Source organism: Flavobacterium sp. KH_035 (assembly GCF_057839565.1).
In genome coordinates, this window is the sequence record NZ_CM174492.1 from 2363318 (window position 1) to 2420988 (window position 57671).

Annotated in this window: 42 protein-coding genes and 4 tRNA genes (2 of these 46 running past the window's edge); 26 read left to right on the top strand and 20 right to left on the bottom strand. The window is 35.5% G+C overall.

Going from position 1 to position 57671, the window contains the following annotated elements; all coding sequences use genetic code 11:
- The 19 genes from AC3IS6_RS10135 to AC3IS6_RS10225 all read left to right on the top strand — a co-directional run.
- Nucleotides 1-829: the 3' portion of a ComEA family DNA-binding protein gene (locus AC3IS6_RS10135; RefSeq protein ID WP_489164769.1), read on the top strand. Its footprint begins 59 nt before the window's first position; the window shows 829 of its 888 coding nt (coding positions 60-888); its start codon lies off the left edge, out of view; its stop codon occupies nucleotides 827-829.
- Nucleotides 830-846: 17 nt separating this feature from the next.
- On the top strand, nucleotides 847-1989 hold the full coding sequence (locus AC3IS6_RS10140; RefSeq protein ID WP_489164770.1) for an acyl-CoA dehydrogenase family protein: 1143 nt from the start codon (nucleotides 847-849) through the stop codon (nucleotides 1987-1989).
- Between the two features lie 155 nt (nucleotides 1990-2144).
- On the top strand, nucleotides 2145-2339 hold the full coding sequence (gene rpsU, locus AC3IS6_RS10145; protein ID WP_035684969.1) for a 30S ribosomal protein S21: 195 nt from the start codon (nucleotides 2145-2147) through the stop codon (nucleotides 2337-2339).
- 133 nt (nucleotides 2340-2472) lie between these two features.
- Nucleotides 2473-3369 (top strand): tyrosine-type recombinase/integrase, encoded by an 897-nt coding sequence (locus AC3IS6_RS10150; protein ID WP_489164771.1) that lies wholly within the window; start codon nucleotides 2473-2475, stop codon nucleotides 3367-3369.
- Between the two features lie 31 nt (nucleotides 3370-3400).
- A complete protein-coding gene (hpf, locus tag AC3IS6_RS10155; RefSeq protein WP_017496722.1) occupies nucleotides 3401-3703 on the top strand; it encodes a ribosome hibernation-promoting factor, HPF/YfiA family in 303 nt (100 codons plus the stop codon).
- A 91-nt stretch (nucleotides 3704-3794) separates the two neighbouring features.
- Nucleotides 3795-3868, top strand: a tRNA-Thr gene (locus AC3IS6_RS10160).
- Nucleotides 3869-3993: 125 nt separating this feature from the next.
- A tRNA-Tyr gene (locus AC3IS6_RS10165) sits at nucleotides 3994-4074 on the top strand.
- A gap of 82 nt (nucleotides 4075-4156) precedes the next feature.
- Nucleotides 4157-4228, top strand: a tRNA-Thr gene (locus AC3IS6_RS10170).
- 55 nt (nucleotides 4229-4283) lie between these two features.
- Nucleotides 4284-5471 carry an elongation factor Tu gene (tuf, locus tag AC3IS6_RS10175; protein ID WP_007807448.1) on the top strand — a complete coding sequence of 396 codons (1188 nt, stop codon included), beginning with the start codon at nucleotides 4284-4286 and terminating at the stop codon, nucleotides 5469-5471.
- A gap of 60 nt (nucleotides 5472-5531) precedes the next feature.
- Nucleotides 5532-5602: transfer RNA gene (locus AC3IS6_RS10180), tRNA-Trp, on the top strand.
- Between the two features lie 18 nt (nucleotides 5603-5620).
- Nucleotides 5621-5818: a preprotein translocase subunit SecE gene (gene secE / locus AC3IS6_RS10185; RefSeq protein ID WP_008466927.1), complete on the top strand. Its 198-nt coding sequence runs from the start codon at nucleotides 5621-5623 to the stop codon at nucleotides 5816-5818.
- 10 nt (nucleotides 5819-5828) lie between these two features.
- Complete coding sequence (gene nusG, locus AC3IS6_RS10190; protein ID WP_173964703.1) at nucleotides 5829-6380, top strand: transcription termination/antitermination protein NusG; 552 nt, start codon at nucleotides 5829-5831, stop codon at nucleotides 6378-6380.
- 68 nt (nucleotides 6381-6448) lie between these two features.
- The gene (rplK, locus tag AC3IS6_RS10195) at nucleotides 6449-6886 is read left to right on the top strand and encodes a 50S ribosomal protein L11 (protein ID WP_026713295.1); all 438 of its coding nucleotides are present in this window, start codon (nucleotides 6449-6451) and stop codon (nucleotides 6884-6886) included.
- Nucleotides 6887-6899: 13 nt separating this feature from the next.
- Nucleotides 6900-7589 (top strand): 50S ribosomal protein L1, encoded by a 690-nt coding sequence (gene rplA, locus AC3IS6_RS10200; RefSeq protein ID WP_017496725.1) that lies wholly within the window; start codon nucleotides 6900-6902, stop codon nucleotides 7587-7589.
- Between the two features lie 22 nt (nucleotides 7590-7611).
- On the top strand, nucleotides 7612-8115 hold the full coding sequence (gene rplJ, locus AC3IS6_RS10205) for a 50S ribosomal protein L10 (RefSeq protein WP_029273446.1): 504 nt from the start codon (nucleotides 7612-7614) through the stop codon (nucleotides 8113-8115).
- 92 nt (nucleotides 8116-8207) lie between these two features.
- Nucleotides 8208-8579: a 50S ribosomal protein L7/L12 gene (gene rplL, locus AC3IS6_RS10210; protein WP_007807437.1), complete on the top strand. Its 372-nt coding sequence runs from the start codon at nucleotides 8208-8210 to the stop codon at nucleotides 8577-8579.
- A gap of 266 nt (nucleotides 8580-8845) precedes the next feature.
- Nucleotides 8846-12658: a DNA-directed RNA polymerase subunit beta gene (gene rpoB, locus AC3IS6_RS10215; protein WP_489164772.1), complete on the top strand. Its 3813-nt coding sequence runs from the start codon at nucleotides 8846-8848 to the stop codon at nucleotides 12656-12658.
- Nucleotides 12659-12972: 314 nt separating this feature from the next.
- Nucleotides 12973-17280: a DNA-directed RNA polymerase subunit beta' gene (gene rpoC, locus AC3IS6_RS10220; protein WP_489164773.1), complete on the top strand. Its 4308-nt coding sequence runs from the start codon at nucleotides 12973-12975 to the stop codon at nucleotides 17278-17280.
- Between the two features lie 11 nt (nucleotides 17281-17291).
- Nucleotides 17292-17603, top strand: a complete 312-nt coding sequence (locus AC3IS6_RS10225) for a DUF3467 domain-containing protein (RefSeq protein WP_017496730.1) — start codon at nucleotides 17292-17294, stop codon at nucleotides 17601-17603.
- Nucleotides 17604-18211: 608 nt separating this feature from the next.
- Here the strand turns inward: AC3IS6_RS10225 and AC3IS6_RS10230 are convergent.
- Together AC3IS6_RS10230 and AC3IS6_RS10235 are read right to left on the bottom strand one after the other, a co-directional pair.
- Nucleotides 18212-19804, bottom strand: coding sequence for a peptide chain release factor 3 (locus tag AC3IS6_RS10230; protein WP_173968361.1), 1593 nt, complete (start codon nucleotides 19802-19804; stop codon nucleotides 18212-18214).
- 154 nt (nucleotides 19805-19958) lie between these two features.
- Entirely contained in the window at nucleotides 19959-21401 is a 1443-nt protein-coding gene (locus AC3IS6_RS10235; protein ID WP_489164774.1) for an alpha-amylase, read from the bottom strand.
- 541 nt (nucleotides 21402-21942) lie between these two features.
- On the opposite strand from AC3IS6_RS10235, the gene AC3IS6_RS10240 reads away from it, so the two are divergent.
- Together AC3IS6_RS10240 and AC3IS6_RS10245 are read left to right on the top strand one after the other, a co-directional pair.
- Nucleotides 21943-23376 (top strand): peptidylprolyl isomerase, encoded by a 1434-nt coding sequence (locus AC3IS6_RS10240; protein WP_489164775.1) that lies wholly within the window; start codon nucleotides 21943-21945, stop codon nucleotides 23374-23376.
- Between the two features lie 78 nt (nucleotides 23377-23454).
- Nucleotides 23455-24408 (top strand): AAA family ATPase, encoded by a 954-nt coding sequence (locus AC3IS6_RS10245; RefSeq protein WP_489164776.1) that lies wholly within the window; start codon nucleotides 23455-23457, stop codon nucleotides 24406-24408.
- Between the two features lie 35 nt (nucleotides 24409-24443).
- Here AC3IS6_RS10245 and xrtN read toward each other — a convergent pair whose 3' ends face one another.
- Entirely contained in the window at nucleotides 24444-25700 is a 1257-nt protein-coding gene (gene xrtN, locus AC3IS6_RS10250) for an exosortase N (RefSeq protein ID WP_489164777.1), read from the bottom strand.
- Nucleotides 25700-28192: an XrtN system VIT domain-containing protein gene (locus AC3IS6_RS10255; protein WP_489164778.1), complete on the bottom strand. Its 2493-nt coding sequence runs from the start codon at nucleotides 28190-28192 to the stop codon at nucleotides 25700-25702. The genes xrtN and AC3IS6_RS10255 overlap by 1 nt, the downstream gene beginning before the upstream one ends.
- 444 nt (nucleotides 28193-28636) lie before the next feature.
- Between AC3IS6_RS10255 and AC3IS6_RS10260 the strand changes: the two genes are divergently transcribed.
- Together AC3IS6_RS10260 and AC3IS6_RS10265 are read left to right on the top strand one after the other, a co-directional pair.
- Nucleotides 28637-31408 carry a bifunctional aconitate hydratase 2/2-methylisocitrate dehydratase gene (locus tag AC3IS6_RS10260; RefSeq protein ID WP_489164779.1) on the top strand — a complete coding sequence of 924 codons (2772 nt, stop codon included), beginning with the start codon at nucleotides 28637-28639 and terminating at the stop codon, nucleotides 31406-31408.
- A 126-nt stretch (nucleotides 31409-31534) separates the two neighbouring features.
- Nucleotides 31535-33799 carry an aconitate hydratase gene (locus AC3IS6_RS10265; protein ID WP_489164780.1) on the top strand — a complete coding sequence of 755 codons (2265 nt, stop codon included), beginning with the start codon at nucleotides 31535-31537 and terminating at the stop codon, nucleotides 33797-33799.
- Between the two features lie 133 nt (nucleotides 33800-33932).
- On the opposite strand, the gene AC3IS6_RS10270 is transcribed toward AC3IS6_RS10265, so the two are convergent.
- Together AC3IS6_RS10270 and AC3IS6_RS10275 are read right to left on the bottom strand one after the other, a co-directional pair.
- A complete protein-coding gene (locus AC3IS6_RS10270; RefSeq protein WP_489164781.1) occupies nucleotides 33933-35312 on the bottom strand; it encodes a carboxypeptidase-like regulatory domain-containing protein in 1380 nt (459 codons plus the stop codon).
- Between the two features lie 68 nt (nucleotides 35313-35380).
- On the bottom strand, nucleotides 35381-36766 hold the full coding sequence (locus AC3IS6_RS10275) for a Kelch repeat-containing protein (RefSeq protein WP_489164782.1): 1386 nt from the start codon (nucleotides 36764-36766) through the stop codon (nucleotides 35381-35383).
- A 255-nt stretch (nucleotides 36767-37021) separates the two neighbouring features.
- Here AC3IS6_RS10275 and AC3IS6_RS10280 point away from each other — a divergent pair, with 255 nt between their 5' ends.
- Nucleotides 37022-38167, top strand: a complete 1146-nt coding sequence (locus AC3IS6_RS10280) for a C40 family peptidase (protein WP_489164783.1) — start codon at nucleotides 37022-37024, stop codon at nucleotides 38165-38167.
- Here the strand turns inward: AC3IS6_RS10280 and AC3IS6_RS10285 are convergent.
- From AC3IS6_RS10285 to AC3IS6_RS10295, 3 genes are all read right to left on the bottom strand, one after another.
- The gene (locus AC3IS6_RS10285; protein ID WP_489164784.1) at nucleotides 38161-38547 is read right to left on the bottom strand and encodes a response regulator; all 387 of its coding nucleotides are present in this window, start codon (nucleotides 38545-38547) and stop codon (nucleotides 38161-38163) included. The two genes, AC3IS6_RS10280 and AC3IS6_RS10285, sit on opposite strands and share 7 nt — an antisense overlap.
- Nucleotides 38537-39961 (bottom strand): sensor histidine kinase, encoded by a 1425-nt coding sequence (locus tag AC3IS6_RS10290; RefSeq protein ID WP_489164785.1) that lies wholly within the window; start codon nucleotides 39959-39961, stop codon nucleotides 38537-38539. Before AC3IS6_RS10290 ends, AC3IS6_RS10285 begins: the two co-directional genes overlap by 11 nt.
- A 502-nt stretch (nucleotides 39962-40463) precedes the next feature.
- Complete coding sequence (locus AC3IS6_RS10295; RefSeq protein WP_489164786.1) at nucleotides 40464-40865, bottom strand: DUF5958 family protein; 402 nt, start codon at nucleotides 40863-40865, stop codon at nucleotides 40464-40466.
- A gap of 305 nt (nucleotides 40866-41170) precedes the next feature.
- Here AC3IS6_RS10295 and AC3IS6_RS10300 point away from each other — a divergent pair, with 305 nt between their 5' ends.
- Nucleotides 41171-42586 (top strand): APC family permease, encoded by a 1416-nt coding sequence (locus AC3IS6_RS10300; protein ID WP_489164787.1) that lies wholly within the window; start codon nucleotides 41171-41173, stop codon nucleotides 42584-42586.
- A gap of 304 nt (nucleotides 42587-42890) precedes the next feature.
- Here AC3IS6_RS10300 and AC3IS6_RS10305 read toward each other — a convergent pair whose 3' ends face one another.
- From AC3IS6_RS10305 to dinB, 5 genes are all read right to left on the bottom strand, one after another.
- On the bottom strand, nucleotides 42891-43352 hold the full coding sequence (locus tag AC3IS6_RS10305) for a DUF1810 domain-containing protein (protein ID WP_489164788.1): 462 nt from the start codon (nucleotides 43350-43352) through the stop codon (nucleotides 42891-42893).
- Nucleotides 43353-43526: 174 nt separating this feature from the next.
- Complete coding sequence (locus AC3IS6_RS10310; protein WP_489164789.1) at nucleotides 43527-44153, bottom strand: alpha-ketoglutarate-dependent dioxygenase AlkB family protein; 627 nt, start codon at nucleotides 44151-44153, stop codon at nucleotides 43527-43529.
- A 48-nt stretch (nucleotides 44154-44201) separates the two neighbouring features.
- On the bottom strand, nucleotides 44202-45590 hold the full coding sequence (locus tag AC3IS6_RS10315; RefSeq protein WP_489164790.1) for an exonuclease domain-containing protein: 1389 nt from the start codon (nucleotides 45588-45590) through the stop codon (nucleotides 44202-44204).
- Between the two features lie 107 nt (nucleotides 45591-45697).
- Complete coding sequence (locus AC3IS6_RS10320) at nucleotides 45698-48751, bottom strand: DNA polymerase III subunit alpha (protein ID WP_489164791.1); 3054 nt, start codon at nucleotides 48749-48751, stop codon at nucleotides 45698-45700.
- Nucleotides 48751-49932, bottom strand: a complete 1182-nt coding sequence (gene dinB, locus AC3IS6_RS10325) for a DNA polymerase IV (protein ID WP_489164792.1) — start codon at nucleotides 49930-49932, stop codon at nucleotides 48751-48753. The genes AC3IS6_RS10320 and dinB overlap by 1 nt, the downstream gene beginning before the upstream one ends.
- Before the next feature lie 85 nt (nucleotides 49933-50017).
- Between dinB and AC3IS6_RS10330 the strand changes: the two genes are divergently transcribed.
- Nucleotides 50018-50791, top strand: coding sequence for an XRE family transcriptional regulator (locus AC3IS6_RS10330; protein ID WP_489164793.1), 774 nt, complete (start codon nucleotides 50018-50020; stop codon nucleotides 50789-50791).
- A gap of 152 nt (nucleotides 50792-50943) precedes the next feature.
- Here AC3IS6_RS10330 and AC3IS6_RS10335 read toward each other — a convergent pair whose 3' ends face one another.
- The 6 genes from AC3IS6_RS10335 to kdpB form a co-directional block, all read right to left on the bottom strand.
- Nucleotides 50944-51705 carry a phosphatase PAP2 family protein gene (locus AC3IS6_RS10335; RefSeq protein WP_489164794.1) on the bottom strand — a complete coding sequence of 254 codons (762 nt, stop codon included), beginning with the start codon at nucleotides 51703-51705 and terminating at the stop codon, nucleotides 50944-50946.
- A 422-nt stretch (nucleotides 51706-52127) separates the two neighbouring features.
- Complete coding sequence (locus AC3IS6_RS10340) at nucleotides 52128-53849, bottom strand: sensor histidine kinase (RefSeq protein WP_489164795.1); 1722 nt, start codon at nucleotides 53847-53849, stop codon at nucleotides 52128-52130.
- A 98-nt stretch (nucleotides 53850-53947) separates the two neighbouring features.
- Nucleotides 53948-55069 (bottom strand): sensor protein KdpD, encoded by a 1122-nt coding sequence (locus tag AC3IS6_RS10345; protein ID WP_489164796.1) that lies wholly within the window; start codon nucleotides 55067-55069, stop codon nucleotides 53948-53950.
- 78 nt (nucleotides 55070-55147) lie between these two features.
- Complete coding sequence (locus tag AC3IS6_RS10350; RefSeq protein WP_489164797.1) at nucleotides 55148-56224, bottom strand: porin; 1077 nt, start codon at nucleotides 56222-56224, stop codon at nucleotides 55148-55150.
- Between the two features lie 390 nt (nucleotides 56225-56614).
- Nucleotides 56615-57166: a K(+)-transporting ATPase subunit C gene (locus AC3IS6_RS10355; protein ID WP_489164798.1), complete on the bottom strand. Its 552-nt coding sequence runs from the start codon at nucleotides 57164-57166 to the stop codon at nucleotides 56615-56617.
- A gap of 120 nt (nucleotides 57167-57286) precedes the next feature.
- On the bottom strand, nucleotides 57287-57671 hold the final stretch of the coding sequence (kdpB, locus tag AC3IS6_RS10360; protein ID WP_489164799.1) for a potassium-transporting ATPase subunit KdpB. 1649 nt of this gene lie beyond the right edge of the window; only the last 385 of its 2034 coding nucleotides appear in the window; its start codon lies beyond the right edge, outside the window; the stop codon is at nucleotides 57287-57289.

Below are 57671 nucleotides of genomic sequence, written 5' to 3' on the forward strand. Positions count from 1 at the left end.
TTTTGTGCTTTTTGCAATAATAATTGTGTTGCAGGCCGTTTATTTTTTTGTTGATTTTAGTACATCTGATAAAACCTTTGCCGAAGAAGAACAGTGGATGTCTTTGCAATCCGGAATCGATTCTTTAAAACTTTCAAAGTCTGGTGAAAAAAGAAAAATATATGCTTTTAATCCAAATTTCATTACCGACTATAAAGGATATAAATTAGGGATGTCTGTTCAGGAGATTGATCGTCTGTTGACTTTTAGGAAAGAGAACAAATATGTGAATTCTGCGATAGAGTTTCAGGAGGTCACAAAAATTTCAGATTCCTTGCTGCATGTGATTTCTCCTCTTTTTAAATTTCCGGATTGGGTTGGAAATAAATCAAACCATAAAATGGAAAGAAAAGAGTTTGTGCGGGAACCTGTTTCTAAAAAAGAAAAAATAATAGTTCAGGATATCAATACAGCGACTCAGGAAGATTTGGTTAAGATATATGGTATTGGTGAAGCTTTATCTTTGCGTATATTAAAACAAAGAGAGATTTTGGGGTGTTTTGTTTCGATGGAACAAATGAATGAGGTTTGGGGATTATCGCCTGAGGTAGTTAATGAACTTGGTATTCATTTTAAAGCATTAATCCCGTCTTCTTTAAAAAAAGTACCAATAAATGATGCGTCCTTGAAAGAATTGGCAAAGTTTCCTTATTTCCGATATGCGTTAGCTAAAGAGATTGTAACGTATCGAAGTATGAATGGAAATATTAATAATATTGAGGATTTATCAAAAATTAAAGATTTTCCTATTGAAAAAGCAAAAATAATTAGTTTATATTTGGAGTTCTAAAAAAAAACAGAATTACAATGAATTTTGAATATAACGAAACGCAGTTGATGATTGCGCAGTCAATAAAAGATTTTGCCGAGAAAAATATCAGACCCAATATTATGGAATGGGATGAATCTCAGATTTTTCCGGTTTCCCTGTTTAAACAACTGGGAGAAATGGGGTATATGGGAGTCTTAGTTCCTGAAGAATACGGAGGTTCCGGATTAGGATACCATGAGTATATTACCGTTGTTGAGGAAATTTCAAAAGTTGATCCTTCAATTGGTTTGTCTGTTGCTGCCCATAATTCATTATGTACCAATCATATTTTGACTTTTGGAAATGAAGAACAAAAGAAAAAATGGTTGCCGAAACTAGCTACGGCTGAATTTATTGGAGCTTGGGGATTGACAGAGCATAATACAGGATCGGATGCAGGAGGAATGAACACTACAGCTGTTAAAGACGGTGATGAATGGATTGTAAATGGAGCTAAGAACTTCATTACGCATGCTATTTCAGGTGATATTGCCGTAGTAATTGTTCGTACCGGTGAAAAAGGCGACTCAAAAGGAATGACGGCTTTTGTTTTTGAGAAAGGAATGAAAGGATTTAGCTCCGGAAAAAAAGAAAATAAACTTGGAATGCGTGCCAGTGAAACGGCCGAGTTAGTTTTTGATAATTGTCGTGTTCCGGATGCGAATAGATTAGGAGAAGTAGGGCAGGGATTTGTTCAGGCCATGAAAATATTAGATGGAGGACGAATTTCAATTGGAGCCTTATCTTTAGGAATTGCAAAAGGAGCTTATGAAGCAGCTTTGAAATATTCAAAAGAAAGATACCAGTTTGGTCAGCCTATTAGTAATTTTCAGGGAATATCCTTTAAACTGGCAGATATGGCTACTGAAATTGAAGCGTCGGAATTACTGCTGCATAAAGCTGCTTTCTTAAAACAACAACATAAACCGGTTACAACACTTGGAGCTATGGCCAAGATGTACGCTTCAGAAGCTTGTGTGAAGATCGCCAATGAGGCTGTTCAGATTCATGGAGGTTATGGGTATACAAAAGATTTTCCGGTAGAGAAGTTTTATAGAGACTCTAAATTGTGTACTATTGGGGAAGGAACGACTGAAATTCAAAAAGTGGTTATTTCAAGAAGTTTGTTGAAAGAGTAAAGAATATAAGAGATGAGGAATGTAGGATACATAGTACTATGGTTTGTATTCTTTACTCTATATTCTGTTTTCTAAAAAATAATTCACAATTTATAACTCATAACTCATAATTAATACATACTTTTGCAGCCTTAACGAGAGGAGGTGTCAATATTATGTTAATTATACCAATTAAAGACGGAGAAAATATCGATAGAGCATTAAAGCGCTATAAAAGAAAATTTGATAAAACAGGAACTGTTCGTCAATTAAGAGCACGTACTGCTTTTATTAAGCCTTCTGTAATCAAAAGAGCTCAAATTCAAAAAGCGGCTTATATCCAAAACTTGAGAGATAGTTTAGAGAGTTAGTAATAGCTTTTCAAAAATAATTACCGTTAGTCATCAGAAAATTATAACTTTGATGCTAACGGTTTTTTTTGTGTTTAATTTTTACCGTTTTGTATCTGGTTTTGCGGTTGTGGTGGTGTAATCTTGTGTTTTTATGAAATCAAATAAAGAGGCGTTTCGTGAGTATTTGGAGCTGGAGAAAAAGTATTCGGCACATACTGTTGTGGCTTATTTGAATGATATCTCGTCTTTTAAGGAGTTTAATAAGGTTGCTTTTGACCAGGATGCAATCGAGCAGGTGGGTTATAGTCAGATTAGGAGTTGGATTGTTTCTTTGGTGGATGAAGGGGTTTCTAATGTTTCGGTCAATCGAAAAATGGCGTCTCTGAAATCTTTTTATCGGTTTCTTTTGAAAACAAAGCAAATTGAGGTGAGTCCGATGTTGAAGCATAAGGCACTGAAAACGCCTAAGATTATTCAGATTCCTTTTTCTGAAAAAGAATTAACGGATTTGCTGCAGGAGGTTGGTGATCCTTCCGGATTTGAAGAAATTCGGGATAGGCTTATTGTGGATCTTTTTTATGCTACAGGAATGCGGAGAGCAGAATTGATTCATTTAATGAAGTATAATGTTGATCTGTCTTCGGGGGTGCTGAAGGTTTTGGGGAAACGAAATAAGGAGCGTGTTATTCCGATATTGCCAATAATTGCGAAACAGTTGAATTTGTATTTGAGGGAAAGAGCTTCGGTTGAAAAGATAGTCGATGCTGATTATTTTTTTATTTCAAGCAAAGGGTTAAAATTGAGTGAATCTTTTGTGTATCGATTAATAAATTCTTACTTTAGTAAAGTCTCTGAAAAGGTAAAAAAGAGTCCGCATGTGCTTCGGCATACTTTTGCGACTCACTTATTAAATAACGGAGCAGATTTAAATTCAGTTAAGGAATTATTGGGGCATTCGAGTTTGGCGTCTACACAGGTCTATACTCATAATAGTTTAGCAGAGCTTAAAAAAGTATATACAAATGCGCATCCTAGAAATAAACAGTAATTCTGAAATGTTTAACCCTAAAATTTGTATTATGAAGGTAGATGTTCATGCAGTTAACTTTACTGTTGACAGAAAATTGGTAGATTTTATTCAGGAGAGAATGGATAAATTGGAAAAATATTATGATCGTGTTGTTTCGGCGGATGTTTTCTTGAAAGTGGAGAGAACAAGTGACAAGGAGAATAAAGCAGTAGAGATTAAGATTAATGTACCGGGAGATGATTTTTTGGTTAAAAAGCAGTGTAAGACATTTGAGGAGGCGGTTGAGCTTTCGGCAGAATCGTTAGAGAGATTGCTTGTAAAAAGGAAAGAAAAAATAAGAGCACATATATAATTGAAATTTTTTTTCAAAAAATGTTTTGATTAAAAGATAAAATAGCTACATTTGCAGTCCGTTAGAAATAGCGGACTTTTTTAATGTTACCGCCAGCGTAGCTCAGTTGGCTAGAGCAGCTGATTTGTAATCAGCAGGTCGTGGGTTCGAGTCCCTCCGCCGGCTCAAAAAAAAGTTTCAAATGCGATTTGAAACAGGTTCTTTAAAATGATGGAATGAAACAAATTTGAGAATGGTGATTTTGTTTTTAGGACAGTCTAAAAATTTACATCTAAAATCTTAAATTATTTGGGGAGATACTCAAGCGGCCAACGAGGGCAGACTGTAAATCTGCTGTGTGAACTTCGCAGGTTCGAATCCTGCTCTCCCCACAAAAAAAGTTTGGATTTCAGATTGTAGATTTCAGGGTAGGAAATCTAACTTCTTAAATCTACAATCTAAAATCAAAACTCTGCCGACTTAGCTCAGGGGTAGAGTGCTTCCTTGGTAAGGAAGAGGTCACGGGTTCAATTCCCGTAGTTGGCTCAAGTAAGTAGGAAATTGAAAATTAATATATAACTAAGATTAAAAATTAAGTAAAATGGCAAAGGAGAATTTTAATCGTTCCAAACCGCACTTAAACATAGGTACAATTGGACACGTGGATCACGGAAAAACTACATTAACTGCAGCAATTACAAAAGTATTGTCTGACGCTGGTTACTGTCAAGCAAAATCGTTTGATCAAATCGATAACGCTCCAGAGGAGAAAGAAAGAGGTATTACTATTAATACATCACACGTAGAGTATGAAACAGCTAACCGTCACTACGCTCACGTTGACTGTCCAGGTCACGCGGATTACGTAAAGAACATGGTTACTGGTGCTGCTCAAATGGACGGAGCTATCTTAGTAGTTGCTGCTACAGATGGTCCAATGCCACAAACTCGTGAGCACATCCTTTTAGGTCGTCAGGTTGGTATTCCAAGAATCGTTGTTTTCATGAACAAAGTGGATATGGTTGATGATGCTGAGTTGTTAGAGCTTGTTGAAATGGAAATTAGAGATTTATTATCTTTCTACGAATATGATGGAGATAATGGTCCTGTAGTTCAAGGTTCTGCTTTAGGAGGATTGAATAATGATCCTGCTTGGGTACCAAAAATCATTGAATTAATGGAAGCTGTTGATGCTTGGATCGAAGAGCCAGTGCGTGACGTAGCAAAACCATTCTTGATGCCGGTTGAAGATGTATTTACAATTACTGGTCGTGGAACTGTTGCTACAGGTCGTATCGAAACAGGTATTGCTAATACAGGAGATCCAGTTGAAATCATTGGTATGGGAGCTGATAAATTAACTTCTACTATTACAGGAGTTGAGATGTTCCGTAAAATCCTTGATAGAGGAGAAGCTGGAGATAACGTAGGTTTATTGTTAAGAGGTATTGACAAAGAATCTATCAAAAGAGGAATGGTTATCATTAAGCCAGGATCAGTAAAACCACACGCTACTTTCAAAGCTGAGGTTTATATCTTGAAAAAAGAAGAAGGTGGACGTCACACTCCATTCCACAATAACTACCGTCCACAGTTCTACGTACGTACAACTGACGTAACAGGAGTTATTACTTTACCAGAAGGAGTAGAGATGGTAATGCCAGGAGATAACTTGACTATCAATGTTTCTTTATTAAGCCCAATCGCAATGAGCGTAGGTTTACGTTTTGCTATCCGTGAAGGTGGTAGAACTGTAGGAGCAGGTCAGGTGACTGAAATCGTAGGATAATCCTATAAAAATTATAAAAAGCCAGTTGATTTTCTTAACTGAAGTCACTGGCTTTTAATTACGGGCGTAGTTCAAGGGTAGAATAGCGGTCTCCAAAACCGTTGATGGGGGTTCGAATCCCTCCGCCCGTGCAATAAAAAATATATCAAATGACAAAAGTTACTAATTATTTATCAGAGGCTTTCGAAGAGTTAAAGTCAAATGTTACTTGGCCTGCTTGGGCTGAGGTTCAAAAATTGACAATTGTTGTGGCTGTATTTTCGATCTTGTTCGCTTTGGCAACATGGGGAGTAGACGAATTTTTTGCAAAAGCTTTGGCTGGATTTTTTAACTGGTTAAAAGGATAATTTTTTTGTGATGGCAGATAATAATGTGAAAAAATGGTATGTAGTTAGAGCTGTAAGCGGACAGGAGAACAAAGTCAAAGCTTACATCGAAACTGAGATTGCCAGATTAGGTATGGGCGATTATGTTTCCCAAGTTTTAGTGCCTACAGAAAAAGTAGTTACTGTAAAAGAAGGAAAGAAAATGTCTAAGGATAAAGTTTATTTCCCTGGATATGTTATGATCGAAGCCAATTTGGTTGGTGAGATACCTCATATTATTAAATCTATTACTAGTGTAATTGGATTTTTAGGTGAGATCAAAGGAGGAGAACCTGTTCCTTTGAGACTTTCTGAAGTAAATAGAATGTTAGGTAAAGTAGATGAGTTGGCTGTGAATACAGATACTCGTTCTATTCCTTTCAGCCTTGGTGAAACTGTAAAAGTGATCGATGGTCCTTTTAATGGGTTTAACGGTTCGGTTGAAAAAATCAATGAAGAAAAGCGTAAACTTGAAGTAATGGTTAAGATTTTCGGAAGAAAAACTCCATTAGAATTAAGCTTTATGCAAGTTGAAAAAGTATAATTTTTTGTTACATATATAATATCCATTGCAATCGCTTCCAATTGATTGTGATGTTAAATTTTTTAAAAATGGCTAAAGAAATTAGTAAGGTAGTTAAACTACAAGTTAAGGGAGGTGCTGCGAACCCGTCGCCACCGGTTGGACCTGCTTTAGGAGCTGCTGGGGTAAACATCATGGAGTTCTGTAAGCAATTTAATGCTAGAACTCAGGATAAACCTGGCAAAATATGCCCAGTGCAAATCACTGTGTATAAAGACAAATCATTTGATTTTGTCGTTAAGACTCCTCCAGCAGCAGTTCAGTTAATGGAAGCTGCAAAGCTAAAATCTGGTTCTGGTGAGCCTAATCGTAAAAAAGTAGCTAGTGTTACTTGGGAACAAATTAGAGCAATTGCTGAAGACAAAATGCCTGACTTAAACGCTTTTACAGTAGAAAAAGCGATGAGTATGGTTGCTGGAACAGCTAGATCTATGGGTATAACTGTATCAGGAGATGCTCCTTTTTAATTAAGAGAAAGACATGGCAAAATTAACAAAAAAGCAAAAAGAGGCTGCTTCAAAAATTGAAAAGAACAAACTATATTCTCTTAAAGATGCTGCGGCATTATTAAAAGTAGTTGCTTCTGCAAAATTTGATGAGTCTGTTGACATCGCAGTTCGTTTGGGTGTAGATCCAAGAAAAGCGAATCAAATGGTTAGAGGTGTAGTTACATTACCTCACGGAACAGGTAAAGATGTTAAAGTATTAGCATTAGTTACTCCAGATAAAGAAGCGGAAGCTAAAGAAGCTGGTGCAGACTATGTAGGTCTTGATGACTATTTACAAAAAATTAAAGATGGTTGGACTGATGTTGATGTAATCATCACTATGCCGGCTGTTATGGGTAAATTAGGTCCATTAGGTCGTATTTTAGGACCTAGAGGTTTAATGCCAAACCCTAAAACAGGTACTGTAACTATGGATGTTGCAAAAGCTGTTGCAGAGGTTAAAGCTGGTAAAATTGACTTTAAAGTTGATAAAACTGGTATCGTTCACGCAGGAATTGGTAAAGTTTCTTTTGGAGCTGAGCAAATTGTTGACAACGCACACGAAATTATTCAAACATTAATAAAACTTAAACCAACTGCTGCTAAAGGTACCTATATTAAAGGTATTCACCTTACAAGCACTATGAGTCCTGCTATTGCACTAGACCCAAAAGCAGTATAATTGGTAGTTAAAAATTTTTAGTATGACTAGAGAAGAAAAATCAATCGCGATTGAAAATTTAACTGCGCAGTTAGCTGGTACAAATATCATTTATGTATCTGATATTTCTGGTTTAAACGCAGAAACAACTTCAAACTTAAGAAGAGCTTGTTTTAAAGCAGGTATCAAATTAGAAGTTGTAAAGAACACTTTGCTTGCAAAAGCAATGGAAGCTTCTGCTAATGATTATGGTGATTTACCTACAGTTTTAACTGGTAATAGTGCTATCTTCATTTCTGATGTAGCTAATGCACCTGGAAAAATTATCAAAGATTTCCGTAAGAAATCTGATAAACCAGTTTTAAAAGGAGCATACATCAATTCTGAAGTATACATTGGAGATAACCAATTAGAGGCATTAGCTACTATTAAGTCTAAAGAAGAACTTCTTGGAGAACTTATTGGATTATTACAATCACCAGCTCAAAGAATTATTTCTGCTTTACAAAACAAATTCGCAGGTAGCGAAGAAGAAGCTGAAGCATAATAATTATTGTAAGGAACTTATTTTCCTTGCAGCTTAAATAGCGCACAATAAACAAAATATAATTTTACAAATCATTTTAAACGATAGAAAAAATGGCAGATTTGAAACAATTCGCAGAACAATTAGTTAACTTAACAGTTAAAGAAGTTAACGAATTAGCAACAATATTAAAAGACGAGTATGGTATCGAGCCTGCTGCTGCAGCTGTAGTAGTTGCTGCTGGTGGTGGAGAAGGTGCTGCTGAAGAAGCACAAACTGAATTTACAGTTGTATTAAAAGAAGCTGGAGCTTCTAAATTAGCAGTTGTGAAATTAGTAAAAGAACTTACAGGTTTAGGTCTTAAAGAAGCTAAAGATGTAGTTGACGGTGCTCCAAGTAACGTTAAAGAAGGTGTATCTAAAGAAGAGGCTGAAGGTCTTAAAAAATCATTAGAAGAAGCTGGAGCTGTTGTTGAGTTAAAATAACAAAACACAGTTTAGAACTAGGTTTAGACCTTGGGTGGAATCATCCAAGGGTCTAAACCATTTTTCGTATAATAAAATATATCAAGTTTTATTATCAAATAGTTTAAAATACGAAAAAGTTTTTGATCAATACGAAGAAAAAAAATTGAACTTACTTTTACCGGTTTATTTTTAAAGATGTATTGATTATAATAAGAAAGTATAGATTAAACAGTGTGTTTTTACACAAAAAAATTACTTTTTTTTAATCAAAATTTTGTCCATTGATGATAACAAATCAGACTGAAAGATTGAATTTTGCCTCTACAAAAAATATTCCTGACTATCCGGATTTTCTAGATGTTCAGGTTAAATCTTTTAAAGATTTTTTTCAACTAGAAACTAAATCTGACGAAAGAGGCAACGAAGGGTTGTACAACACCTTCATGGAAAACTTTCCAATCACAGATACAAGAAACAACTTTGTATTGGAGTTCCTAGATTATTTTGTTGATCCACCACGTTATACAATTCAAGAATGTATAGAGAGAGGTCTTACGTATAGTGTGCCTTTAAAAGCTAGGTTAAAACTATATTGTACAGATCCAGAACACGAAGATTTTGAAACTATTGTACAGGATGTTTATCTTGGAACAATACCTTATATGACTCCAAGCGGTACTTTTGTAATCAATGGTGCTGAGCGTGTAGTAGTATCTCAGCTACACCGTTCTCCTGGGGTTTTCTTTGGACAATCATTCCACGCAAATGGAACAAAACTTTATTCTGCCAGAGTAATTCCTTTTAAAGGGTCTTGGATAGAATTTTCTACAGATATTAACAGCGTAATGTACGCGTATATCGATAGAAAGAAAAAATTACCAGTAACAACTTTATTCCGTGCAATTGGATTCGAAAGAGATAAGGATATCCTTGAAATTTTCGACTTAGCTGAAGAAATTAAAGTTTCTAAAACAGGTATTAAAAAGTATATTGGAAGAAGACTTGCTGCGCGTGTATTGAACACATGGCACGAGGATTTCGTTGATGAAGATACCGGTGAGGTAGTTTCTATCGAACGTAATGAAATCATCCTTGATCGTGATACAATTATCGACAAAGATAATGTTGAAGAGATCATCGATTCTAACGTTAAATCTATTTTGTTACACAAAGAGGATAATAATCAGGCAGATTATGCTATTATCCACAACACGTTACAAAAAGATCCAACAAACTCTGAAAAAGAAGCTGTTGAGCATATCTACAGGCAATTGCGTAATGCAGAACCGCCTGATGAAGAAACTGCTCGTGGTATTATAGATAAATTGTTCTTCTCTGATCAACGTTATAACTTAGGTGAAGTTGGTCGTTACAGAATGAACAAAAAACTTGGTTTAGATATTCCGATGGAAAAGCAAGTGCTTACCAAAGAAGATATTATTACCATTGTAAAATATTTGATCGAATTGATCAACTCTAAAGCAGAGATTGATGATATTGATCACTTATCAAACCGTCGTGTTAGAACAGTTGGAGAACAATTGTCTCAACAATTCGGTGTTGGTTTAGCTCGTATGGCAAGAACTATTCGTGAGAGAATGAACGTTAGAGATAACGAGGTGTTTACACCAATTGATTTGATTAATGCTAAAACATTATCATCAGTTATCAACTCTTTCTTTGGTACGAACCAGTTATCTCAATTTATGGATCAAACGAATCCACTAGCTGAGATTACACACAAAAGAAGACTTTCTGCACTTGGGCCAGGTGGACTTTCGAGAGAGAGAGCCGGTTTCGAGGTTCGTGACGTTCACTATACACACTATGGTCGTTTATGTCCGATTGAAACTCCAGAGGGACCGAACATTGGTTTGATTTCATCTCTTGGTGTTTATGCAAAAGTTAACGGAATGGGTTTCATTGAAACTCCTTACCGTAAAGTAACTAATGGTGTAGTTGATTTAGAAAGTACTCCAATTTACTTAAGTGCTGAAGAAGAAGAAGGAAAAATGATTGCTCAGGCAAACATCGAAATGGATGAGACAGGTAGAATTACGGCAACTAATGTTATTGCTCGTGAGGAAGGTGACTTCCCGGTTGTTGAACCTTCAGTTGTACACTACACAGACGTTGCACCTAACCAGATCGCTTCGATTTCGGCTTCATTGATTCCTTTCTTGGAGCATGATGATGCGAACCGTGCGTTGATGGGATCAAACATGATGCGTCAGGCGGTTCCTTTGATCCGCCCGGAAGCACCAATTGTTGGTACAGGTTTAGAGCGTCAGGTAGCTTCAGACTCCAGAGTGTTGATTAATGCAGAAGGAGATGGAACTGTAGAATATGTTGATGCTAATATCATTACTATCAAATACGACCGTACTGAAGACGAAAGAATGGTAAGTTTTGATGCTGATGAAAAAACATACAACTTAATTAAATTTAGAAAAACCAATCAAGGTACAAGCATCAACTTGAAACCAATCGTAAGAAAAGGTGATAGAGTAGTTCTTGGACAAGTATTATCAGAAGGATATGCAACTCAAAATGGTGAATTAGCTTTAGGTAGAAACTTAAAAGTTGCGTTCATGCCATGGAAAGGGTATAACTTTGAGGATGCGATTGTAATTTCTGAAAAAGTAGTTCGTGATGATATTTTTACTTCTATCCACGTTGATGATTATTCATTAGAGGTTAGAGATACTAAGTTAGGAAATGAAGAGTTAACAAACGATATCCCTAACGTTTCTGAAGAAGCTACTAAAGATTTAGATGAAAACGGTATGATTAGAATTGGAGCAGAGGTGAAACCTGGCGACATTTTGATCGGAAAAATTACACCAAAAGGAGAATCAGACCCTACTCCGGAAGAGAAATTGCTTCGTGCAATCTTCGGGGATAAAGCAGGTGATGTAAAAGATGCTTCATTAAAAGCTTCTCCGTCTTTACATGGTGTTGTTCTTGACAAAAAATTATTTGCAAGAGCCGTAAAAGATAAACGTAAACGTACTCAGGATAAAGATGCTTTAGGTGCTTTAGAAATGGAGTTTGAAACTAAATTTGTTGAATTAAAAGACAGATTGGTTGAAAAATTATTCTTGATCGTTAACGGAAAAACATCTCAGGGTGTAATGAATGATTTGGGTGAAGAAGTTTTACCAAAAGGTAAAAAATATACTCAAAAAATGCTTTACGCAGTAGAAGATTTTGCTCACTTAAGCAAAGGTCAATGGGTTGCTGATGACGCTACTAATAAAATGGTTAATGATTTAATTCATAACTATAAAATTAAGCTAAACGACTTACAAGGATCTTTAAGAAGAGAAAAATTCACTATTACAGTTGGAGATGAATTACCATCTGGAATCTTGAAATTAGCGAAAATTTATATCGCTAAAAAACGTAAACTGAAAGTAGGGGATAAAATGGCAGGACGTCACGGTAACAAAGGTATTGTTGCAAGAATCGTTCGTCATGAAGATATGCCTTTCCTTGAAGACGGAACACCGGTAGATATCGTATTGAATCCACTAGGGGTACCTTCACGTATGAACATTGGTCAGATTTATGAGACTGTTCTTGGATGGGCTGGTCAAAATTTAGGTAGAAAATTTGCTACTCCAATTTTTGACGGTGCTTCTTTAGACCAAATCAATGCTTTGACTGATGAAGCTGGAGTACCACGTTTCGGACATACACACCTTTATGATGGTGGTACCGGAGAGCGTTTCCATCAAGCTGCAACTGTGGGTGTAATTTATATGCTTAAATTAGGACACATGGTTGATGATAAGATGCACGCACGTTCTATCGGACCATACTCGTTGATCACTCAACAACCACTTGGAGGTAAAGCTCAATTTGGAGGTCAGCGTTTTGGAGAGATGGAGGTTTGGGCACTTGAGGCTTATGGAGCATCAAGTACTCTTCGTGAAATCTTAACAGTTAAGTCGGATGACGTTATTGGTAGAGCTAAAACTTACGAAGCTATCGTTAAGGGAGAGTCTATGCCAGAACCAGGATTACCGGAATCATTCAATGTATTAATGCATGAATTAAAAGGTCTTGGACTTGACATTCGTTTAGAAGAATAAATAAAGTTTTCAGTTACAGTCTCAGTATTCAGTTCAAAACTGGAAGCTGAGACTGAAGCTGTTTATTAAAATAAAAGTTTTTAGGATTTATACCCGTAACCCGTTCCGATTTTTTATTTAAACCTGAAAAGTTTTATAATTAGCGCTTCAAAATTAAGTTTGAAGTTTAGAGAAGTAATCCGAGGTAGTGTTTAAGTCCAAAGTTTGAAAGTCCAAAGTTCAAAGTCATTCGTGACTTTAAAAACTTTATGACATTTGACTTTAGACTGAAATAAAATCAATTTTTAATTGCAGATAAATCAATAGTAAAAACTATGATGAATAATAGAAATAATAAAGATAAAAATCCAGTAAAAAGATTTAATAAAATCTCAATTGGATTGGCTTCACCAGAATCTATCTTGAAAGAATCAAGAGGAGAGGTTTTGAAACCGGAAACAATCAACTACAGAACTCACAAACCAGAACGTGACGGACTTTTTTGCGAAAGAATCTTCGGACCTGTTAAGGATTTTGAGTGTGCTTGTGGTAAATATAAAAGAATTCGTTACAAAGGTATCATCTGTGACCGTTGTGGTGTTGAAGTTACTGAGAAAAAAGTACGTCGTGACAGAGTAGGACATATCAACCTTGTTGTACCTATTGCTCACATCTGGTATTTCCGTTCTCTTCCAAACAAAATTGGTTATATCCTTGGTCTTCCATCTAAGAAATTAGATATGATCATTTACTACGAGAGATACGTAGTAATTCAGGCTGGTATTGCTAAAAATGCAGATGGAGAATCATTACAAAGATTAGATTTCTTAACTGAAGAAGAATACTTAAATATTTTAGATACTCTTCCGCAAGAAAACCAATATTTAGATGATATGGATCCTAACAAATTTGTTGCCAAAATGGGAGCAGAATGTATTATGGATTTATTAGCACGTATTGACTTAGATGAGTTGTCTTACCAATTAAGACACAGCGCTAATAACGAAACATCTAAACAACGTAAAACTGAAGCTTTAAAAAGACTACAAGTTGTTGAGTCTTTCCGTGAATCTAACTTAAACCGCGAAAATCGTCCTGAGTGGATGATCATGAAAGTGGTTCCTGTTATTCCACCAGAATTACGTCCGCTTGTGCCGCTTGATGGAGGTCGTTTTGCAACTTCAGATTTAAATGATTTATACCGTCGTGTAATCATCCGTAACAACCGTTTGAAAAGATTAATGGAGATTAAAGCTCCAGAAGTTATCTTAAGAAACGAGAAACGTATGTTACAGGAATCTGTAGATTCATTATTTGATAACACGCGTAAAGCTTCTGCTGTTAAAACAGAATCTAACAGACCATTAAAATCATTATCAGATTCATTAAAAGGTAAGCAAGGACGTTTCCGTCAAAACTTACTTGGAAAACGTGTGGATTATTCTGCTCGTTCGGTAATTGTTGTTGGTCCTGAATTAAAATTATTCGAATGTGGATTGCCAAAAGATATGGCATCTGAATTATACAAACCTTTCGTTATCCGTAAATTGATCGAAAGAGGTATTGTTAAAACAGTAAAATCTGCTAAGAAAATTATAGACAAAAAAGAGCCAGTAGTTTGGGATATCCTTGAGAACGTAATTAAAGGACACCCAGTATTACTAAACCGTGCTCCTACTTTGCACAGACTTGGTATCCAGGCTTTCCAACCAAAATTAATTGAAGGAAAAGCGATCCAGTTGCACCCGTTAGTATGTACGGCTTTCAACGCGGATTTTGACGGGGATCAGATGGCAGTTCACTTACCATTGGGACCAGAGGCTATTTTAGAGGCACAATTATTAATGTTGGCTTCTCACAATATCCTTAACCCTGCAAATGGTGCTCCAATTACTGTACCTTCTCAGGATATGGTCTTGGGTCTATATTATATGACCAAAGAGCGTATTTCTACAGAAGATCACATTATTTTAGGTCAGGATTTGACTTTCTATTCTGCTGAAGAAGTAAACATTGCATTAAACGAAGGAAGATTAGAATTGAATGCTCGTGTGAAAATTAGAGCAAAAGATTTTAATGAGGCTGGAGAATTAGTTTACAAAATCATTCAAACAACTGCAGGACGTGTATTATTTAACGAAGTAGTACCTGAAGCAGCTGGATATATCAATGATGTATTGACTAAGAAAAACCTTAGAGATATTATCGGACACATTTTAAGTGTGACTGATGTACCTACAACGGCAGCTTTCTTGGATAATATGAAAGATATGGGGTATAAATTCGCATTTAGAGGAGGTTTATCATTCTCTCTTGGTGATATTAGAATCCCAGAACAAAAAACAAAATTAATTGCAGATGCCAGAGAGCAAGTTGAAGGTATTTCTGTGAATTATAATATGGGTCTTATTACCAATAACGAGCGTTACAACCAGGTTATTGACGTATGGACTTCTGCAAATGCTCAGTTAACAGAATTAGCAATGAAAAATATTAGAGAAGACCAACAAGGTTTCAACTCTGTATATATGATGCTTGATTCTGGGGCGAGGGGTTCTAAGGAACAGATTCGTCAGTTAACAGGTATGCGTGGTTTGATGGCTAAGCCTAAAAAATCTACTGCCGGTGGTGGTGAGATTATTGAAAACCCGATTCTTTCTAACTTTAAGGAAGGTCTTTCGATTCTTGAGTACTTTATTTCTACTCACGGTGCTCGTAAAGGACTTGCGGATACGGCTCTTAAAACTGCCGATGCTGGATACTTAACAAGAAGGCTTCATGACGTATCTCAAGATGTTATTGTAAACATCGAAGATTGTGGTACTCTTAGAGGTGTTGAAGTTTCTGCTTTGAAGAAAAATGAGGAAATTGTTGAATCTTTAGGAGAAAGAATTTTAGGACGTGTTGCATTGCAAGATGTTATTAATCCTCTTACGAATGAAGTTCTGGTTCAATCTGGACAACAAATTACTGAAGCAATCATGAGAGTTATCGAAGCTTCTCCGATTGAAAGAGTAGAAGTTAGATCTCCATTAACTTGTGAGGCTTTAAAAGGTATTTGTGCTAAATGTTACGGTAGAAACTTAGCTACTGGTAAAATGACACAAAGAGGTGAAGCTGTCGGAGTTATTGCAGCTCAGTCTATTGGAGAGCCAGGTACACAGTTAACACTTCGTACGTTCCACGTTGGGGGGGTTGCTGGAGGTATTTCTGAAGAGTCTAGTATTGTTACAAGATTCAACGGTAGACTTGAGATTGAAGATTTAAAAACTGTAAAAGGTGAAGACAGTGAAGGTAATGCGGTTGATATCGTAGTATCACGTTCAACTGAATTAAAATTAGTTGACGAGAAAACTGGAATCGTTTTAAATACACACAATATTCCTTACGGATCTAGTATTTTTGTTAAGGATGGTGAAGTAGTTACTAAAGGATCTGTGATCTGTAAGTGGGATCCATATAATGGTGTAATTGTTTCTGAATTTACAGGTAAAATTGCTTACGAAGATTTAGAACAAGGACAATCATACATGGTTGAAATTGATGAGCAGACAGGATTCCAGGAAAAAGTAATTTCTGAGGCTAGAAATAAAAAATTAATTCCAACTTTATTGGTTTACGGTAAAGAAGGTGAATTGATTCGTTCTTACAATTTACCAGTAGGTGCACACTTAATGGTTGAAAACGGTGAGAAAATTAAAGCAGGTAAAGTATTGGTTAAAATTCCACGTCGTTCTTCTAAAGCGGGAGATATTACAGGAGGTTTACCAAGAATTACTGAGTTGCTTGAAGCTCGTAACCCTTCTAACCCTGCAGTTGTATCTGAAATTGATGGTGTTGTTTCTTTTGGAAAAATCAAAAGAGGTAACCGTGAGATCGTTATTGAATCTAAATTTGGTGAAATTAAAAAGTATTTAGTTAAACTTTCCAGCCAAATCTTAGTACAAGAGAATGACTTCGTAAGAGCGGGAGTACCATTGTCTGACGGTGCAATTACACCGGATGATATTTTAAGAATTCAAGGTCCAGCTGCTGTTCAACAGTACTTGGTAAATGAAATTCAAGAGGTATACCGTTTACAAGGGGTAAAAATTAATGACAAGCACTTTGAGGTAGTTATTCGTCAAATGATGCGTAAAGTAAGAGTTCAGGATCCGGGAGATACATTATTCTTAGAAGATCAATTGATTCATACTAAAGATTTCATCGTTCAAAACGATAAATTATACGGTATGAAAGTAGTTGAAGATGCTGGAGACTCTGCTGTATTAAAACCAGGTCAGATTATTACACCTCGTGAATTACGTGATGAGAACTCATTGTTGAAACGAAATGATAAAAATCTGGTTGTAGCCAGAGATGTAATTACTGCAACTGCAACGCCAGTTTTACAAGGTATTACAAGAGCTTCGCTACAAACTAAATCATTCATCTCTGCTGCTTCCTTCCAGGAAACAACGAAAGTACTTAACGAAGCTGCTGTAGCTGGTAAAGTAGATGATTTAGAAGGATTGAAAGAAAATGTAATTGTTGGACACAGAATTCCTGCAGGAACTGGTATGAGAGAATACGATAATACTATCGTAGGATCTAAAGACGATTACAACGAAATGATGGCTAATAAAGAAGAATATATTTATTAATTTAGGAAACTATGAGTAATCCGAACCAACAACAAGAACAGATTAACATTGAGTTAGACGAAACTATTGCAGAAGGAATTTATTCTAATCTTGCAATTATCAATCACTCATCATCAGAATTTGTTTTAGATTTTGTGAGTATTATGCCTGGTATTCCTAAAGCCAAAGTAAAGTCAAGAATTGTCTTGACACCACAACATGCTAAAAGATTATTAAAAGCAATTGGTGAAAATATTCATCGTTTTGAAGTCGCTCATGGCGAAATCAAAGAGACTGAACAAGCTCCGATACCGCTTAATTTTGGTCCTGCGGGACAAGCATAAATTTTAAAAGCCCCAGTAATGGGGCTTTTTTTATGGTATAAAGCTAAAATTTTAAGGCAAATTTTGGTTCAATATAAAATGTTAGGAGCTGATAGAAGTTATTCCTTTATTAACGATTTCAGCTTTTTATTTATGAGATCATTTTATTACAGCTGATTTTATAATTGGTGTTCTCTCCTGGTATAAATATTTGAAATGTGTAAAAATGGGCTGAAAGTCCAAAAGCATAAAAATAGTGCAACGCACTATAAATTAAGATAATGAATCATATTGCCCTGAAAGGCATAAGCAGTTACAGGAAAGTCTGGTAAAGAAAGTTTTGATGACTTTTACAACTGTGATAAAATGGATGTGTGTGAATTTTGTCAATGGCTACAAATCTTTGTGCATTTGCGATTAAAATAAGCAAGAAACGCAGTTCAACGGTTTTATTTTTACTTTCGTCGACAAAATTTCTTACTTTGAATTGATTGTGCTAAATTGTCCTTTCCTGAATAAAAGAAATTAATTTTGGAATATATTAACTAATTAAGGTTGGATTAATTCAAATTAAAAAAAAAGCGCTAATTGTAAATTAGCGCTTTTTTTATAGAATATTTCAAAATTTCTTAATCAAATTCTGAGGTGAAAAACAATTTCACACTTGGATATTTACTTTGCGTCATTTGAATTGTAAAATCTGAATCAGCAAGAAATACCAACTGACCGTATTTATCGTGAGCGAGGAATTTTTGTTTGATACGTTTAAATTCTTTAAATTCTTCATTTTTAGCATCATCCGGTTTAACCCAGCACGCTTTGTGAACAGGGAAGTTTTCATAAGTACATTTTGCACCATATTCATGCTCTAAGCGATACTGAATTACCTCATACTGAAGCGCACCAACAGTTCCGATAACTTTACGATTATTCATTTCCAAAGTAAACAACTGTGCAACTCCTTCATCCATTAACTGATCGACTCCTTTTTCTAATTGCTTAGCTTTCATAGGATCGGCGTTGTTGATGTATCTGAAATGTTCCGGAGAGAAACTTGGAATTCCTTTAAAGCTCATTATTTCTCCTTCGGTTAATGTATCACCAATTTTAAAGTTTCCTGTATCGTGTAAACCTACAATGTCTCCTGGATAAGAAATGTCTACAATTTCTTTTTTTTCAGCGAAGAACGCATTTGGACTCGAGAATTTTAAATTTTTCTTTTGACGAACGTGGTAATAAGGTTTGTTTCTTTCAAAAGTTCCAGAAACGATTTTAATAAAAGCTAAACGGTCTCTGTGCTTTGGATCCATATTCGCATGGATTTTAAACACAAAACCGGTCATTTTTTCTTCTGCCGGATCAACCAAACGAGTTTCAGAATCTTTTGGTCTTGGCGATGGAGCGATTTGAACGAAACAATCTAGCAATTCACGAACCCCAAAATTATTCAAAGCCGATCCAAAAAAAACAGGCTGTAATTTACCATCTAAATAATTCTGACGATCAAATTTTGGATAAACTTCATCGATCAATTCTAATTCTTCACGAAGTTTTTCAGCTGCTTTTTGACCCACAATTTTATCTAATTCCGGATTGTTCTGAACATCAGAGAAAGCAATCGTTTCTTCGATATTTTTACGACTGTCTCCGCTGAAAAGGTTAATGTTCTCTTCCCAAAGATTATAAATTCCCTGAAAATCATAACCCATTCCGATAGGAAAACTTAGAGGCGTAACAGTAAGACCTAGTTTTTGCTCTACTTCATCCATCAAGTCAAAAGCATCTTTTCCTTCACGGTCTAATTTGTTGATGAAAACAATCATCGGAATGTTACGCATTCTACAAACAGCGACTAATTTCTCTGTTTGTTCTTCGACTCCTTTTGCAACGTCAATTACAACAATAACACTATCAACAGCCGTTAAAGTTCTAAAAGTATCTTCGGCAAAATCCTTGTGTCCAGGAGTATCAAGGATGTTGATTTTTTTGTCCTTATAATTAAAAGCAAGTACAGATGTTGAAACCGAAATACCTCTTTGGCGTTCGATTTCCATGAAATCACTCGTTGCTCCTTTTTTAATTTTATTATTTTTTACAGCTCCTGCTTCCTGAATAGCTCCTCCGAATAACAATAACTTCTCTGTTAAAGTTGTTTTACCGGCATCAGGATGCGATATAATTCCAAATGTTCTTCTGCGTTGTATTTCTTTTAAAAAGCTCATATTTCGTATAAATAGGTTGCAAAAGTACTATTAATTACGGCTTAATAAAAATATTCAGTTCTTAAATTGGGAAGTCTCTTGTTTTATTAAAGTTAGGTTGTTCAAAAAATTAGGCTGTTTTTTTAGAACAGCCTTTGAATTGCAAATTTTGAAGCTATTGGTTAACAGACCAAATTGAATATCCTTTTGGAGGACACTGTATTTTTACCCATTTATCGGCCTGAGTTGTTGGATACCAGCTAGAATTTCCGGTAAAATCTTTGATTTGAGTATTAGCCCAATTGGTTTGAATCCATCTTTCCTGCCAGGTATCAGAGTTATTAATGTAAACAACCAATCCGGGATTTCCGTTATAACCATTTCTTCGCGCTACATATTCATCATTGTCAGAATATAAGATAGAAGTTGTTCCAGTCGCTTTATTGTTATGAATCCAGATTAGATTGTTTAGTTTGTTCTTGTCTAACCATTCTTCATAATCTCTGTAAAAAATAGTTGGATAACCTTCATGTGTTAATATGTAGGAATACGCTAATAATTTACTCCAGATTTCATCAGTATCATGATTGGTTACGAAGGTTACAGCTTTGTAAGGGTTTCTTTTCCACATCATATCATCATTCAGTAATGCCAGATTGTTTCCGTCAAAAGCATCATTCATTTTATAATAACAGGCAAAATCAAAAACCGAACTGTTGGCGTTGTTTGCCCAGTCATTTAACACGTTTACATTAGAATCCCATAATTCTCCAACCGAAAATCCGCCAACATTAGCATTCCAGGAGTTTACTACCCAGGCACCAAAGCCTTTTACGTAATCGAATCTCCAGCCGTCAAACTTCATCGTATTTTTATAATATTTACCCACTCCGTCAGCTCTCACCCACAGCCAGTCCTGTACATGCGGGTTGGCGTGGCATAAATCAGGAAAACCTCCAAAAGCACCTTCGTCGTTATTTCCGTAACTGTTCTTGTAGAAGTCATTATAATTACGCGTAAACTTTCCAGAAGCCACTCCGCTAAAATTAGTCCAGGTATTAGTTCCCGTAAAAGGATTGGCTTCTGATTGTCCACCGCTATTATGATTGATAACAATATCTGCATATACCTTTAGATTCTCAGTATGTGCACTGGTAATTAAGCTGACCAATTCGGCTTTTGAACCAAATCGGGTTTCTACAGAACCATTTTGGTTGTAATCTCCAAAATCAAAATAATCTGTAGGGTCATATCCCATAGAGAAAGCTCCGTTTTGCGCTTTAGAGGCAGGAGGAAGCCATATAGAGCCGATTCCTGCATTAGACCAGGCAGTTACTTTGCTGCTTACCGTATTCCACCAGGTTCCGCCGGAGGGAACATCCCAGTAAAAGGCCTGCATCATAACTCCGCCACCCGGATTGTCTACATATTTTCCGGTTACAGATGAATTGGAAGTTCCGGTACTGAAAGGTCTTCCGTCATGATGTGTAACGTTAATAATTTCAAATTGCTGACTCTGAGCTTTTGAATCTGTTTCAACTGTTTCATTTTGAGAACACGAACCTAAAAATGCAGTAATCGCTGCAATCAGGTAAAGTTGTAGAATTGGTTTTTTCATAAATTTTAGATTTGGTTAATATGAGTTAATAAAGTTTGTAATTGTAATCTATCGGGCTAAAAAAGAAGTATTATTCGTAATTTATCTGCTCTTAAATTATTAATTACGTATCTAAAGTATGTGTTTTTTGATTTCATTCGATTTTGCAAGAAAATAGTTATACCACGAAAACGTTGTAGTATTGATAACTTTTTTTGTTACAAACGTATTTAAAGGATTGAAATTTAGTAAAGCCCGTTTCTAAAACGTATTGTTTCAAGACTTAATAGCAACTTAGTGCAATTTTTAGCCACTATTTAACGGGGCTGAGAAGTCAGTTTCTAATGAAATTGAAGATCAGCTCTATAATTTTTTGTTAATAGTATTGCTGATAGTTGTATTATGTAATTGAATTGTTATTTTTGTTCGTTATAAGTCAAAATGAACTAGATCTTAATTGTTTAATATTTCCGGAGTTGTATATCTGAAGTATTTTAAAGTGAGTTCAGTTTAAGACGAAATTCTATAGCAAGACCTTTACATTCAAATTAAATTTTAAATAATGTTATTAAAAAAATTATCGCTAAAAACAATTGATTTCAAATTCGTGTTGACAATGTGTTTTTTATTTTTTTTCAACTCAATTATTTCGGCTCAGGAAGTTATTAAGGATACAGTAGTTAGCAAACCTGCTATTGTCGTTCCATCTGGGCAAAAGCTGAAAATTGACGGTATTATTGCTACAGTTGGAGATTATATTGTTTTAGATTCGGATATTGATAAGGGATTTTTAGAAATTTCAGCACAAGGAGGATCTACAAAAGATATTACTAGATGCCAAATGTTAGGTAAGCTTTTAGAGGATAAATTGTATGCACATCAGGCGATTCAGGATAGTATCGTAGTGAGTGATGCCGAAGTAAGAAGCATGATGGACGAGCGTCTGAATTATATGGTACAACAAGTGGGTGACATTAATAAAGTTGTAGCCTATTACAAAAAGAACTCCGTAGAAGAATTTAAAACTTATTTTGCAGATATTTTAAAGGAGCAAAAATTAGCTTCAGAAATGACTAAGAAAATTGTGGATGCGGTTGAAATTACACCGGAGGAAGTTCGTAATTTCTTTAAAAAGATACCAAAAGAGGAATTACCAACTTTTGGAGCAGAGATGGAAGTAGCACAAATTGTTGTAGAGCCAAAGGTTTCGAAAGAAGATGAACAGAAGGTAATTGACAGATTGAATGCTATTCGAAAAGATGTTCTTGAGGGATCCAGTTTTGCAACAAAAGCAGTATTGTATTCACAAGATCCGGGATCATCACCAACGGGAGGTTTTTATAAAATGACTCGAAAAACAGCTTTCGTAAAAGAGTTTAAAGATGTTGCTTTTAGTTTAGCAGCTGGCGAAATTTCTGAGCCTTTTAAAACTATTTTTGGATATCATATTATAATGGTTGAAAAAATTAAAGGACAGGAAGTTGAATTGAGACATATTTTAATTTCTCCTACAGTTTCTGAAAGTGCTTTGAAAGATGCGAAAGAAAGAATTACGAACATCAGAAATAAGATTGTTAATAAGGAAATCACTTTTGCAGATGCTGCAAGAACAGAATCGGATGAGAAAGAAACAAGAGCAAACGGAGGAACACTAGTGAACCCAAATACTCAGGATACTCGTTTTGAATTGACCAAAATGGATCCTACTTTATACAGTCAGGTTTCTAATTTAAAAGATGATGAAATTTCACAACCGGTTTTAAATACAGACGATAAAGGTAAAAAGACGTACAAAATAATTACCGTTACCAATAGAATTGAGCAGCACGTGGCAGATTATGCTAAGGATTATACCAAAATTAAAGAATTGGCATTAAAAGAAAAGCAAATCACGACAATTTCAAAATGGTTTGATAATAAAATAAAAGATACCTATATCAAAATTATTGGAGAGTACAGAGATTGTAAGTTTGTTTACAATTGGCTAAAAAAATAATTTTTATTAAATAAAGAAAAAGAGTTAGTTTTATGAATTCATAAAACTAACTCTTTTTAATTTTAAAAACATATCTAAATGTCTGACGTAACAGCAATTCATAATTTAGTTCAAAAACGAAACGAATTAAAAAACGAAATAGCAAAAATTATTGTAGGCCAGGATGCCGTTGTAGACCAAATTTTACTGTGTATATTTTCAGGTGGTCATGCTCTTTTGATTGGTGTTCCGGGTTTGGCAAAAACTTTAATGATTAATACTTTGTCTCAGGCTTTAGGTTTAGATTTTAAAAGAATTCAGTTTACGCCGGATTTAATGCCTTCGGATATTCTGGGAAGTGAGATTCTGGATGAAAACAGACATTTTAAATTTATCAAAGGGCCTATTTTTTCAAATATCATTTTGGCCGATGAGATCAACAGAACTCCACCTAAAACGCAGGCTGCTCTACTTGAAGCCATGCAGGAACGTTCTGTTACCATTGCAGGTCAAAACTATAAGTTAGATTTGCCTTACTTTGTATTGGCTACCCAAAATCCAATTGAGCAAGAAGGAACGTATCCTTTGCCGGAAGCGCAATTAGACCGTTTTATGTTTGCTATTAAGTTAGAATACCCAACTTTTGAAGAAGAAGTTCAAGTAGTGAAACGTACCACCTCTGATGCTAAAACAACCATTAATCCATTATTCACTGCGCAGGAAATTATCGATTTTCAGCATTTGATTCGTAGGATTCCCGTAGCCGATAATGTAATTGAATATGCGGTAACTTTAGTCAGTAAGACACGTCCTGATAATGCTTTGTCAAATGATTTTGTTAAAAATTATTTAGATTGGGGAGCAGGACCAAGGGCTTCTCAGAACTTAATTTTGGCTGCAAAAGCTCATGCTGCTTTCAATGGGAAATTTTCTCCGGATATTGAAGATGTCAAAGCAGTGGCAACCGGAATTTTAAGACACAGAATTATTAAAAACTATAAAGCAGATGCCGAAGGAATAACAGAGGAGAAAATTATTCAGAAGCTGTTGTAAACTAAACGATATAGAGCCTGATACAACAAGTGTTATCAGGCTTTTTTTATATCAAATTCGATCCTTCTGGTTTCGTTTATTAAGCGAACAGGTTTGTTGTAAAAAAGCTTAATTAAAAGTACCTCGGCAAGTGAGGTATATTTTTTATGATCGCATTCGTACCACCAATACGAGTAATATTGCGTTTGGTTTTTCTCCATTCGAACAAAACATATTTCTTCATTGTTTTTTTTAATCACTTTAGATTCTATTATCTTATAACCAGTACCTGTCCAGCAAACCAAAGGATTGTGAGAGGGAGTTTTAATGTAAACAAGTTTTTTGGGAGTCACAATCTTAAAAACTTCATTGTTAACCCATATTCCATCTTTAATATTATATATGGTGTTCAGATTTTCGAGTAAGTCATGTTTTAATGCTTTTTTGATTTCTAAACTAGTTGCGAGTATTATTGAAAAAGCTATTGTTATTGGAAAGAAGATAGTTTTATTAGAAGCTGGGCTCGGTGTCTCTTCTTGATTAGGTTTGAAAAAGCGTATTAAAAACAACATAGGCATGATTTGATAAAACACAAAACAGAGTAAACCAATTGTGTAATGTAAAGTGTTTTCTTCGGTGCAATTAACTAAAATTAAAACGATGATTCTGAAGTAATTCGAAATGATATTGAGTAGAATTATTACAAAACAGAAGAGGAAGATTTGTTTTACGTTGTAATATTTATGCTGGTTGCGTTCCTCCAAAGTCAACAAAAAAGCGCCAACAAGTAAACCGGTTTTAAACATCGACAATCCCATGCAGGCAGTGTCGATGGTAATTTTTGCATTATGGATGTAGAAATTAACACCTTCGATTTTGGTAATCGGAATGAAATTTTTTAAAGTTAAATACACCCCGTAACATAGTATCTGTTTAATTTCTACGGTCAAATAATCGAAAAAAGTTGTAAAGAGTGAAGAGAATAATAGAATGCAGATAAAAGCAATGAACGAAAATTTTCTTGTAAAGCTGTAGTACAGAAAACAAGCCAATAGAGCTAAAGCTAAAAAATGCAGAGATTTGGTGTGCAATCGATAGCTTATAAATTCTAGTAAAAGAATTAATCCTAAAAGAGGGTAGTTCATATTAAATGAAGTTTTTCTACCCCCGATAAAAAATAAGATTATTGAAAATGAAACTCCAAAAAGATTACTATCAAGACCAGACAGGACTGTATTGGAGTTTATAGCCAATAATAGAACTAGGATCAGGATCGCAATGGTATTTTTGTATTGAAATAGAAATGATTCCATTAAATAATTTGCTTTTTGTGTTTTCTGTAGTAAAAGAAAAGTATTGTCGATCCCAAAATTATTAATAACCATTCATGTGGTTCTGGTACGGCTCCGTCATTATTGACAGATGCATTCCCAAGGGTGTCAATGTTTTTCTCAATTCCGTTATTTTTGTAATCTTCATCAGTTTCCAGTACAATTAAAGAAGATATTGGTGTAACAATATTAGCATCTTTGGCCAAATCGACATATTGATTCTGCACTAACGTATCGTTTTGAATTTTCACTTGTTCTTCGAGTACTTTTCCAAAAGCATACATTCTGTAGATGTGATCCGGCCCATTCTTTTTAGGGATATTGGTTTGGGGACTTTCTGTAATAGCAATGTTTGCAGGTTCAATATTTACGGTATTCGGTTCTGTTTTAAATAATACAAACTGTTTTTTATGAATCAGCTCTAAACTGTTCTTTAAACTGGTCTGAAAGTAATCGACATATTTTTGTTCTTTTACGGTTTGCCAAAACGGATTAATATCAGAAGAAATATTAATTACTTTTAAATTTCTCTGTTTTGTTTCGCTTCTTATCTTCTTTAAATAATCAGAATCTTCAAGTTCTTCAAAATTGGCAGAGAACGTTCCTGATTTTGTAATGATTAAACTGTTTTTAGTGATTTGATAGAGAGGTAATAAAGAATAATGCAGCTCTTCAAATTCTAATGCAATGGCTCTAAAATTGTCAGTATTAATTTCTTTCTTTTCTCCATTTATAAAAACAAATAAGTTTGATCTCTCTAGATTCACATAGGATTCTATTTGTTTGGTAGTCCAGCTGCTGTTTAAGTCCAGTATAATTTCTGAAGGAGTAAAAGGAATAGCTGTTTTTTGAATGTTTTTAACTTCGTAAATTTTGTTTTTCCATGCAAATGAGTTTGAGGCTTTGGTTAACGGCATAAACGCTTCCCAACAATCTAATCCTTTTGATTGGTTAATGTAATGACCTTTGTTGAGTTCAAAATCTTTGCTGGTTTCAATTTTTGTACTTCCAACGCTTTGAATTCGTGATATCGTTTCGGCAGTTGAAATGTTTGGACCTTTAATAGAAAGGCTTTGGTATTTCATTTGGTTGTCTTCAACTTTTAAAGGAGTTGTAAAACCGCATTTAAAAGTTCGGGGAGTGTTAGAGTTGATAGGGAAAACTCTAACCACGACCTTATTTCCTTCTTTCCATTGCATTAAAGACGGATCACGGCTTTCTACGCCTACAATTTGATTATAGGCAGCTTTAGCTTTTTCTTTCGTAGTTAAAACTCCTTTTCTTTCAATTCCGTTTACCCATAGTGATAATGATGTTGCAACAGAACCTTCCGGCAATTGAAAAGAATAAATAGCTTCCTGATTTCTCCGGGTATTTTCGGGACAGGCAATCTTCATGGTAACTTCGGTATAAGCCAAATGTGCGTCAGGGTAAATTTTCACATCTTCTTTGATGGTTTTGGTAAATAAATTTTTGCCACTCCACAGTTGTTCTTCGGCTTCTAATCGTTTGTCGAAGTTTGATTTCAGAATATTGATTTTGTCATCATGGTTAATATTAAGGTCTTTGCAGAACAGATAAGCAACAGATATAAACGGATTGTGTATTTTTTCCTCATTGAATTGTTTAGTACCAAAGGAACCAAAACTGTTAAAAGAAAAGAGGTCATGAAGCGGAATATAGACGATGTCTTTTTTTAGTAGTATCTCATTGAAAAAATTAGGTTTTAAATTTTGTGAGATCGAAATGTAACGGGGTAAATGATCGTCCTGATCAAAGGAACTGATAGCGGCTGATTGTACTATTTTATTGCTTTCGATACGCAATCCAATCGTAAAAAAAGTTAAGCTTAGAAGTATAACCAGGAAACCGGCACTAAAAGAAAGGGTGTAATTTTTATTTCGGTTAAGATACCGAATAATTGTTGCGATATGGATGATGATAACCAATGCGGGAACCAAGCCATAAAAACCTAATCCTAAGACAATAATACCCATAAAAGAGAATGGCATAATAGGAATCAGATATATGGCAAAATACAAGATGATACCAAAAGATAAACCATTTATAAAAAATGCAATAGATGTATTTCGACTTTCTTCTGATTTGTTGTAGATGAAAAAATTAGACAGGCAAAAAAACAGAGTGGCCAAATAAACCCATATTTGAAGATCATGAAAAATAGGAACAAGAATATTTAAAGAGAAACATCCAATAAACCAGTTTAGGATTAAAAAAGGAGTCAGATGAATATAAGTTTCTTTGTTTCTTAAGATCAGAAACGAAAGAACAATTCCATATACAAATTCAAAAACGAGACTAGGTATAGCCATTGATTCAAAATCATGAAATCGAAATTCTTTAGAGATAAGGGCGCTAATCAGGAAAAGGCTGCTGAAAAAGGTTACGATTAATCCAATTGTCACTCCGGTTTTTTGAGTGTAATGTTTTAAAAGGTCTAATTTGTATTTCATAGTTGTAGTTGTTTAAAAGTACTTTGAAATGCAAAGTTATTAAAGAATTTGAATTACAAGCTTTTTATGCTATTTTTTTTTAAAATCATGAAAAAGCTTAATGATGAAAAAAATGATTTTCAAAAATGAAAAAAAGTGGAGGGTTAAAAGCGTAACTATAACGTTGTAATTGCTTATTTAGAAAGGTTCTTTGCTAAAGTGGAAGTAAAATCTCACTTCGTTTGCAACAACAGATTTCGACTTTGTTAAAGAAAGGATTTTAAATTACCAATAATTCATTTTTTTAATATAAAATTGGAATTTTGACAAAAATGATCAGTGAAAATTGTTTTTTAGCAATAATAATTTTTGAAAAGGCGAGTTCTGTTATATTTTTTTTAATTCTCGGCTTTAATAACTAAATTTGCGAACAAAAAATAAAAATACCTACAAAATACTTCTATTATGAACATTTATAAGGATTATATTCAAGAGATTGAAGAAAGAAAAATTCAGGGGCTTAACCCAAAACCAATTGATGGTGCTGAATTACTAAGCGAAATCATTGAGCAAATTAAAGATTTAAATAACGAGTATAGAGAGGATTCTCTTAACTTTTTCATTTACAATGTTGTACCAGGAACTACTAGTGCTGCTGGTACAAAAGCTAAGTTTTTGAAAGAAATTATTCTTGGTGAATTCGAAGTAAAAGAAATAACACCTGCTTTTGCTTTTGAATTGTTGTCACACATGAAGGGTGGTCCTTCTATTGAAGTGTTATTAGATTTAGCGCTTGGTAATGATGCTGCTATTGCTAAAGAAGCAGGAAAAGTTCTTAAAACGCAGGTTTACCTTTATGAGGCAGATACAGATCGTTTAAAGGAGGCTTTTAAAAACGGTAACGCAATCGCTAATGAGATAGTTGAAAGCTATGCGCAGGCAGAGTTTTTTACTACATTACCGGAAGTGGTTGAAGAAATTAAAGTAGTGACTTATATCGCTGGAGAAGGAGATATTTCTACTGATTTGTTATCTCCGGGGAACCAGGCTCACTCCCGTTCTGATCGTGAACTTCACGGTAAATGTATGATTACTCCTCAGGCTCAAGAAGAAATCAAAGCGCTACAGGCGAAACATCCTGATGCAAGCGTTATGTTGATTGCAGAGAAAGGTACAATGGGAGTAGGTTCATCAAGAATGTCAGGGGTAAACAACGTGGCGCTTTGGACTGGTAAACAAGCAAGTCCATATGTACCATTTATTAATATTGCTCCAATCGTTGCAGGTACAAATGGTATTTCTCCAATCTTCCTAACAACTGTTGATGTTACAGGTGGTATTGGTTTCGACCTTAAGAACTGGGTGAAAAAAATAGATGCAGAAGGTAATGTTATTCGCAATGAAAATAACGAACCTATTCTGGAAGAAGCATACTCTGTTGCTACAGGTACTGTACTTACAATAAACACAAAAACAAAGAAATTATACAACGGCGACAAAGAGTTAATTGACATTTCTAAGGCATTCACGCCTCAGAAAATGGAATTTATAAAAGCCGGAGGATCATACGCAATTGTATTTGGTAAAAAACTTCAAACATTAGCGGCGAAACTTCTTAATATTGAAGCTCCTCTTGTATTTGCTCCGTCAAAAGAGATTTCTCATGAAGGACAAGGGCTTACAGCAGTAGAGAAAATCTTCAATAAAAATGCAGTGGGAATTGCTCCGGGTAAAGTTTTACACGCCGGATCAGATGTTCGTGTAGAAGTTAATATCGTAGGTTCACAAGATACGACTGGTCTTATGACAGCTCAGGAGTTAGAATCTATGGCTGCTACCGTAATTTCACCAATTGTTGACGGTGCTTACCAGTCTGGTTGTCACACCGCTTCAGTGTGGGATAAAAAAGCTCAGGCTAATATTCCAAAGTTGATGAAATTCATGAATGATTTTGGTTTGATTACTGCTCGTGACCCTAAAGGAGTTTACCATGCAATGACAGATGTAATTCATAAAGTTCTTAACGATATTACGATTGATGAGTGGGCGATCATTATTGGTGGTGACTCACATACAAGAATGTCTAAAGGAGTTGCTTTTGGTGCAGACTCAGGAACAGTTGCGTTAGCACTTGCTACAGGTGAGGCTTCAATGCCAATTCCTGAATCAGTGAAGGTAACGTTCAAGGGAGAAATGAAAGATTATATGGATTTCCGTGATGTAGTTCACGCTACACAAGCCCAAATGCTTAAAAAGTTTGGCGGTGAAAACGTATTCCAGGGTAGAATTATTGAGGTTCATATTGGAACTCTTACTGCTGACCAGGCATTCACGTTTACAGACTGGACGGCAGAAATGAAAGCAAAAGCTTCTATCTGTATTTCTGAGGACGATACTTTGATCGAATCTCTTGAGATTGCAAAAGGCAGAATCCAGATCATGATCGACAAAGGAATGGACAACGAAAAACAAGTTCTTCAGGGATTGATCAATAAAGCAGATAAGAGAATTGCAGAGATTAAATCAGCTGAAAAACCAGCATTGACTCCGGATGCAAATGCGAAGTATTATGCAGAGGTTGTTGTTGATTTGGATCAGATTGTTGAGCCAATGATCGCGGATCCAGACGTAAATAATGCAGATGTTTCTAAGCGATACACACACGATACCATCAGACCTCTGTCTTTTTATGGAGGAGAGAAAAAAGTAGATCTTGGATTTATTGGTTCTTGTATGGTACACAAAGGAGATATGAAGATTTTAGCTCAAATGCTTAAAAACATAGAAGATCTTCACGGTAAAGTTGAGTTTAAAGCTCCTCTTGTAGTAGCTCCACCAACTTACAATATTGTAGATGAACTTAAAGCCGAAGGAGACTGGGAAGTTTTACAAAGATATTCTGGTTTCGAATTTAACGATAGTGCTCCTAAAGGTGCTGCACGTACTGAATACGAGAACATGTTGTATTTAGAGCGTCCGGGATGTAACCTTTGTATGGGTAACCAGGAAAAAGCGGCAAAAGGAGATACCGTAATGGCAACTTCTACTCGTTTATTCCAAGGAAGAGTCGTTGAAGATACCGAAGGTAAAAAAGGAGAGTCATTGCTTTCTTCTACACCTGTTGTAGTATTGTCTACAATTTTGGGAAGAACCCCAACACTTGATGAGTATACAGCGGCAGTAGAGGGTATTAGCCTGACTAGGTTTGCACCTTCTCATAAACTGTTAGTGATGTAATCTACGATTAGTTATAATCATTATATATAGAGAGCCCGAGTGATAAACTCGGGCTTTTTCTTTTACAACTCCTCTATTTTTTGTAACTTGGGATGTTCAAAAAAACAAACAAAAACAATTATACTTATGGCTTTTGATATTGAAATGATTAAAAAAGTGTATGAGAACATGCCAGGTCGTGTTGATAAAGCACGCGAAATTGTTGGTCGTCCACTTACCTTAACAGAGAAAATTTTGTACAATCACCTTTGGGATGGAAATCCAACAAAGGCGTTTGGAAGAGGAGTAGATTATGTTGATTTTGCACCGGATCGTGTAGCCTGTCAGGATGCAACAGCTCAAATGGCATTGTTGCAATTTATGCACGCTGGTAAAGCTAAGGTGGCAGTACCTACAACAGTACATTGTGATCACCTGATTCAGGCAAAAGTAGATGCTGTAACCGATTTGGCCAGAGCAAAAACACAAAGTAATGAAGTTTTTGATTTCTTATCATCAGTTTCTAATAAATATGGAATTGGTTTCTGGAAACCAGGAGCTGGAATTATTCACCAAGTGGTACTTGAAAATTATGCATTCCCGGGAGGAATGATGATTGGTACCGATTCTCATACTGTAAATGCAGGTGGTTTAGGAATGGTTGCTATTGGTGTTGGTGGGGCAGATGCTGTAGATGTGATGTCTGGTATGGCCTGGGAGTTGAAATTCCCTAAGCTAATTGGAGTAAAACTAACAGGTAAATTATCAGGTTGGACAGCTCCTAAAGATGTTATTCTTAAAGTAGCAGGTATTCTGACTGTAAAAGGGGGGACGGGTGCTATTGTTGAATATTTTGGTGAAGGAGCAACTTCTATGTCTTGTACCGGAAAAGGCACGATTTGTAACATGGGTGCAGAAATTGGAGCTACAACTTCAACTTTTGGTTACGATGCTTCTATGAGCCGTTACCTGCGTTCTACAAACAGAGCTGATGTTGCGGATGCTGCCGATAAAGTGGCTTCTTACTTAACAGGAGATCCGGAAGTATATGCTAACCCTGAAAAGTATTTTGATCAGGTGATAGAAATTAACTTATCCGAATTAGAGCCGCATTTAAACGGACCTTTTACTCCGGATTTAGCGACTCCAATTTCTAAAATGAAAGAGGAAGCAATAAAAAATAACTGGCCTTTACAAATTCAGGTAGGTTTAATTGGTTCTTGTACCAATTCCTCTTACGAAGATATTTCCCGTGCGGCTTCTTTGGCAAGACAGGTAAGCGCAAAAAACTTAAAAACGAAATCTCAATTTACAATTACACCAGGTTCTGAGGTGGTTCGTTATACAATCGAACGTGATGGTTTTATTGATACTTTTCACAAAATTGGAGCGACCGTTTTTGCGAATGCCTGCGGACCTTGTATTGGTATGTGGGACAGAGAAGGAGCAGAGAAAGAAGAAAGAAACACCATTGTTCACTCTTTCAATCGAAACTTCTCCAAACGTGCAGATGGTAACCCAAATACTTTAGCTTTTGTAGGTTCTCCGGAATTGGTGACGGCTATGGCGATTGCTGGAGATTTAAGTTTCAATCCATTAACAGACACTTTAATCAATGAAGATGGAGAAGAAGTAATGCTAGATGAGCCTACAGGGGATGAATTGCCTCCAAAAGGATTTGATGTTAAAGATCCGGGCTTCCAGGTTCCGGCTGAAGATGGTTCAGGAGTTCAGGTTGTGGTAAGCCCAACGTCTGAACGATTACAACTATTAGCTCCGTTTGATGCCTGGGATGGTAAAAATATTACAGGTGCAAAATTATTAATCAAAGCATTTGGAAAATGTACTACCGATCACATTTCTATGGCAGGACCATGGTTGCGTTTCCGTGGACATCTGGATAATATTTCTAACAATATGTTGATTGGTGCTGTAAACGCATTTAACCAAAAAACAAACTCGGTTAAAAATCAACTAACAGGGGTGTATGACGCTGTTCCGGTTGTAGCCCGTGCATACAAGGCTGCGGGAGTTCCGTCTATTGTTGTGGGGGATCACAATTATGGTGAAGGTTCGTCTCGTGAGCATGCTGCTATGGAACCACGTTTCTTAGGAGTTAAAGCAGTATTGGTAAAATCGTTTGCCCGTATTCACGAAACAAACCTTAAAAAACAAGGTCTTTTGGGATTGACTTTTGCGAATGAAACCGATTACGATAAAATTCAGGAGAATGATACAATCAATTTTACTGATTTAACTGAGTTTGCTCCCGGAAAGCCATTAACATTAGAGTTCGTTCACGCAGATGGTACCAAAGATATTATTCTGGCCAACCATACCTACAACGAAGGCCAGATTGGCTGGTTCGTTGCCGGTTCGGCACTAAACTTAATTGCTGCCGGGAAAGCCTAATCGATACTATTTATTGCTATTAAAAATGCTCTGTGAAAACAGAGCATTTTTTTTATATAAAATTCAAGATTTTAATTCGGTTTCAATCATACTTAATCTCATTTTTAAAATTGAAATAAGCAAGCTTTTATGCTTATTCAAGAGGTTTAGCAGCACTCACTTCTTGGGATAAGATCTTCGTTTTGTTGGGTTTTGTGGTTTCAAATTCATCGACATCAATGCTGAATACTTTTTCCGAGGGTATTTGAGAATAGCTATTGTCGATGCGTCCTCCAATAATATATAATTTATTGTTGTAGTAATACATTGCAGCACGTTTTGACTCCAGTTCGATTTCAAATTCTTTTAACTGCTTTGTTTTTAATTCATAAGTATACATTTTTCGATCCTCAAAAAAGTAAATTATATTGTTGTTATAGGCAATAGCAGGTCTTTCTAAGGGAGTGAATAATTCACCGGGAAACTCCCATTTTTCTGTTGTCAAATCAAAAGTTTCTATTTGCGACAAAGGTTTTCCATTGTATCCGCCAATGAAATAAATTTTGTTGTCAATCAATATCCCGGTCGTTTCTTTAGCGATTAGCATACTGGGAAGTTCGTACCAGTATCCTGATGTAATATTGTACAAATGCATTTTATCGGTAAAGTCTTTTTTACCCTTTTCGTCCATCTTTACCGATCCTCCGGCTACAATGATATTGTCATTATAACTAAAGGACGCAAAATCAGCTGCCTGATGTGGATTCGCCTTATCTATTTTAATACTATGTTTGTCAAGATCTACAACTTCAATCTTATCTTGTAAGTATTCCCAACTGCTGATCTTGTTAACCAATATTTTTTTTCCGCCCAAAACATAAATCAGGTTGTTGTAGAAATGAATGTTATGATAAGCTCTGGGCAACAGTTTTAAATCCTGAACCTCCCAGGTATCATTCTTTATGTCATAAACAGAAAGGTGTTTTTTATAATGGCGTTTTCCTGTATTTAGAGTTTCGTCCAGAAAATCCTGAAAGTTTGGGTCGGCTTTTTTGGCCCGTACTTTTGCCAGCTGGTCTATTTCGGAATAAGCATCTCCACCGCTAACATAAATTTTATCCTCCTTTAAAAAAGAACCAAAGGAGAAAATAGGATATTTTAAAGAGGCTAATTTGTTGAATGAAATCTTAGTTTTTAATTTTGAATTAGAGGCAATAGTTACTCCGGATAAATTTTCGACGTTTTCTTCAAGTGAAACGGTAAAATTTTGCCTCGTTAAATAGCTCAGTGATATTCTTATTGTTTTGTATCCCAAATGAGAGAATTCTATGGTCTCCTCATTTTTAAATTCGGGAAGAAGTTTTAAAGAAAATTTACCGTTTTCATCCGTTATCGTCCTTGTTTTGCTTGATAGCGCCAATATATTGGTGTTTTCAAGCGGAAGACTGCCTTTTTGAGAAATGACTACGCCTTTTATGTTTTGGGCGACGGCTAATAAGGGGCAAAAAATAAAAAGTAAAAGTAATTTTTTCACGCTGTTCAGATTAAGATTGATTTTTGGTTGTTATAAAGTAAATTAGTTTCAAATAGTGAAAAGCTTTTTTAATTGGCTTTGGCCAGGTTCATTTCTCTCTTTAGGGTTTTGGTTCGGGCAGGTTTCGTATTTTTGAAATCTTCAAGATCAAATGTAAAAATATTTGAGGAAGGAGATTTTTCATATTTACTTTCCTTACGTCCTCCTAAAATATATAGTTTGTTATCGGCAAAATACATAGTGGAATACTTTAGGGCTAACTCCGTTTCGTATTCTTTAAGTTGTTTAGTTTTTAAATCGTACGTATACATTGTGCGATCTTCATAAATATAAATTATGTTGTCGTGATAGGCTATGGCTGGTTTTTCCAATCCGTAAAATAAATCGCCTTCTGTTTGCCATGCCTGAGTATTTAAGTCAAAGGTTTCTATTTTAGGTACCGGTTTTCCGTCATCTCCACCAATAAGATAAATGGTATCGTCTATCACAATTCCCGATGTTTCTTTTGCGGTTGGCATAGGATCAAGTTCATACCAGTATCCTGAAGTAATGTTGTACAAATGTACCTTGTTGGTAAAATCTTTTTTTCCACTTTCCGATAATTTTACAGAACCTCCCATTACAATAATATTATCCTTATAGGTAAAGGATGCAAAATCAGCTGCCTGATGTGGGGTTGTATAGTCTGTTTTAATTGTTTGATTGTTTATGTCCAGAACTTCGTTTTCATTTTGAAGGTATTCCCAATTGCTTTTTTGATTGACCTTAAGTGATTTTCCGCCTAAAACATAAATTGAATTGTTGTAGTAATGAATGTTATGATGGGCTCTTTTCTTTAATTTGGGTTTTAATTTCGGATATTCCCAGGTGTTTGTTTTGATGTCATAAATAGAGAAATCTCGTCTAAAATAAGAAAGAACAGCGTTTTGTCGGTATTCTTCCAGATAGATGGTTAAGGTAAAATCAGCTCTTTTGGATCGCAATAATTCCAGTCGGTTCATCTCATAAGAAGCATCGCCGCCAATGATGTAAATTTTATCGTCCTTCAAAAAAGATCCAAACGAAAAAATACTATGTTTCATTGAAGTTAATTTGCTGTAGGGAAGTTTTAAATTCAATTTGGGATTGGTTTTAACAGTTACGCCCGATAGATTTTGAACTTCATTTTCAAGAAAAACCTTATAGTTTTGTTTTTTCAGATAGCTGAGAGAGAATTGTGCGGTAGCATAACCAATATGTGAGAATTCTAGTACCTCATTGTCTTTAAATTTTGAAAGAAGCTTTAAAGAAAATTTACCTTCTTCATCTGTTATGGTTCCAGTTTTGCTTGATAAGGCAAATACATTGGTATTTGCAATTGGAAGTTTGGTTTCCTGAGAAATTATAGTGCCATTTATATTCTGGGCAGCTGATAATAAAGGGGATAGAATGAAAAGTAAGAGTAGTTTTTTCACACGGTTTTTTGGTTAAGATTGGTTATTTTGGTTTGAAAATAGTGCCTTTTATAAAGAGCATTATTTCAAAGGGTTGACTCAATTTTTATGCCGAAATTGTTAAATTGAACAAAATTAGTTGTTAAAAAAGATGCTTTTTTTACTTTAAAAAGTTAAATTCGCTTATCGGGTAAAATAATTCCCTTTTTTTGAGTTTATAATTCAGAAAGTAATTCAATTCAGAGCGTGTAATAAAAGATAAAAATGTAATAGATAATGGTTTCCAGGTTAATAGTAATTTTGTTTTTTTTCAGTGTTGGTGCTTTTTCACAGGAAAAGTATATTAAGCACAAAATCTCACAAGGAGAAAATCTCACTGTAATTGCTAAAAAATACGGAGTAAAACCAAAAGATATTGCAGCAGCAAACCCTAATGCGCCCAAAGTTTTAAAACTAAATTCCGTTTTATTAATACCCAATCACAATAAAACAGTTGCTAAGAAAGCTGCCGAAACGGTTACAAATACTACTCCGGTTGTAACTCCGGGTTCTCATGAAGTTCTTGCTAAAGAAACGCTTTGGGGAATTTCGAAAAAATACAATGTTTCGGTTGATGACTTAAAGAAAGCTAATCCGCTTTTAGAAAGCGAAGGTTTAAAAATTGGACAACAAATTAGTATTCCATCCAATACCAATGTCGATACCAACACTGCTGTAGCGACGACTGTTCCCGTAATCGAGAATATTCAGGAACCTGCAAAGGTTGAAGTAACCAGAGAGGTTTTGTCGAAAGAAACAAAATATGCCATTGCAAAAGAGTTTGGGATAACTGTTAAAGAATTAGAAAAACAAAATCCTGAAATTAAGAAGAGATTAAAAGTGGGTTACCTGCTTAAAATTAATGTTTCGCCCGAAAAAGCAGCAGCTTTGAAAGAAATGAAACCTGCTGAAACCACTACAGCGACACCGCCAATTCAGATTGCTGAAGATACTACCGTAAAAAAAGATTCTACATTTGTAAGATTGGGTAATAATTCTGATTTGATTGATCAATTGATTGTAAATGCAACTGAAAATATTGGAACGCGTTATCGGTCAGGTGGAACAACGAAAGCCGGTTTTGATTGTTCAGGACTGATGATTTGTACATTTAATAATTTTGATATTAAGCTGCCAAGAAGTTCGATCGAACAATCCAGAATTGGATTTAAGGTTGAAAGCGAAGCCGCACAAAAAGGAGATTTGATTTTCTTTAAGACCAACGGAAGACGTCGTATCAATCATGTTGGGATGGTAGTTGAGGTAACAGAAGGAGAAATTAAGTTTGTACATTCTTCTACTCACGGAGGTGTAATGATTTCATCTACTAAAGAACCTTACTACCAAAGAAGCTTTTCTCAAGTAAACCGAGTTCTTCAATAGTTAAACAATAGGGTTTTAAATTCTTCTATAGGGAAAGGCTTGTTTAAAAAAGCACTTACATACTTGTTTTTATTGATCTTTGTAATTTCATCCGGATCTAAGGTGGATGAAAGTACATAAATTCGAATTCTTTTTTTTATTTCTTTTTTTAATTTGTGAAACTCCTCCAGAAATTCGAAACCATTCATTATAGGCATCTGAATATCCAATAAAATAATGAGCGGATGGTTATTGTTAGTAACAAGCCACTGAATTCCTTCTTTACCGTTATTTGCGATGAAGATCTCGTCAATATCCAGTACTTTTTTAAGTAACTGTGTAATGACAAGCTGATCGATCAAATTGTCATCGACGATTAGAAATACAGGTTTAGTTTGCATGAGAAATAGGAATTGCTACAATAAATTTACTCCCGACAGTATTTTCAGAGAAAACCGAAATACTTCCTTTGATGTTTTCTACAGCTTCTTTTGCAATATAAAGACCTAATCCAGAACCTTTGTTTTTGTTTGTACCAAAATACATTTCAAAAATACTGTCTTTAAATTCGTCTTTAATTCCAATTCCGTTATCTGTTATCTCTATTTTATCACACCCCCCGTCCGTATAAGTTTTAATCGAAATAAACATTTCCGACTTATTGACATCGGCATATTTGATGGCATTGGAGAGTAAATTCGAAATAATGATTCTTAAACGTAGGTCATCGCTTTGGATGATATCGACTAATAATTCCTTTTTAAATTTTATTTTGTTGGCATTTTCAATATGCATCAATTGTGAAATAATCTCGTCAAATAGTTCTTTTAAACTGACAGGTTCTATTACAACCTGTTTTCGTTTGTTTTTTGAGTAATCGATGATGTCAACTATAAACTGATCCTGTTTGGTGAGACTTTTATGCATGAGCGTTAAATAGTCTCTGATCTGGTGAATGTCATCTTCGAGCTGGGTAATTTCGATGAGACCTTTTAAAGATGTTATAGGCGATCTCAGATCGTGAGATGCACTGTAAACAAACCGATCCAGCTCGTGATTGACAAGGATAAGGTTTTCGTTTTTTTCTTCAATTTCTTTCTTGGAAATTAGTAAACGCTTTACCATAATCGCATAGTACGAACATACGCTTATCACAATTATCAGAATAAAAACGATATTGGTTATAATAAGGAGGCTTTTGATTTTTCGTGTTCCTTCTCCCAAAGTATTCAGGAAATTACGTTCGTTAATAGTGAGTTTATCGCTGATTGTACTTATTTCGTTAAGAAATTTTTGCTGACTGGCAGGGGTTAGAAGATCTTGTTTTATCTCGGCATCCACTTGCTGCCCCAGAGACGCTAATTTGAATATTAGTTCGTCGCCCTGACCCCATTCGTGAATTGCTTTTGCCAGAAAGGATACATTTTTAAAATTTACAAACAGCCAGACAATATCGTCCAGGTCATCTTTGTGGTTTCGTCCTGTGAGAAACCCTTGTCGGGCAATTTCGTTATCTCCTTCTTTTAAAAGAGTTCTTCTGGCAATACCGTCCCCCTGAGGAACCTTTAATTCCTGAGAAAAGAGTTTCCATTGATTCGGATCTTTAGTAAAAAGATACATAATGAGATATCGTGCCGCATCTTTTTGACCTTTTGAATAATGTGATTCGCCATTAACGTAGGCCCTGTTGGCAGATAATATTTTGATCGTAAAAAAGTTGATGCAGATAAGTAATGCGCAGGAAATAATTACAATTATCAATGGAATGAAAACATTTGGGAAACGTATATTTTTAAAAAACGGACTCTTAGGCATAATTTTCAGATTTGGAGGTTAATACTGCTTTTTCTTTATCCGGTAAGAATGCTTATGGCTGAAGGTGTCTTTCTGAGAAAAGCAGGTTACTGAGAGTGTTGTTTTTTAACGGTTTTAAAATAAACAATTGTTAATAAAAACTTAATTTCCTAAGATTAGTTTACACCCTCATAAATTTAATAAAAAAAGGATATAGTTTTACAAACGAGTTATTTTTTCTTGTTAAATTTATTTTTCACGATGTTTTTTTATGTAATTGGATGATATGAGGTGTTTTATTATTGTTTTTCGGATTTTGATAAAGTATAGTATACTGTATTGCGTAAAGTTTAATTTAGAAATGAAAAAATAACACAAATAAAAAAAACTTGGAATAAGTTATTCTTTTGTTTAACAATTCTGGATGTGATTTAAAAAGGAGTTTTTCTTATAGGTTCTTAAAAAAGCTACAACTTTTTGGTGAGTTGTAGCTTCTAAGTATTTAAAGATAAGACAGTGTGTTTTATTCAAATTCATGCCAAAAATGCCCACCGCCATTTTTACATTCCGTATTTCTTCGCACAGTATTGGTTATTTTAAAAATCCACAGTAATGAAATTAAAACCTTTTTATTTTCGTTTTCAGGAAGTTCCGCGAGTTTATAAAAAGCAATTCGTGTTGGGAAACTTTTTAAAAGTACAATAGGGGTGTAGGTTGATTTTAATGGAATTGTATTAATGGCATTTTGATAAGTTTCTGTATCGTAATGATTTTTTTCAGGAATAGCGCTGAATATATAATTTTTTAAAGATGTAAGCAGCCTTTCAAAATCATAATCGGGATCTTCTAACAAAAGCTGTACTCCGAGATTAAAGTTTATTTTATCCTGGGCAACCTTATTGATTATTTCTTCTTCTTTAGACATTTGATACATAAAGATATTTCGATTCTATTTTTATAGATTGTTGCGTTGTAATGTTGAACTTTAATAAGAGCTAAAATATAAAATATCTCTTTCAATTATTTAGAAGGTGTTATTTTTATTGACTCTTTGTATGCTTTTATAAAAATAGAAACGGAACAAAAGATATAGCCGAAAGCCCAACCCGGAAGGATATACCCAATTTATTTTAGATTTTTGGGATTTGGAATTTAGATTTTGGGATTTGAATTTTGAAATCTAAAATTTAAGAAAAAAGTATATCTTTAACCAACCCAAAAACTAAAATTATGCAAGAAAACGACCAGGAAGATTTTAAAAGAGAACTCGGATTATTAGATGGAACCATGCTTGTGGTAGGTTCTATGATTGGATCAGGAATATTTATTGTGAGTGCCGATATCACCAGGCAGGTAGGCTCGGCAGGATGGCTAACGCTAATTTGGCTCCTTTCGGGATTGATTACCGTAATAGCTGCTGTGAGTTATGGCGAGCTTAGCGCAATGTTCCCAAAAGCCGGAGGGCAATATGTGTATCTAAAAGAAGCTTATAATAAGCTTATTGCCTTTTTGTACGGCTGGAGTTTTTTTGCTGTAATCCAGACAGGAACGATTGCTGCGGTTGGCGTTGCGTTCTCAAAGTTTGCCGCTTATTTGTATGAGCCATTGAGTGACGAAAACATACTTTATGAATTGGGGGCTTTTAAGCTCAACGCGGCTCAGCTGGTTTCAATTTTTACAATTGTTGTATTGACGATAATTAATAGCCGGGGGGTAAAGAATGGTAAAATTTTACAAACAGTTCTGACCATTATCAAAATTTTATCATTGCTGGGATTAATTGTTTTTGGATTGATCTTGGGCGCAAAAGCTTCGATTTGGGATGCCAATTGGGGAGAAAATGCTTGGGCAACACGTACCTATAATGCAGAAAGTGGCTCATGGCTGCCTATTAGTGGGACAGCTTTAATTAGTGGAATTTCGGCTGCGATGGTGGGCTCGTTATTTTCGAGTGATGCCTGGAATGGAGTTACTTTTATTGCGGGTGAAATTAAAAACCCAAAGCGTAATGTAGGTTTCAGTTTGTTTTTAGGAACTTTTATTGTAACGATTATTTATGTTTTGACAAATCTAATGTATTTGGCGGTAGTTCCGTTAGACGAGATTGCAACAGCTAAATCAGATCGTGTAGCAGTTGTGGCTTCGCATTATATTTTTGGTAATATTGGTACGCTGATTATTGCAATCATGATTATGATTTCGACTTTTGCGTGCAACAACGGATTAATTATGGCGGGTGCGAGAGTATACTATACCATGGCAAAAGACGGTCTTTTCTTTAAAAAAGCAGCCGTTTTAAACAAATCAAGTGTTCCGGGCTGGGCTTTATGGGCGCAGTGTTTCTGGGCTTCGGCTTTGTGTCTGACAGGGAAGTATGGTGATTTGTTAGATTTTGTAATTATCATTGTATTGATTTTTTACATTTTAACTATTTATGGAATCTTCATTTTGAGAAAAAAGATGCCGGAAGCCGAACGACCATATAAAGCTTTTGGATATCCATTTTTACCAATGCTGTACATTGTAATTGCGACTGCAATTTGTATTTCGTTGTTGCTTACAAAATTCTCAACCTGCGGATGGGGAGTTTTGATCATGTTAACTGGAATTCCGGTGTATTACTTGACGAAACCAAAAGAAGTTTAAAAGGAGGTGCTAAGGTGCTGAGATACTAAGGTTCTAAGTTTAAATGCGGTGTGAATTTGCCCGCGGGTTCTACGGATCAAGCGGATTAACGCAGGTTTTCTTTTTTTACTTTGATTTTATTTCAAAATATAAATGCTTTGTTTTTAGCAAGGCATTTTTTTATGGTTTCTTTCGAGTAATAAAAAATCGGTACAAACCCGTTTCATCCGTAAAATCTGTGGGCTAAAAAAAACACTACTAATTTGCAAAAAGCAAAAAACGTAGTGTTTTTAATTGAAATGATCTAATGTATTGAAAATGGAAATTATACCATTTCAGTTTCAACAGAAGATTTTATAGATGAATTAATAATAGACAAAGTAAGAGGATCTTTTTCTCCTGAGAAAAAAGCATCTAAGATTTCCTGAAATACAGGATTTGTATTTTCAACCAAAGAGAAAAGTGTCATAGACGAACGTAATTTACGCGCATCTAAATCACCTAAAATTCCATCGGCTGATTTTCTTTTAAAAGTCAAAAACAGCTCCGAAATTTCGATAAGATGTTTTCCTAAAATAGGGTGCCCTAAAAATTCGGTTGCTTCTTTTAGATCGTTAATGGCATAATAATTTGCAGTATCGCTCTTACCCAATCCTTTAATTTGAGGAAAAATGAACCACATCCAATGTGTCTCCTTTTTCCCTTTTTTAATTTCAGAAAGAGCAGTAAGATAAAGTTTGTTTTGCGCATCTAAAAAACGCATTAAATCATTGTTTGAATAAGCCATTGTGGTAATATATAGGTAAAAAAAGGTTGCAAAAGTAGTAAAAAAGATAGGGTTTGCCTAATAAAAGGTTCATACACTGAGTATTTTAACTTTTTGAGGAGGAATTTTCCACACTATTTTACAGTAGGAATAACGCCTTTTGAGTTATTATATTTCAGGACAAGTTTTACAAAATCAAGTTTTTCTGTCGGTTCTTCTAAAGGTCAGGTTGATCCTTGGTAAAACATCACGAGCAGTTTTTGGAACCTGATGTTGCCAAAAACTATTGGTCGTTCCGGACATTAATAGAAAAGAACCATGATGTAGCGGAATTTCTACTTGTGGAATTTCTTTTCGGAATTTATGCCGTAATCGGAACATTCGGGTTTCTCCAAAAGTAACCGAAGCTATAATTGGGTTTGGTCCGGAGTTATGTTCTTTGTCGCTATGCCAGGAAACACCATCATTACCATTTCGATATAAATTAAGCAACAGACTATTAAAATCAAGCTGGGTTTCTTTTTCAACACGGCCTCTAATCGTTAACAATTCATAAGTCCAGTCGGGGCCATTTTGATCTGCTCCAACATTATCTTTATCTTCGTACCAGGAAATCATTCGGGGGGCTGTAACAATTTTATCATACATTTCCATTTCATATTCTCTCCATTTAGTTTGATGAAGTAATTTTTCGTAAAAACGATCAGATTCTTCTTTAGTAAAAAAGTTATCGATCAAAATAAGTTCTGCATCAGGCAGGTCAAATATTTTTTTTCCTTTCAAACCTGTGACAAATAATTCGGTATCGCTAAAGAGTGTCATAAGTCAATACTTTAAGTTTATAGCTCTATTTTTAAAATTAGATTCGTTTTATATCCTTGATGTTAGCAAATTTTTGTTGAAAAAAACTTTTCGGGGATTTTTCTCTGCATAAGCAAAAATCAATTGCACAATGTATTGATTGCTTTTATAAGGTGTGGTATAATTTTTCACTTCCGAAGGATCAGTAATCGCAACATCCAACGGAATATATCCCATGCCATGAAAATGACCGTTTTCTATCCAAATGCAACTGCGTTCGTGCGCTGTTCTTCCTTTTTCTATAATTGCAAAAGTGGGTCTGTTGCTTAATAAAAAATCAATAGCATTGTCGACTTGCTCATTGTGGAGGAAGGGATCCGGTAAATCTGTTACATTATTATGTTGAAATAGTTCGCCTTCTTCAGGTTTTGAATATTTGCAAAATCGATAATCAATTTCAAATCGTTCTGCTAAACCCCGCAGTATATTTGTTGCTTCGTGTAAACTGCTGAAATGCTCAATACACGACTGGAATTTATTGAGTTTACCAATTGCCAGGTATTTATACCCGTTGCGGGCTTCATATTCGTACAATCCAAATTTTGGTTCAAATCGTTTTAAAGCTCTGTTGTACGTTGGCCAAAGGTGTTTGATTTCAGTACATTCTAATAGCAGCGCCATTAACTCGTTACCACAAACTTCATAGGAAATGGAATAAATATCTCGTAAGAAATGTTGTCTTTGCGGATTAATTTTGTGACCGCTAAAATGAGAGGCAACTCGTTTTTTTATATTAACCGCTTTTCCCACGTAGATTACTTTTTTTACCTCATTATAAAAATAATATACACCCGGTTTTTCGGGCAAATTATTAAAATCTTCTGGCGGAAGGTTAGGAGGCAAACGCTGATCTTGTGCCGTGTTTTTGATCATTTGTTCCATGTGACCTTCATTGTCCCATTCGAGTAATCGCGAAAACAATATAGCGGTAGCGGCTGCATCTCCGCCCGCGCGATGCTGGTTTTCTAAAGGGATGTCGAGCGAATTGCAAAGTTTTCCTAAACTATAGGAGGGGAAACCCGGTCTGATTTTTCTGGCTGCGCGAACGGTACATAACTTTTTTGCTGTCCATTTAAAACCTGCTTGTTCAAGTTGATGACGAACAAACGAATAATCGAAATTGACATTATGAGCCACGAAGATTCGATCCGTAAGCATCTCTAATACTTTCTCTGAAATATCATCGAAGATTGGCGCATTAGCTACCATTTCATTGTTAATACCCGTTAAAGCAAAAATAGCAGGAGGTATTTCCTTTTGTGGGTTAATAAGTGTTTCAAAGTGATCAATTACTTCTTTGCCATCGTGAATTATAATGGCAATTTCTGTGATGCAGCTGCCACTGGCATTCCCTCCTGTGGTTTCGATATCGACTATGGCATATTCCGTTTTTTTCATCTCATTTATATAACGTCTAACTTATTTCTTTTTAGTTTTCAGTCTCAGTGTACATTTTTTTAATGACTGTTTATTTGGCTGAAAACTGTGTCGACTGCGATTGAAAACTAAAACTTCATTCGGTGTCGGGGTAAATTAATCTCATGCCCTTGCGGATAAGGCTCCCGATGCGTTGGACTAACATCTTCCTTAATTTGGCGTTGTGTTTTAAACTGATCTTTAGCATCCATATAACGTGGATCCGGAATAAAAGGCATTTTGGCCATCTTGGTTATTGTAATAGTTGGAAAATGATAATCGACTTCGACATTTCCTAATAAAAGATAGCAGCCGCCACCCTGAAAAGGATAGTTTGCGAGACTATCAGGAAAATGTGCAGTATCAAAATAAGTGCCTTCATGATCGATCCAGGTACCAAAATACATGGTTCCTTTTTTGGTAGGGACTTGTTTCCTTGAAATGAGGTAAGCGAGCATACGAACTTGTTTTTTATGATGGGCAACTAAATCTTTGGCCATAATATCGCCGCGGTGTTTGGTTTGTAAAAGGTCAAAAACGGTACAGGATACAGGAAAGCTTAATAGTTCAATTTCATCAAAAGCATCTTCATATAAAGAACGTTCCAGAGTAGGAAGTTTGTATTCCTTTACCGGTTCCTGTATCAGCCTCAGGTTTCTGTTTTCGGGCTTGAAATTATTAAGAAGTAAACTTGCGACGACCAAAAGCTGATTTTTGGTTTTTCCTGTAAAACGAAAAGCATCTATAAAAATTAGAATTTTCATGCTCTCAATACCAATAGGAATTCGGTTGATAAAATCCTCCAAAGAAAGAAAAGCCCCGTTTTTCTCCCGATCCGATTCGATTAGGTGAGCCGTTTTAGACTCCAGGCTTTGCAGATGCATAAAGCCAAGATAAATATCCGTACCATATAAAGTAGTCTGATATTCGCTTTTATTCACACAGGGGTTGTGAATGTTGCCGCCAGACATACGCGCTTCATGTACGTAAACTTCGGTTCTGTAAAATCCGCCCTGATTATTGATTACTGCGGTCATAAACTCTACAGGATAATAAACTTTCAGGAATAAGCTCTGATAACTTTCGACCGCATAAGAAGCCGAGTGCGCTTTGCAAAAAGAGTATCCGGCAAAAGATTCAATCTGACGGTAAATTTCCTGACTCAGCATTTCCGGATGTCCTTTTTGAGCACAGCTCGCATAGAAATTATCTTTTACTTTTTGCAAAGCTTCCAGAGATCTTCCTTTTCCGGACATGGCACGGCGTAGAATATCGCCGTCAGCAGCGGGAAGTCCGCCGTAATGCTGCGCGATTTTAATCACATCTTCCTGATAGACCATAATGCCGTAAGTTTCACCGAGATGCTCCCTGAAAACTTCGTGAAAATACTCAAACTGGGTTGGATTATTATGGCGAAAAATATACTCTTTCATCATTCCGGATTGTGCTACACCGGGCCGAATGATAGAGGAAGCCGCCACCAGAATTTTATAATTATCGCAATTTAGTCGGCGTAATAAACCACGCATGGCAGGACTTTCGATATAAAAGCAGCCAATCGTTTTTCCCTGAGCCAAATAAACATTACATAAAGCTTCGTCTTTAGAAATTGAAGTATTGCGAATGTCAACTTTTATACCTTGGTTTTTAGCAATGAGTTTTACGCTGTCGTCAATATGACCAATGCCTCGCTGACTCAGGATATCGAATTTTTCAAAACCAATCTCTTCGGCAATATGCATGTCAAACAATACGATCGGAAATCCTTTTGGAGGCATTTCTAAAGGAGTGTAATTCGTAATAGGTTCCTCGGAAATTAGAATACCACAAGCATGCATACTACGCTGGTTTGGGTATTTGCCGAGCATACGACCATAATACTGAACTTGTTTTACGATCTTATTTGTTTCGTGAAGCTCTTCGGGATTTTTAGCCAGCATATCCAGTTCTTCTTTTGGAAGCCCAAAAACTTTTCCAACCTCCCTATAAATAGAACGATATTTGAATTCGATATTCGTACCGCAAAAAGCAACATGATTTTTACCGTATTTTCCGAATATATATTCCAGAATTATATTGCGTTCTTTCCAGCTCCAGTCAATATCAAAATCGGGAGGAGTTTTGCGGTTGAGATTTAAAAAACGTTCAAAATATAAATCCAGTTCAATAGGGCAGATGTCTGTAATTTCGAGACAATAAGCGATAATACTGTTTGCACCGCTTCCGCGGCCAATATGCATAAAACCCTGACTGTTGCTGTATTGAATAATATCCCAGGTGATTAAGAAATAGCCGCTGAATTCTAATTCATCAATAACTTTCAGTTCTTTTTCGACACGTTTTTTTGCTTCCAGATTCTCGTTTTCATAACGTTTTTCGAATCCTTCCCAAGCCAGATCAGTCAGTTTTTCTAAATCTTCCTGACGACTATTAGTATAGAATTTTTTGTTTTTTGGAACTCCAAAATCATATTCAAAATTACAGGAATCAATGATTTGCTGAGTGTTGGTTATAATTTTAGGATATTTTTCATAAAAAGGCAAAAGAGATTCTAAAGGTTGCAGTATTTCAGAAGCTTTGCAGTAATCATATTCTGTTAGTTTAGATAAAATAATATTGGTATCAATTGCCCGAAGAATTTTATGCAGATTGTGTTCTGTTTTAGTTCTAAAAGTGACAGGCTGCAAAACAACCATCTGATTCATTTTATTTTTGTGTTCGGATGTAAGAAGTCTGGAAACTTCTTCAGGACGAATCCCGATGAATTCATTTTCGCGAAGAACTTCCGGAGCATTTTCTAAAGTATAAATCACGAATACTGATTTAAATTCAGGTGCAATTGAAGGCAAAAGTTCTCCGCTGAAATTATGATCTGTTAAGAAGCGGTTCATTTCTCCCAAACCTTCTGCATTTTGTGCCAGACCAATATATCTGAATTGATGACGGCATCGAAATTCCATTCCAATTAAAGGTTTAATTTCTTTTTCCTGACATGCTTTTATAAAATCATAAATTCCGGTAACGGTATTAATATCTGTAAGTGCCATTGTTTTTATACCACAGGAAACGGCCTGATCAACCAATTCTTTAAGCGGAATTGTGCCGTAACGTAATGAATGGTATGAATGACAATTAAGATGCATTATTTGGTTCGTTTTAAAATTTCGTCTTTAGTATTAGGTTTAAAAGAAGCTCCGGCACAGCGCATTACGGCGTCAAAACCATAGCGTTTTTTCATTTTATCCATCGCTTCATAAAGTGATAACATTTCCTGAGTATCTTCAAAAAGATCAATTTGGTAAGTTCCGCGTACCAATCCGCTAAAGCGAATGCCTATCAAACGCAGACGCATACGACGCTGATAGACTTTTTCAAAAAGTTCCATCACATTTTTGGTCAGGATATGATCGGCTGAGGTATAAGCGACCCTGCATTGTTTGGTTTCGGTATCAAAATTAGCATAACGTATTTTCACTGTAACCGTTGAGGTTAGCCATTGCTCAGCCCTAAGCTGGAAAGCCAGTTTTTCGACCATTCCTAAAAGTATTCTTTTCAGTTTTGCAATGTCGATCGTATCCTGAGAAAAGGTAGTTTCGGTAGATATTGATTTTCTTTCGGTATAAGGTTCAACGGGAGTATGGTCAATTCCGTGTGCTTTTTTCCAGAGCTCCAGACCATTTTTACCAATCATTTGTTGTAAAATTTCGGCAGGCATTTCGGCTAGAGTCTGAATTTTACGAACGCCAATTCTAGACAAAAGCTGAAAAGTAACCGCCCCGACCATTGGGATTTTCTGAATCGATAAAGGATTCAAAAAGTCCTGCACATCTTGTTCCGGAATTTCGAGCTTTCCTACTGGTTTGCCTTCTCCGGTTGCAATTTTGGAAACTGTTTTATTAATAGATAATGAAAAGCTAATAGGTAATCCGGTTTCTTTAATTACAGATTGTGCCAATTCGTTAGTCCATTTATAACTGCCGTGAAATTTATCCATCCCGGTAATGTCGAGATAAAATTCATCGATACTCGCTTTTTCTAAAACGGGGGCTTTTTCCTGAAGAATTTGTGTAACATCATGCGATAATTGCGAATACAATTCCATATCACCTTTCATGACTTTTGCATCCGGACAAAGTTTTAATGCCATACGAATCGGCATGGCAGAACGTACTCCAAATTTACGGGCTTCATAGGAACATGAGGCCACAACACCACGGTCTCCGCCGCCTATAATAAGCGGAATCCCGTTGAGTTCGGAGTTGGTGCGTCTTTCACAGGATACAAAAAAGGTATCCAGATCCATGTGTACAATTGCCCTTGCCATTTTCTTGTTTTTGTAGTAAACAAAATTAGTACAGATAATAACATTTTTTTGTATATTTGTTGTTCCAAATTATAACAAATTAATTATGTCCTTATTTTCAGATAACATCAGAGCATTGAGGGTTAAGCATAAAATATCGCAGGAGAAATTAGCTGAGAACCTAAAGATTACCCGAGGAAGATATGTTAAATACGAGGACGGAACCTCTGAGGCGCCGTACGATATCTTGAAACAAATTGCTTTATATTTTCATACGAGTATTGACTTACTATTGTCTGTCGATATACGAAAGATTGATATAGAAAATTTGATAAAACTGGAAGGTAACCGACTTATTCTACCCATACAAGTAGACCGTTTTGGGGAGAATTATATCGAAATTGTATCTCAACGAGCAAAAGCAGGTTACCTAAACGGATATGCCGATCCGGAATATATTGAAAATTTACAACAAGTTTCACTTCCGTTTTTAGGTCCGGGTAAACATCGCGGATTTCCTGTAGAAGGCGATTCGATGCCACCGCATGAAGATGGATCTATCATTATTGGCCGTTATGTAGAAAGGCTGGGAGAGGTGATGGATGGTAAGACGTATATCCTGATTACCAAAAATGAAGGAATGGTCTATAAACGTCTGAATAAAAACAAAAAAAACAGTTTGGTTTTAGAGTCGGATAATCGTTTTTATCCAAATTATGAAGTAAAAGCCTCTGATATCTTAGAAATCTGGGAATACGAATGTAATATTGGAAGAAGTGATAAACGCCATGAGCAGACAGAATCTCAAAGTATGAAAGATCTACTTCTGGAGGTAAAAAGAGAGGTAATGGAGATTAAGAATAATACGGCGAATACGTAATTTTTTGCCACAGATTGTACAGATTATCACAAATTTCTATTCAAACTATAATCAATACAATTCGCGAAAATTTGTGTAATTCGTGGCAAAAAAAAACTTTTTAATCTGTGGCTTTATATAAACTTTGCGCCTTAACATCTTTGTGCAAAAAACTAAAAAACCTTCACAAACCCTAATCCGTATTGTTTACCATTATAAAAGGGCATTACCATAGAAGTTGATTTATTTTCAGAAGATGATTTAAATAATTTTTTGGTAATGTAGGGATTAATCCAGTAGGCAATTTTGGTACTCAAAATTCCGATTCCGGCTCCGGCAGCAACATCCGTTAACCAATGGCGGTTGTTGTAAATTCTGAAAAGCCCTGTTCCGGTTGCTACGGCATAACCGGCAATTCCGTACCAAATCGATTTGTCTTTGTATTCCTGCCATAAAAACTCCGCTCCGGCAAAAGCAGTCGCTGTATGTCCTGAAGGAAAAGAGTTGTTCGAACTTCCATCAGGTCTTTCTTCATGGGTAATCGATTTTAAGCCCAAAACAGTTGAAGCCATAATAACGTATGAGGTTACAAAAATGACAGACCGGTCACGCATATTATTCTTTCCTTTCACACCAAAAGCATTCAGAGCATAAACCGAAGCAGCCGGCGCATATTGAGAGAAATCATCAATAGTGATTTTGTTGTCAATGTCTTCAGTAACTTCTTTTTTAATTTGCGAATTGAAACTCAGTAACTGATCACTTTCAAGCCCAATTACTCCGTAGCCAATTAATACCCCCGGAATGATTAGTTGTTTGTAGTTGAATTTTAATTGTCGTGAAGTACTGTCAATTTTTGTAATAGAATCATTTTGCTGTGCATTGGCACCCAAAAAACCGAATAAAAATACCAGAGAAATCGTTTTGTAAAACATCTTCGTTATTGTTAAAAGTTGCAATAATAACGTATGTCTGACCTAAGTATTTTCGGTTTAATTGAACCTTAAGCGAATATTAACCCGGTAGCTTTAAAATAGATAATTGAATTAAGATTGGCTAAATATTATAAAATTCCGTAGGAATGGTTTATAATTGTAGCGACGGATTTTAATCCGTCGAAAATTGATGTGTATTTTAAAGAGTTCCATCGGAACGATTCATATTTTAATTTTTATTATAACGGGACCGGATTGAAATTCGGCCGACAAAATAGGTCGAGCCTATGGCTCTTTGATTCTCGGGTTTCCTTGATTGACCGGATTAAAATCCGGCCCTATGATATGTACGAACCTATGGTTCTTTTGTATTGTAAAATTTTTTGATACGATTGCTCTTTTTTCTTCGAAGAATAAAATATCTAAACCTTCAGCGAAAACCAAAACGTACTTCCTAATCCCAAATTACTCTCAACACCAATAGTTCCGTTTTGCGCTTCGATAAATTCTTTGCTGATGGCGAGGCCCAATCCGGTTCCTGATTTCTGGCTTCCCGGAATTTGAAAATATTTATCGAAGACTTTGTCTCTATAGCGGGCATCAATTCCTTTTCCGGTATCGATAACCTCAAATGTAATTTGATCGTTTTCTTCTTTTAACCGGATGGTAATTGTACTTTTTTCAGACGAATAAGTAATCGCATTCGATAAATAATTAATCAAAACCCATCCTGTTTTTTCACTGTCGGCTTTTACATCTTGCAGGTGTTCATTGGCTTCAATAATGAGTTTTATTTGTTTTTGCTCGGCCTGGATTTTTACGGCTTCGGTTGCATAATTTACAATCAAATAAGGATTGCTTTTCTCAATGTTTAACTGAATATTTCCGGTTTCTAATTGTGATAAATTAAGTAATTCGCCTGTAATCTTCAATAAACGCTGACTGTCTTCTTTAATACTTTCTACCAGTTGTTTCTGGTCGTCGTTCATTTCGCCTGTTTTATTGTTTTGAAGCAATTGAAGGCTTAGTTTTATAGAAGCAATGGGTGTTTTTAATTCGTGCGAAACGGTTGCAATAAAATTAGTCTTTGCAAAATCAAGCTCTTTAAATAAGGTAATATTTCGTAGGATGATTACGTCTCCAATATTAATTTCCTTTTCTTCGCCTGTTGGAGTTATAGTGATGTTGATAGTTTCTTTATCAAAATAACTTTCTTTTCCGTGAGCAAAAATCTTCATTGGATGTTTCTTCTGAGAATCGGCTGCGGGTTCTTTCAGAATCAAAGAGCGAATTAAATCATTGGATACAGCCAAAGTTGAAGCTGATTGACCAATAACATCTTCCAGTTTCATTCCGATGATTTTCAGGGCTTCATCATTCACAAATAAAATGACACCTTCATGGTCTAAGCCAATAATCGGGTCGTGCATGTTATTGATGAGGGTTTCGAGTCGTTTTTTCTCGAAGAATAACTTGTACAAACTGCTATTGTTGTATTCCTGGAGTTTTTGCGCCATTGTATTAAATGATTTTGCCAGATCACCGTATTCGTTGTGATTGGTAAAATGTACCCGTTCGGAATAATTTTTATTAGCAATTTCTTTAATACTCTGGGTTAATTCCTTAATTGGATTGGCAATATTATTGGGTAAATTAACCAGCAGGTTAAAGGCGATTAAAAAGCAAAGTGTTCCCACAATAGCAATCCATAAATTGGCATTTTCTGCGGTATGTTTGGCTATATCGCTTTTTTGCTTGATAGCATCCAGATTGAGTTTCATAATCGAAAAAATATCCTGTCTGATTTGTGCTTTCACAGTTTCGTTAGAACCATTTTTTTCTAAAACAGCAAAGTCATTTTCTAGTTTGGCAGTGGCTTCTTTTTCTCCGGGTTCTGTAACATTTCGGGTCTGTTTTTCAAGATATTCCTTAAAAGTATGAATCGTGCTGTCAGTATTCGCTTTAATTTCGTCCAAAGACAAAATCATATTTCTCGAATATTCCAGCGTATTGTAATTCGCTTTCAGAATATTCTCGGTATCTGCTTTTATCAAAAAAACAGCATATCCGCTTACTAATGAGAGTATAATAATCATTAAAAATAATAATCCGACTCCCAGATTCAATTTGGTTTTAATTCTCATTTTTTGCTTTTTCTAGTAAAAAAGTTAGTTGTGAAATGTAAAATGTATTCCGCAAAAAACATTTCACATTTCACATTTTACATAAAACATTTCACATTTTACGATAATATAACAAGATCAACATTTGATAAAGAAAGACTATTCAATAAACGTCTGAAAATTGTTGTAGACAAAATTACTTTAAATAAATTTAAATGCGGTTTTCCGATACAGACAGTTGTAATATGTTTTTCTTCGACCGTCATTAAAATTGCGTCGGCAATATTTTGATTCTCTGTTTTAATCACTTCGGCACCCAGCTGAACAGCCAGTTTAAAATTATTAATCAAATGCCGTTGTTTGTCCAATGCAATTTTGGTACTGCTTTCTTTCGGAGTTTCTACATACAAAACATACCAGGATCCGTTATAATAACTTGCCAGACGTGCTGCTTTTCTGATTACAATTTTTGCAGTTTTGTCGTTGCTGCTAATGCAGGCCAGTAATTTTTCATGTCTTAAAGCATGCAGCTGGGGTACTTCGTTTTCTACTTTTCGAACTACCTGGCTGGCTACTTCTTTCAAAGCCAATTCACGCAATTGTAAAATTTGTTCCGATTTGAAAAAATTAGACAAAGCGGTCTGAATCTTATCTGCCGTATAAATTTTTCCTTCTTTTAGACGCGCAATCAGATCTTCAGAGGTCAAATCGATATTTACGACTTCATCGGCAAGTCGTAAAACATTATCCGGAATACGTTCCTGAACATCAATACTTGTGATGCGTTTAACGTCTTCATTTAAACTTTCGATATGTTGAATGTTTACTGCCGATATCACATTGATTCCGGCTTCGAGAATTTCGAGAACATCCTGCCATCGTTTTTCGTTTTTGCTTCCTTCAACGTTGGTGTGTGCAAGTTCATCGACAATGACAACTTCAGGTCTAAGGTTGATAATTGCCTGTACATCGAGTTCTTCGAGCTCTTTCCCTTTATAGAAAATGGTTCGCCGTGGAATCACAGGCAAACCAGATAAAAGCTCATGCGTTTCTTTTCGCATGTGCGTTTCGATGTAACCAATTTTTACATCAATTCCGTTTTTTAATAATGAATGTGCCTCCTGTAGCATCCGATAGGTTTTACCCACACCGGCACTCATTCCAATGTAGATTTTAAACTTTCCCTTTCGTGATTTCTGAATTAAATCGAGAAAGTGCTGTGCATTATTTTCTTTTTCCATATTTTTTGCTTTAAGCAATAAGCTTTAGACTTTAAGCAGTAGGACGAAAGCTTACTGCTTAAAGCTTATAGCCTAAGGCTAAAAAGAAATCGCCAGCGAAGTCGTTACAAATGTATTTGTACTCGTTGGAAGATTGTTTTTTGTAAATATTTGATCTTTACTGGAAAGATTTCTTGCTTCTAATCTAAACATTACATTATCAGTTACTAAGTAATCAAAGTTAGCTGAAAATCCGTAAGTTTTAAAACCATTTGGAGTTTGGGTTGCTATAATCACTCCTTTTTCATCACTATAATATTCGCCGCGGGCTGCAAGCTGAATTTTATCAGTTGGGTTGTATTGTAAAATCAAAATCGGAGAAAACCAGGCATCATATTTAGTACTGTTTTTAGCCGACTGTTGTGATCCAACATCAAAACCGGCCGTAATGTTTGTTTTATCGGTTACTTTAAATTGTCCGTAAAAGTTATTAAAATAACGCCATTTTTTGTCAATATCCGGTTGTTCATTTCCAACATAAGTGCTCCAGTTCAGTACCACTTTGTCTGATGGTTTGTAAGTAACCTGAGTTCCAAAGGCAGGAGTTTGATTGCCTTCTACTTTTTGGATGCGCTGCCAGCCATTCAGATACATCCCGGCCAAATACCATTCTCCGGATTCAGAAGTGTAACCAATTTTAACTCCCGTTTCATAATAAGGAGAGTTTTCAGCCAGAATACCTCGGGTTAGAGTTTGACAATCTTTTCCAATCGCGCTTTCAAATCCAAGATGCGATGGCATAATTCCCGCATCAACCCATAAATTATGAGAAGAAGAAATCTTCACTCCCACATTTGCTTCATATACATTTTTTAATAAACCCTGTTCGGCAGCCAGGTTATACTCGGCATAAGTTCCGGCCATCAGAGCAAAATTTCCGCGAACATTGCCTTTGCTGTAGTTCACTTTTGCCAATCCTAAATTTAGGTTTACTTCATTACTTTTATTGTAGTTGTAAATAAATCCCGGGCGGGTATGATTATCCGGTTTTCCAAAATCATAGCTGTAATAAACGTCTACGTATCCTGAAAATGTAAACGGACTTTTTGATTCTTCCTGAGCATGTAAGTTGCTATAACCAAAAGCGATTAAAGCGGTAAGTATAATTTTTTTCATTTTGTTTTGATTGTGAGGAGACAGTGTCCTCGGTAGTAATTTATTAGTAGATTTTTTAGGAGCTAATCCCGCTATTCGTTTCAATCTTTTGTGTCCGCCGCGACGGACACAAAAGGATTTCCACTACTATCGGGGCTAGATTATTTGGGGCAAAAAGGGGTTTTGTATTATAATTGGTTCTATAGCCTAACAGGTTTCTAAAACCTGTTAGGTATTTTTTAAAATTATCTTCTATTCTGATTTTACGTTCTGTTTGTCATTTCGACGTAAGGAGAAATCTTCATAAGAAACTCCGTAATAAATATTAATCTTTGTCGATTCAGCAACGAAGATTTCTCCTTACGTCGAAATGACAAGAATACGCTAGTAAAATCTCTGAGCCTTTGAGCCTTATTTTAAAGCATCCAAAGCGACATTTAGTTCCAGAACATTAACCGTTTCCGGACCTACAACAGCAGTATTGATTTTAGATTCGACCAAAGTTTTTACTTTAGCCTCGTCTAATTTTCTTTCTTTAGCAATTCGTTTCACTTGAATCAAAGCACCTTGCGGTGAAATATTCGGATCTAAACCGCTTCCTGAAGCTGTAACCATATCTGCTGGAATCTCTGATTTTTTCAAATATGGATGAACGATTAAAAACGTATCAACTCTTTTTTGAACCAAAGCCAGATATTCGGCATTACTTGGTCCTTTATTGCTTCCGGCACTTCCGGCAGCATTATAATCTACAGCCGAAGGTCGTCCCCAGAAATAATTGGATTTATCGAATTTCTGACCAATTTTTTGGTATCCTACTACTTTTCCGTTAACCGAAATCGTTTCTCCCTTTCCTTGATTAGGAGCAAATTGAGCGATTCCATAAATCGCAAGAGGATAAATAACTGCAAACAGAATTACGGTTAGCAGCGTAAGCTTGAATAGTGAAAATATATTTTTCATGTTTTTAGTGTAAAATGTTAGATGTAAAAAGTGATTTGTTAGGTGTTAGATGTAAAAAGCGATTTATGAGATGATTAAAATTGAGATCTTAACATTTTACATCTAACATCTCACATTTCACTAAATAAATAGAGCAACAACGATATCAATTAGCTTAATTCCGATAAAAGGGACAAGCAAACCGCCTAAACCATAAATCAACAGGTTTCTTTTTAAGATGGCACTTGCTCCGATTGGTTTGTAATCGACACCTCTTAACGCTAGAGGAATTAATATTGGGATAATTACCGCATTAAAAATTACGGCCGATAAAATGGCGCTTTCAGGACTGTGCAGACGCATGATATTTAAACCTTCCAAAGCAGGAATTGTCGTGATGAAAAGGGCAGGAACGATAGCAAAATACTTTGCTACGTCATTGGCAATGGAGAAAGTCGTCAGTGTACCACGAGTCATTAATAACTGTTTTCCAATTTCGATAATCTCAATTAATTTCGTTGGGTCA

Excerpts from the sequence above, each read along its gene's own strand:
- AC3IS6_RS10140 (WP_489164770.1), top strand. The coding sequence starts at position 847 with ATGAATTTTGAATATAACGAAACGCAGTTGATGATTGCGCAGTCAATA.
- rpsU (WP_035684969.1), top strand. The coding sequence starts at position 2,145 with ATGTTAATTATACCAATTAAAGACGGAGAAAATATCGATAGAGCATTA.
- AC3IS6_RS10150 (WP_489164771.1), top strand. The coding sequence starts at position 2,473 with ATGAAATCAAATAAAGAGGCGTTTCGTGAGTATTTGGAGCTGGAGAAA.
- hpf (WP_017496722.1), top strand. The coding sequence starts at position 3,401 with ATGAAGGTAGATGTTCATGCAGTTAACTTTACTGTTGACAGAAAATTG.
- tuf (WP_007807448.1), top strand. The coding sequence starts at position 4,284 with ATGGCAAAGGAGAATTTTAATCGTTCCAAACCGCACTTAAACATAGGT.
- secE (WP_008466927.1), top strand. The coding sequence starts at position 5,621 with ATGACAAAAGTTACTAATTATTTATCAGAGGCTTTCGAAGAGTTAAAG.
- nusG (WP_173964703.1), top strand. The coding sequence starts at position 5,829 with ATGGCAGATAATAATGTGAAAAAATGGTATGTAGTTAGAGCTGTAAGC.
- rplK (WP_026713295.1), top strand. The coding sequence starts at position 6,449 with ATGGCTAAAGAAATTAGTAAGGTAGTTAAACTACAAGTTAAGGGAGGT.
- rplA (WP_017496725.1), top strand. The coding sequence starts at position 6,900 with ATGGCAAAATTAACAAAAAAGCAAAAAGAGGCTGCTTCAAAAATTGAA.
- rplJ (WP_029273446.1), top strand. The coding sequence starts at position 7,612 with ATGACTAGAGAAGAAAAATCAATCGCGATTGAAAATTTAACTGCGCAG.
- rplL (WP_007807437.1), top strand. The coding sequence starts at position 8,208 with ATGGCAGATTTGAAACAATTCGCAGAACAATTAGTTAACTTAACAGTT.
- rpoB (WP_489164772.1), top strand. The coding sequence starts at position 8,846 with ATGATAACAAATCAGACTGAAAGATTGAATTTTGCCTCTACAAAAAAT.
- rpoC (WP_489164773.1), top strand. The coding sequence starts at position 12,973 with ATGATGAATAATAGAAATAATAAAGATAAAAATCCAGTAAAAAGATTT.
- AC3IS6_RS10225 (WP_017496730.1), top strand. The coding sequence starts at position 17,292 with ATGAGTAATCCGAACCAACAACAAGAACAGATTAACATTGAGTTAGAC.
- AC3IS6_RS10230 (WP_173968361.1), bottom strand. The coding sequence starts at position 19,804 with ATGAGCTTTTTAAAAGAAATACAACGCAGAAGAACATTTGGAATTATA.
- AC3IS6_RS10235 (WP_489164774.1), bottom strand. The coding sequence starts at position 21,401 with ATGAAAAAACCAATTCTACAACTTTACCTGATTGCAGCGATTACTGCA.
- AC3IS6_RS10240 (WP_489164775.1), top strand. The coding sequence starts at position 21,943 with ATGTTATTAAAAAAATTATCGCTAAAAACAATTGATTTCAAATTCGTG.
- AC3IS6_RS10245 (WP_489164776.1), top strand. The coding sequence starts at position 23,455 with ATGTCTGACGTAACAGCAATTCATAATTTAGTTCAAAAACGAAACGAA.
- xrtN (WP_489164777.1), bottom strand. The coding sequence starts at position 25,700 with ATGGAATCATTTCTATTTCAATACAAAAATACCATTGCGATCCTGATC.
- AC3IS6_RS10255 (WP_489164778.1), bottom strand. The coding sequence starts at position 28,192 with ATGAAATACAAATTAGACCTTTTAAAACATTACACTCAAAAAACCGGA.
- AC3IS6_RS10260 (WP_489164779.1), top strand. The coding sequence starts at position 28,637 with ATGAACATTTATAAGGATTATATTCAAGAGATTGAAGAAAGAAAAATT.
- AC3IS6_RS10265 (WP_489164780.1), top strand. The coding sequence starts at position 31,535 with ATGGCTTTTGATATTGAAATGATTAAAAAAGTGTATGAGAACATGCCA.
- AC3IS6_RS10280 (WP_489164783.1), top strand. The coding sequence starts at position 37,022 with ATGGTTTCCAGGTTAATAGTAATTTTGTTTTTTTTCAGTGTTGGTGCT.
- AC3IS6_RS10285 (WP_489164784.1), bottom strand. The coding sequence starts at position 38,547 with ATGCAAACTAAACCTGTATTTCTAATCGTCGATGACAATTTGATCGAT.
- AC3IS6_RS10290 (WP_489164785.1), bottom strand. The coding sequence starts at position 39,961 with ATGCCTAAGAGTCCGTTTTTTAAAAATATACGTTTCCCAAATGTTTTC.
- AC3IS6_RS10295 (WP_489164786.1), bottom strand. The coding sequence starts at position 40,865 with ATGTCTAAAGAAGAAGAAATAATCAATAAGGTTGCCCAGGATAAAATA.
- AC3IS6_RS10300 (WP_489164787.1), top strand. The coding sequence starts at position 41,171 with ATGCAAGAAAACGACCAGGAAGATTTTAAAAGAGAACTCGGATTATTA.
- AC3IS6_RS10305 (WP_489164788.1), bottom strand. The coding sequence starts at position 43,352 with ATGGCTTATTCAAACAATGATTTAATGCGTTTTTTAGATGCGCAAAAC.
- AC3IS6_RS10310 (WP_489164789.1), bottom strand. The coding sequence starts at position 44,153 with ATGACACTCTTTAGCGATACCGAATTATTTGTCACAGGTTTGAAAGGA.
- AC3IS6_RS10315 (WP_489164790.1), bottom strand. The coding sequence starts at position 45,590 with ATGAAAAAAACGGAATATGCCATAGTCGATATCGAAACCACAGGAGGG.
- AC3IS6_RS10320 (WP_489164791.1), bottom strand. The coding sequence starts at position 48,751 with ATGCATCTTAATTGTCATTCATACCATTCATTACGTTACGGCACAATT.
- dinB (WP_489164792.1), bottom strand. The coding sequence starts at position 49,932 with ATGGCAAGGGCAATTGTACACATGGATCTGGATACCTTTTTTGTATCC.
- AC3IS6_RS10330 (WP_489164793.1), top strand. The coding sequence starts at position 50,018 with ATGTCCTTATTTTCAGATAACATCAGAGCATTGAGGGTTAAGCATAAA.
- AC3IS6_RS10335 (WP_489164794.1), bottom strand. The coding sequence starts at position 51,705 with ATGTTTTACAAAACGATTTCTCTGGTATTTTTATTCGGTTTTTTGGGT.
- AC3IS6_RS10340 (WP_489164795.1), bottom strand. The coding sequence starts at position 53,849 with ATGAGAATTAAAACCAAATTGAATCTGGGAGTCGGATTATTATTTTTA.
- AC3IS6_RS10345 (WP_489164796.1), bottom strand. The coding sequence starts at position 55,069 with ATGGAAAAAGAAAATAATGCACAGCACTTTCTCGATTTAATTCAGAAA.
- AC3IS6_RS10350 (WP_489164797.1), bottom strand. The coding sequence starts at position 56,224 with ATGAAAAAAATTATACTTACCGCTTTAATCGCTTTTGGTTATAGCAAC.
- AC3IS6_RS10355 (WP_489164798.1), bottom strand. The coding sequence starts at position 57,166 with ATGAAAAATATATTTTCACTATTCAAGCTTACGCTGCTAACCGTAATT.